Below are 57,671 nucleotides of genomic sequence, written 5' to 3'. Positions count from 1 at the left end.
GAGGGCAGGACCTTGCGGTCGACGTGGATGAAAAAGGCCGTCGCGTTTCTTCCGCGGATTCCCGAGAAAGCGACCTTGCCGAAGCGTCTCCAGTGTTCCTGTTTGGCGATGAGCTTGTCTGGGGGACGGATGTTGACAACGAAGATACCGCTTCGTCGAAACTGGCCAGTCAAATCTCGAATCCAGTTTTTAATTTTGGTGTCATTGGTTTTGGAACTGACCAGGAATTGTTACTAATGGAGTCGGTCTTTGACGGGGATTCTCACCGGAGCGGCGATGTCTTTGTATTGGTCAACCCGAGCGACTTCATAAACGTGCAGCAAAACCAAAATTATTTTCTAGGGCGAACAAAGCCTGTCTTTCACGTGAGCCAGGACGGGCTGACGCGAGAATCGTTCGCTCCCACCGTAAAAGAGCAGCTGATGGATGTTTCACGGTTAGTGTGGTTGCTGAACAGCAAGCTAAACACTTGGTTTCATCCCCAAGAACCCGAGGCTTCATCAGGGGTGGAAACGGTTATCGCCTGTCTCGACGAAATGCGCCAAATAGTCGAATCCGGTGGGCGTAAATTTCATTTGCTTGCTGTGAACGCGCGGCAGTCGATCGCAGGAGAGTCGCCACTTTGGTGGCAGGAATTTATTCGGCGAACCGAAGCCTTGGATGTCACGTCCCGAATGTGGGATGCTGAAGCAAAAACGTTTTCCAGTGGACGTGAATTCAACCAGCGACTAGCTCAAGCTATTTGTGAGCAAATCGATTGTGACAACAGTCATGCAGCAAGGAAAAGTAATCCTTTACCCTAACTATCGACTAGGCCGTTGCAAATACCACAACGATTGTTGGGGCGGGGTAGGGCACCATCTTTGGGAATGCAGGTGATTCAAACGGATCGCTTGACTTAAATCGAGTATGGCACGAACATTGGTCGGAACGCATGCCGATTAACGCGATGGGTACGTCGTTAGACATGAATACGTCGGCGTCGAAAGCTTGTGACGGTTGCATTAGAGGCAAAGCGGTCATTTTGGGGGCGGTGTTGAAGCCACCGGTTGTATTCTCGCAGCCTGCAAAAGATTTTTTCGTCAATACGGGGGAGAGGCGAGTTGCATGAAGTGAGACTTCGCCTTCAGAGTTGAATGTACAACGAAATCAACAAATCTCTCACTCGCTGTCCTTTGAAGGCGATGATCTTTGTTAATGCGGATTTGGACAAGAGTGTGCCATTAACGAAGGCGGCATTGAAGCTCGCAAACAAGATTGAGGGATTTGAGGTAGTCGGTATTTGCAAAACTGCAGCGTATGCTCAGACCGATGTATCTGGATTTCGCGGGATGTCGAATGCCCTGATTACCCGCACTGCCAAAAAAGTATTCAACTTTGCCACCCCGATTTCTTTTCGTGGGTGCTTATCGGGGAGCCTTAGTTCGCTTGCTTGCCGATATCGGGTAGGGCATATTGTCCCTCCCAATCGCAACATTAATCACGCCGATTTCGCTGAATTTGTGCGAAATGAGGTGGCGGCTAACATTGCATTTTGTTTCGGTTGCACTCAAATCTTTCGGAGAGAATTGATCGATGCCTTTGATGTTTGTGTCAATCTGCACAGTGGGATTCTACCGAAATATCGTGGTTGGATGGCAACGCAATGGTCTGTTTATTTTCGAGAAGCTGACACGGGATATTGCTTTCATCACATGTCCGAGGAGGTTGATCAGGGCCCAATCATTTGCTCGGGTACGATACCGGTTGAGAATCGATCTCCCAAATGCCTCGAGTATGATAAGGCAGTCGTGGCGGGAAAGCAGTTGTTGAGAGTGCTCCAGGCGGTTGCAGACGGAAATCCAGGCAAACCACAACAGGGTATCTCGAGAAAGTTTGACAAGAAGGATGTTGCTGCGATTCAGTTGATTGAAAATCCGGCAACGCTGGACTTTCAGGAGATCCAACATCGAATTCGATCGTTTGATGGCATTTGGCTGGCAGTGAATGGTGACATGCACTACGTGACGAAAGTCAAACGGTTGAAGTTGGGTGTCAAAGCAAGTCATTCCTTTGTCACGAAGGATAGAGTGACCGTGTTGGCAACTCGCTTTAATTATCTCCCTTTTGCGGTTTATCGCTTGCTCAACAGAATTGGTGTTGAACACTTACCCGTGATGCAACTATCCGATTGACTAACCACGTCGATGGATGACGGCAGCTGGAGTGAGTTGCCGGGCAGGAAAAGGGGAAGTGGCCGAGGCGACAGCTTTCCCTTCTTGGGGCGGTTGATTGATCACGAATTTTGTATCTGATTCGATGAATCGTACAGAGAGATCAATTCCTGATGAAATGAACTTTGGCGGTATCCATGTCATAAATGCCGCCGACAATGATAATGTCACCGTTCTTTTCCATGTTGCGCAAAATGGGACTTCCTTTGCGAATAAATTTGATTGTGTTTTGAACGTTTGCCTGGGTGACCATTTCTACAAATTGCGGATTCTTGCTGGATTTCTTACCCTGATAATCTTCGAATTGATCAATCGCTGGAGTGATATTTTTCAACATGGCGGTGATGTTGCCGAGTTCTACGCCGTCAATGGCACCGTGGATTGCTCCACAGTTGTCGTGCCCAAGAACCAACACAAGTTTTGAACCTGAAGCTTTACAGGCGAATTCCAGACTTCCCAGAATGTCGGTATTGGCAAAGTTGCCCGCCACCCGAGCAACAAAGATGTCGCCGATGCCACAATCAAATACGTCTTCGACTGGAATGCGCGAATCCAAGCAGGAAAGAACCACTGCCTTCGGGAATTGACCGATCGCGGCCTTTCGCCGTTGTTTTCCGTGATTGCGAATCGTCAGCGAATCGTTGGCGAATCGCCTGTTACCCGCTTCAAGTAATTCAAATACCTGTTTGGGGGTAAGGGCAGCTTGTTCTTCTTGGGTCAGCACGCGCTTGGTACGCGGAATGAAACTTGCCTCATTTTCTGATTCCAATTCACTTGTGTCCCCGGTTGTGGATTTTGTATCGGCCGATGCGATCATGGGTAAGCAGAACACACAAAGAGCGAAAATCGAAACTAATTTCATCGAGACCATTTTATGTCCTTCTCTCGTGGGGATTTAGCGGAATTCAGATTTCGCAAACACGGGATGTCACTTATTTTATCAACGAATCAAAACAACCGATCTAATTCACTCTTCATCGTAACAATCTGCGCCGTAGGGAAATTGCTGCTGAAGCCTTAGGCGGTCATTTGTAGCAGGAAACGATCGTTGGAGCCAGACACAGAATATCGGAAGTTCTTGGCTCGGAACAATTCCACCGATACTGGAAATTGTATTTATCTCTGATGGAAAACGTTGCAAAGCTTTGCTCGTTTGGGTGTTCTGCTGGATTTGAGCTGGTTTTTTCGTGAGAACAAATTGGGCTGTGGCAGAAGCTTTGATCGTTTCACGGCGTTTCCATTGCATCGGGACGGTAAACAAGTCCAGAATGCTAGTGCAGTTGTCGGGGATTAGCAAGTCTGCCAAGTTGAACCGGGAACGTGATGAAAAGGGGGCATCGCACACTGACGAACCGAGTGTTTTGTCCATTGCCGGGACGACAAAACCGATGATGGAGAGCTCCTGTCTCCATCATGCAGGTTTCCGAGTGACCGCATGGCGAATGCCTCTCATGGTTGTGAAGCAAGCAGGATGCGGTGGTCGAGTCGATCGGTAGTCATTTTGGCGAAGAAGACTGATAGTTTGATTGCTCTTCTCCAAGGCAGGCGGCAATTCCGTCCGTCAACTGAATTTCATTTGACTTCTTCGCCAGGACGTGCAGCACGGCTTGGAAAGTTAATTGAATGTCCTGGGTGGTAACGATGCCGATGACTCGATGGTTTTCAACGACGGCGACGCAAGAGACACCTTCGTTTAGCATTTGCGTCACTGTGGGGCTAAGCATTGTATCCATCGAAACGTAAAATGGTCTCGGCAACATGGCATCTGAGACTCGTTTCGCTTTCGTGCGAGCAATGTAGTAGCGACTCAGAAGGCCGACGAGCGTGCCATTCGGCTTAGAAACGACAAGATAGTCGGCCGCTTGTTTCTCGAACATTTGCCGTGCCCGTTCAATCGTATCCCCTGGGCGCATCGTCTCAGGTGTCCGCGTCATGATTTGGCGTATTTCGATGTCGCCGGTCATTAACATTGCAGTGTTGTTATAAAGACGACGGCACGTTCGTTGACGTTTCATTGCGACTCGGTTACTGACGGAGTCGGCACAATCCGTTGACAATCGGCGGGGTGATCTCATCTTTCGTTGACGCTCACGGAGAACCAGCCAAGCCAACGCAATAGCCAGTGAAAGGCAATTAAGTACGCTGGTCCACGCGGGTCGGGAATTGCGCAGAAAGGTGGACTTGTCGTACGGGACCACTCCCGATGGTGGATCGGACGAATCGGCCCTCATGTTGGCAGAGGTAGGACTTATGTCGACGGTACGTATGGTAACGGCGGTCAAATCCCCGATTGATCCAATGATCGCCAGGGCCGCCAGGATAAGAACCGTTGCCAGAATTGTTTGTTCAAACACCATCGATCCGGTGAAATGACGCGACATTCTTCTGATCGAGAACATAGATTTGTGGTTTGGTCTAATCTTGAGTGCGAAAGGTGATAGGCACAAACGGACGTGTTCAGCGTAACGCTAGATTGGCCGGTCATTTTGTCAAGCGAGTTTCTGCAGGCTGAACAAGCTCGCTGGAAGAAATCACGTCCCTGTCCGTTGCATTCAAAAGAGCAGCGAACCACGGGGGGGGATCTGCGGCGTGGGCTAGGATCGCTCAGGCCGATTTGAACCGGCAAATCTTTGTTCCTGATTTTCAGTGGCAGGAGTCGTGCTTCGAAAAGCCTCTTCGACGATGATTTGCCTACTTTGAGATTCGTCTGATGCTTCGATATCGTTCGATCAGATGATTCGTGGAGGTATCGTGGTTCAGATCAAGATCTTGCTCGCTTTCAAGTTCCGGAATGATACGTTGTGCGAGGACCTTGCCTAATTCAACGCCCCACTGATCGAACGAATCCACATTCCAAATGACACCTTGAGTGAATACCGAGTGTTCGTACAACGCTACGAGCTTTCCCAGCACATTAGGAGTTAATTGGTCAGCAAACAATGTATTTGATGGGCGATTTCCTTCAAACACTCGGTGGGGCACTAACCAATCAGGTGTACCTTCATCTCGGACTTCGTCGGCGGTCTTACCGAAAGCCAAAGCTTCTGCTTGGGCCAGTACATTGGAGATCAGCATGGCGTGATGTCGCCCGATCGGATTCACCGGATGTGCGAATGCGATGAAGTCGCAGGGTATCAGCCGCGTACCTTGATGGATCAACTGGTAAAAGGAGTGTTGCCCGTTTGTCCCTGGCTCGCCCCAGTAAATTGGTCCGGTGTCAACAGCGACTGGATCGCCGTCCATGGTGACGCGTTTTCCATTGCTTTCCATTGTCAACTGTTGCAGATAAGCTGGAAACCGTTTCAGGTATTGTTCGTACGGTAGCACAGCGACAGATTGAGCATCGAAGAAATTGGCGTACCAAACGGTTAGTAGGGCCATTAGAACGGGAAGGTTCTGTTCAAAAGGTGCGGAACGAAAATGCTCGTCCATCTCATGGAATCCTTGCAGCATTTCGTGGAAATTTTCCGGACCGATGGCCAGCATGGTTGAGAGGCCAATTGCCGAATCCATCGAGTATCGTCCACCGACCCAATCCCAGAACTCAAACATGTTTGCTGTGTCGATGCCGAAATCGGCAACTTTTTCAGCGTTCGTCGAAACGGCCACAAAATGTTTGGCGACTGCCGCTTTGTCTCCGTGAAGTCCTTTCAATAACCAATCTCGGGCACTCTGGGCGTTGGTCATCGTTTCCAAGGTCGTAAAAGTCTTCGAGGCAACGACGAAGAGTGTCTCCTCCGGGTTGAGATCATGAGTTGCTTCGAAAAAATCCGTTCCATCAACGTTGGACACAAATCGGAAGGTTAGGCTTCGTTGGCTGTAGGATCGTAATGCTTCATAAGCCATGACGGGGCCAAGATCAGAACCGCCGATGCCAATGTTGACGACGTTGCGAATCGGTTTCCCTGTGTGACCTTTCCAGTCACTGCTGCGCAATCGCCGACAAAAATCCGCCATTTTGTCGAGCACCGCATGCACCTCGGGTACGATGTCCTGGCCCTCCACGACAATTGATTTTTCGCGTGGTGTCCGTAATGCAATGTGCAAAACAGATCGGTTTTCGGTGACATTGATTTTGTCACCGCGGTACATAGCATCAATTCGTTCTCGAAGTCCGACTTCTTCGGCAAGCTTTGTGAGCAGTTTGACGGTTTCGTCGGTAATGCGATTTTTTGAGTAGTCTAGAAACAATCCACCGAACTCCGTTGTAAAACGAAGCCCACGTTGCGGATCATCTTTGAAGAGCGAACGAAGGTGGACATCTTTGATTTCGCGGTGATGAGCAGCGAGTGATTGCCAAGCCGGCAAGGTTGTCAGCGAAGGTTGGGGTGTCGTCATTCTTAGGGTCCTAGATTTGTTGTTTTCGATTCACGTCGTCGTCACGAACACGAGTTTTCTTGAATTAGCCCGTGATCGTTGCCGGATTGATCACAATCAGAGAAAGAGCATTAAGTCCAGCATTTGACGCGCTGTTAATGTGATTCGGCGACAACCGGGTTTACTAAGTCACCAATCTTTTCAATGGAAATCGTTACACTCTCACCCGGTTTGAGGAAAATAGGTGGAGTTCTTCCGGCTCCAATACCATGAGGTGTTCCTGTCAGGATTACGGTGCCGGGCAACAGGCGTGTACTTGCGCTGAGAAATTCGATGAGCTTTGCGACTGGAAAGATCATGTCACTTGTGGTCCAGTCTTGCATGATCTCGCCATTAATGGTTGTCTTGATCGAAAGTGTCTGGGGATCAGGGATTTCATCCGCGGTGACGACGCAGGGGCCCAGCGGACAAAAGGTGCAAATGTCTTTGCTCGACACCATTGACCTCCTCCACCGTTCATTTGCCAATGATGTTCGCTGACGTCGTGTGCACAGGTGTATCCGAGTACGTGATTCAACGCGTCGTCGGCAGACACATTGAGACATTCTTTTCCAATGACTACGGCCAGTTCACATTCAAAGTCAACTTTTTTACATTGGAGTGTCTGCGGGATGACGATTGGGTCGCCCGGATTCTGCAGAGCACCGATATTTTTCATGAATAGGATTGGATAGTCTGGGAGTGTTTGGTTGCCTTCTGCTGCGTGACGAGCGTAGTTGAGTCCGATGCAGAGAATGTCAGTTGGCACGAGTGGCGCTAACGGTTTGGAGATATCAGCCGGACTACCTGAATCGGAATATTCGCCGAAAAGGTCGCCGTCGATGCGTGTTGTTCTGCCGTCGGTATGTTGGCAACCAAAGTGAGTAACGCCAGATGAATCGTGGTATCGAATGAATTTCACGTTGAATTCCTGTCCCGTTTAATGCCACTCCGATGCATGATGTTGTTGGAGGTGTCCAGATCTTGTCGCAAATTAGTCACTCTGGCAAGTCCGCTCAGGGTGACTGCTAACACGGTGGTCAGTCCTTTTTTAAGAGCCTTGGGCCTGAGATCTTGACTCCAATTGCACCAAGGGGCGCCGTCACGACGATGCTCAGCACTGCGATGGCAAGAATTGTCTTGCCACTGGCTGCGGTCATGCTGGTCATTTTGCCATCCAGGACCATCGATAGTGGGACTGCGCCCATGGCCGCTTGCACGGTGGCTTTGGGGAGGTAGGAAATCATGCAGAAAATGCGTTCTCGGCTATTCAATTGAGAGCCGAGAAGGGAAACCCAAACTCCACCACTGCGAGCCACCAGCCCGATCGCCAGAATCAGCAGGCCAACGCCGACAATACCAGTCGTCAGTTCACGAAGCTGTACTTCGGCACCGATATAGGCGAATAGCAAAATTTCCGCCAGCACCCAAATCTTTTGAAACTTTGACGCCAAGCGATTGGCGAGTGTGTCGTAGCGTTCAAGTATTACAAATCCGATTGCCATGATGCCCAGTAGGGCAGTGATGGGTACGATTGCTTGGACTTGGGGGGACTCGCAAAGATCGTAAAAAGCGACTGCAATGATCATGAAGAGAATGATCTTCTTGGTATCTCGCAAATGATATCGTTTGAAGAACCAAACGAGCAGGTAACCGATCAGGATACCGATGCCGGCGCCAATTAGGATCCCAGCTGGAAGACTGATCGCGAGTCTGAGCCAGTTGGCGGAAACGCCGGTCGCAAGGCTGGTAAAGGCTCCAAAAATCGTAATCGCGAACACATCGTCCACCGAAGCGCCAGCCAAAATCAGTGTCGGAACTTCTTTTTTCTTTCCGAAGCCATTTTCTTTCAGCTCAAGCATTTGCGGGACGACGACCGCGGGAGATACGGCAGCAACGATAAATCCCAACATGCCAGCTTCGAAGCATGGGAGATCGAGTAACCAATGGGCTGCCAGCGTGATGATTGTGCCCTCGGCTAGGCAGGGCACAAATCCCATTCGGATGGCAGGACCGCCGATCCGGTTCAGAGTTTCTTTGCTGATTCCCAGGCCTGCACGGATCAGAATCACGATCAATGCGACCGTTTTGAACTCCGTCAATAGCATGAGCACTTCGGCGCTCAATAAGTTGAAACCACTTGGACCGAGTAGCACGCCTGCTCCGATCATTCCCAGGATTCCCGGCAAGCCACATTGAAGGAAGATGAAATTTCCTAGCAGCGAGGTAAGGATCAGAATGGCGATTTCAGTTAACAACGGGGCAATGCTCCTAGCAGATCGGGGCAACTCGTGCGCCAATCAAGGGCTCGTTTTGGGAGAGACGCTATTCTGGTGTAACGAGACGTTTAGTTCAACGCGAGCTTGCCCAGCACGGTAAGAATTGTTGGCTTGTCTGCTGGCTGCCAACCGAGTCGCCATCAGAAGCTCTTTGTTGAAAGGAACCGTGCCGTCCCATGAACCTCGCCGAGGTAGGTGACGCGAATCACTTGCCAGGATTTGTTTCATTGGAGCCATCCAGGCCCTTGATCCAGCCTGCCTAAACGCTCGGAAGGGTCCACGGTTTACGGTATTTTGGCCGCGTCAAGAATTGATTTGCCGTTGGGTCATCGCTGCAAGTATAGGTCTCGGCATCAAAGCGAATGGTTCGACCCACACGCCAAGCTGCGTTGCCTAGGTGGCACATCAGGCTCGACGGATGGCCGATAGTCTCCAAGTCTGCGTTGGGCTTCGTCCGGCTGCGCATGCAATCCAGAAAATTATTCACGTGTGAAACATCATTGCCGTGGTAACTCCCGGCCTGTTCCTTAACGAGCTTGCCGCCTTTTTCAAAAGCACGCCAGCGATTATTTCCGATGATGACATAGCCTTCGTCACCGTAAACCGCTCCACCTTCGGTCTCTCCTTCTAACGGATAGGGGCTCCAAAGACGCATTTCGTAGGTCATGATGCGTCCTTGGCCGTAGTCGTAGGTAATCATCAAGTTGTCAGGCCATTCCTGGATGTCATCGAAATAGCACTTTCCGCCATGTGCCGAAATGGCTTGCAGAGAGCCCAGTGCGGGTTGGTTGGCGCCCTTCAAAGCGGCTTCGAAAGCCCAGCGAGTGGTGTCTAACCGATGAACACCGTCGTTTCCTAAATCACCCGCGCCGTAGTCAAAGAACCAACGCCAGTTACCGTGAAATCTCATCGGATTAAATGTTCGTTTTGGCGCCGGGCCGAGCCACATGTCGTAGTCAACACCCGCGGGTGGGGAGCTGTCAGGTGGGTGGCCGAGTGAGCCTTGCCGACAGCTTTCCCACGCCTTGGCAAATAACGGGCGGCCAATCTTACCCTCTTTCATGAATTGCACCATGTCTTGAAAAAATTGGCCGCTGCGAGATTGGGTGCCCAGCTGGATAATCCGTTCGTGCTGCTTGGCTGCTTTCACCATTAAGCGTCCTTCGACGGCATTATGCGCATCAGGTTTTTCTACATAGACATCCTTGCCCGCTTGGCATGCCATGATGGTTGGGATTGCATGCCAGTGAGTGGGCGTTGCCAGCACAATCGCGTTGACGGCCGGGTCGTCAATGCACCTACGGAAATCGTTTACGGCTTCTGTCGGACGACCTGTTCGTTTAATCAATTCAGTCGTTCGACGTTGTAGAACCGTTTCATCGACGTCACAGATATACTTGACATCGACCTGGGGATTTTCCGTAAACGCTTTGAGGACGCTGTTGCCTCGACCACGCACCCCAATCATGGCGATCGTAATTCGATCATTGGTTAACGAGCTTGATGCTGTCGATGGTAGAGTGACCGATAGACCGGCGGCCACTGCCGTTTGAGTAAGAAAGTTACGTCGCTTCATCGCTCTTGTCTCCTGGTTCGTTCACAGGACTGAACGTACTATGATTCTAGCGAGAAAAAGAGCTATTTGGCAATCATTTTTCTCTCGATAGTCGCAAGGATGACGCTGAATCGGCAGCTGGAGCCGATGGTTGAATATGAGGGTTTGATACAGAAACTATGCGATCGGAGGAAACGCAGGGAGTGTGCAAGTCGCATTCTGAACTATCAATCGCTGCTCAACACTAAGTGCCGGCACAGCCGTTCAAGATCGAGAATGCCGATCGACCCGCTGGCAGATTAGCGAGGAGAGCCGGGCGGGTCCTGTTGTGGGAATTGGAGTCCCAGACGCTGCGAGGTCGGGCTGAGGGCGCTGAGCAAGTTGTGGATCGGCGAGTTGGTGGTCGCGGGCTATGCGGTGGCGACGGTTGCTCCCGGCCAAGTCGCCCACCAATTTTGGAACAACTGAAGTTGCATTTCTGCGAATCGTTTCTGGCTCGGACTCAATTCGTCACTTGGATTGAAATGGTATTCATATTCCAATTCACCTAATAAAACGAGGAGGTGCTTGTAATAAAGCACAAGGTCAGGACCTTCGTCGAAGGTGGAAAGGATTTCCAGTGCTTGCTCAAGCTCCTCAGCCAATTTTCGCGCCTCTTCGTCACCGGCGACGGCTAAGTTACATAGGCCGATCAGTCGTAAAACTTCGTTCGGCAAACAGTTGCCAATTCCCGTGATGGCACCTCGAGCGCCGCAGCGAAGGAAACCGTGAAATACCTGAGTGTCGACGCCGGCCATCAACACCAGATCTGGATCGGCGTGAGTGATGTGCTCGGCTGCATAACTCAATGCGTCTCGGCCACCAAATTCTTTAAACCCAACCAAGTTCGGGAATGAACGCCGTACATCAAAGAATAGATCGGCTCGAGTTTCGAATCCGTAGTAGGGACTGTTGTAGATGACTGCCGGTAGATCGGGAGCCGCCGACAGAATACTCGAAAAATGTTGCTTTTGGGCTGCTGGGGACGTGCCTCGAGATAACAGACGCGGAATGACCATCAGTCCTTGGGCACCCACTTTCTGAGCGTGTGCTGCATGGTCCGTTGCGCGCGTCGTGTTTTGCGCCCCTGTTCCAACGATGACGGGTATGCCCGCTTCGACGAGTTGATGCACACCTTCTTTGCGTTGTTCGTCTGTCAGCAGTGGCCAATCGCCCATGGATCCACAGTAGACAACCGCCGTCATTCCCGACGCGATTAACTGTTGAGCTTTCGCGACCAAGGCCGTGAAGTTCGGAGTGCGATCCGCGTTGCAGGGAGTCATTAATGCCGGTATGCATCCGCAAAAGACATGTTTGTCCATGTGTGTCTCGACTCACCATAGTAGCGTCATCCAGTCGATCACCTTGCCGACCGGCGAATCATTAATTTACAGGGTCGCGTTACGAGTGGTAGTCCTGCAGCGGCAAGTGCTCAGGAAAATTGTCGCCAAAGTCGCTATTTTTTGACGTCTATTTTGTGCGGTGATCGTCGATCAACTGCTTGACGGCTTCTGGATCCGGTATGCCGTTGATTTCGATTTCCAAGCCGTCCTGTCCCGCGCTGGAAATCCCAATCCAACCCACGTTCAGTATCCTCTGGAAAAAAGTTTGTCGTACTTGGATGTTTCGTACGTTGCTGTGAAACACATCATTGGTGAACTTTGACAAAATACCTTTGCGGAGTGTTGTCTGGTCGTTGGTGACGGTGAGCGTGGTACCCAATGATTTGATCCACCAAATAAGCAGAAGGATTAACCCAAGACCGTACGCTGCGATCAAAACAAGGCAAAGCATGAAATAAAAAGGATGGTTGCGGAACATCGAGGGGTGAGCTTCGTAAAGAACCGGTTCAGTTTCGACCATCGCTGCCTCGCCTTTTCATGACAATGGGACTGCATCTTCCAATCGACGAAACTACTAACATATTGTATTTCGACCTCCGGCAGAATCGGTGGCCGGGGAAAGGAGCGAGGCAGATCATGCAAAGGAAGATCTCAGAAGTGCCTGCGACGAATTTGCCGACTGATGCTGTTTCTTGATGTGAGTCGATCCACCGGTTGGCCAAGGCAAGATGCCCGCCGCAATAGGTGAACCAGCAAAAGAGAAACCAACGCTTCTGCCAAATCAAGCAGACTGAAATAGGGGGCGAGTCCGTGTTCGGCACCTTTCTTGCTCCGTTTTCGACGGCGGAAGCAATAACCATTCCGATCTTAATGATTGTTGCGCTGGCGAGGACTACTCGGTTCCTACCCTCGAGTTGTCATCTTTCCTTTTGTTATTCCGATCTGCGTTCGGAAAGTTCTGATTTTCAATTTGGATTGCCGTTCATGCGAATGGGGAGTTCGCAAGGAATCGTCGCGAAAGCTGCCAGCTCGATTTTGTTTGTCAGGCAGTCGGAAATGTTTCGCAGAACAGAATGGACGCCAGCTTTTTCTTACTCGAGACGTACACTAGAGACACGTTGGTTTGTGTCTAGTTATCAGTTCACGGGAGTATAGTTGTATGAGTCGCATCAGTTCTTGTGGCGGCGTTTGGCTCGTTCTATTGGTCACCTCGGTCACGGTCGGGCAAAGCTCAGGTAACGATTCAAACGAGCAGGCGATTCGAAGCAGTGCGAACACTTTTCGCGCGGCCTTTAACCAGGGTGATGCCAAGGCACTTGCAAACCTTTGGGTTCCCCACGGCGAAAATATTGACCAAACCGGACAAGTACAGCGTGGCCGTGAAGCGATCGCCGCTGCCTTCACGAAGCTGTTTTCTGAGCACGCGGGGGCGTCAATCGACATAAATATTGAATCGATTCGTTTTCCGCAGCCGGATGTGGCCCTCGAAATGGGGACAACTACGACCACGTTGCCCGGTCGTGATCAAGCGGTCGGCGGGCATTACACGGCGACCCATGTGAAGCATCAAGGCGACTGGCTGCTATACAGTGTCCACGAAGGACCGCCTTTGCCGCCATCGAATTTCAAGCACTTGAAGGCTCTTGATTGGCTGCTTGGTCGCTGGATTGATGACCTGCCCCTGACCGGCAAAAAAGATCAAAAACCCATCCCAATCATCCATACCTCCTGCCGGTGGTCGATTAACCACAACTTCTTGATTCGTGAGTTCACCGCAACCGTGAATGGTAAAGTGACAAATACGGGAACCCAGTGGATCGGATGGTATGCTCCCGGGGAGCAGATTCGATCGTGGACCTTCAACTCACAGGGGGGAATTGTGACTGGCCTTTGGGCCGAGCAGGATGGAAAGTGGACTGTGAAGACGCAAGAGGCCTTGCGTGGCGGGCAAGTTGTCACGTCGATGGAAACTATTTCGATTGCCGAAAACGGCGTTCAAACCTGGCGGACAACCGATCGAAAGGTCGGCGAAAAGCAACTCAGAGATCTTGTGGTAAAGGTGAAACCTTATCGGCAATTTTGACTTGAATTGCTCACATGCATCAGTGAATTATAATCAACAAGACGGGTTTCCAACTTCGGAGAAAATATAATGTGGCGACGATTTGCAGCGATTATTTGCATCAGTATTTTGACTTTGACCTGGGCGACTGCAAGTGAAGTTCAAGCACGTGGTGGCTTGGGTGCCTACCATGCGGGTAGTTTTTCTGTTGCACCGATGGGTGCCATGGGAATGCAGCCGAGCGCCTTGCCAGGCAGCAACAATCTGAGGCCCGGTTTTGGTTCGATGAGTTATCATCCCTCGGTTGGTTACTACCATGCCGCACCGTCACCGTTTACCTATTCACCTTACGGGGGATACCATTACAACGAGTCTTACGCGAATCCGTATACCTACCAAAACCCGTATCAGTATCATCAGTTTTCAAATCCCTATCGAGTTCCCTTTACCACACCGTTTTGAGTTTCTTTTGTGAGCGGAATCGATTAAAAAAGGTGCAGCGTTCACACCTGCGCCCGCTTGGGCGCATCCGATTGGACGCCGAGTTTCCCATTTTAAAGGAAATCTGTGATGGGACGGTTCGCGTCTCTGATCTGTTGCTCGTTGGTGGTTTCTGTCGGCGTTCCGACCGTCGGGCAAGAGGCACCATCTCTACCCTCGGTTCTTGACAATCGTCTGACTCTGGAACTCTTTGCGGAAGCTCCAGATATTGTGACGCCCGTTGGTCTAACCTTTGATCAATTGGGGCGACTCTTGGTGATCGAATCGCACACGCATTTCCCCGGCGATGATTATCCTGGGCCGAAATCGGATCGGATCAAGATTGTTGAGGATCTGGACGGCGATGGACGTGCGGACCGATTTCGTACGTTTTTGGATGGCACGCAAAAGACAATGAGTTTGCGGCGTGGTCCCGATTCGTGGATTTACATCGCCACTCGCATGCAAGTGTTTCGAACTCAGGATCAAGATGGGGACGGAAAAGCAGATCGTCGAGAAGTGATCGCTACCTTGAATACCGAGGGTGATTATCCACATAACGGCCTTTGCGGGCTTTGCTTTGATAAGCTCGGCAATCTTTACTTTGGCTTGGGTGAGAATCTTGGTGAGAGTTACACGTTAGTGGGAGCCGATGGGAAAACTCTGCGCGGCGGTGGAGAAGGTGGAAATATCTACCGTTGTCGGCTGGATGGTCACGGGATCGAATTGATTGCGACAGGATTTTGGAATCCGTTCAGTATCTGTACTGATTCAGTGGGGCGACTATTTACTGTTGGCAATGATCCCGATGCGAGTCCTCCTTGTCGATTATTGCATGTCGTGCCCGGTGGCGATTACGGATACCAATTTCGTTACGGGCGATCCGGAAAACATCCCCTGCAGGCCTGGGATGGAGAGTTGCCGGGTACATTACCCATGGCGGCCGCAACGAGTGAAGCGCCGTCCGGTATTTTGTTATGGCATGGCCAGCTTTACAGCACGAGTTGGGGCGAGTATCGGATCGAACGGTTTCGACTGAAACCAAAAGGTGCGTCGGTGACAGCCGATCGTGAGGTGGTGGTTCAGGGAAATCAGATGTTTCGTCCGGTTGATCTGGCGATTGCCCCCGATGGGGCGCTTTATTTTACCGACTGGGTCGACAAGAGTTACAACGTCCATCAACAGGGACGAATTTGGCGGCTGACGTGGAAATCGCCTCTCCCGCTTGGAGCCGTCACCAAGTTGAGTGCCGATGAAGATCAGGCTGCGCGGGTGGCGGGTAGCGACACGATCGACTGGGAGGCGCTATCGTCGGCAGATCCTTATCTCCACCATGCTGCCATGATGAGCTTGAAGAACTCGTCGCATTTGACGCCCGAAAGTCTGGATGGACTCAGTGACCCGCGGCAGCGACTGGCCATCCTGGAGGCAGCGAGACGCAGTGATTTGTCGGATCGACAACGAGGTGCGATACTTGCAAAGGCACTTAAAGATGACTCCTCAGCCGTTCAATTGTATGCGGTTCGTTGGATCGCCGGCGAACAACTCAAGCAGTTTCGCCCATCACTCGACTTACTCCTGGAAGAGGGTGACGTGCCCGTGCAACTGCTGCGTGGAGTTCTTGCCGCGCGCGACTGGCTGGATCAAGGCGCCGTTGTCAGCGGAGTGATCGTCGGGGAACAGACTTTGTTGGAAAGTTTACGAGAGGAATCTCGACCTAACCTACAAGCGATGGCGCTCAAAACATTACCGCCAGAACATGAGTCCTTAACCGGTGAGTTGTTGCAACGGCTGATACAAAACGATCAGCTAGATCAAAAAGTTCGGATGGAGGCGGCCCGCACACTCGCCATTAGCCAAAAATCAGCTGTCGATCCCGCACGTTGGGCGGTGATCGGTGATCGTCGTCTTTCGGCACCCTTCCAGGCGATCGTATTAACCGGCATCAACCCAGAGGAGCTCGCGGCGAAAAGAGGCCTTGAGCGGCTTGCGAAGTCGCCCGTCAAGGCGTTGAGGCAAGAAGCCTCGCGAGTGCTCTCTCATAGCTCACAAGCGCCAGAGAATGCAAAGTTGTCGGTCGCAGCCGTTGAATCACAATTGCTAGATCCGAAGCTGCCAGGAGATGCCGAAAGAGGCTGGCGAGTTTTCTTTGGTCACTCTTCGACCAGGTGTGCAAACTGCCATCGTTATGACGGTCGCGGTGCGGATCTCGGCCCGGACCTGACTTCGATCGGAAAACGGGTCGACCGTTCACGCTTGGTTCAATCGATCCTGCACCCAAGTCAGGAAATTGGTCCGCGATACGTGCCCTGGCTAATTGAGACGGTTGACGGGCGAGTGTTTACAGCCCTTTCATTGGGGGTCTCAAAAGAGGAGGAGAAGTTCTTGACCACTGATGGGCGGCAAATTAGCGTTTCTCGCGAGATGATCGCGCATCGAAAGCTGGACACTCAGTCGATTATGCCTGCTGGCATCCACCAACAATATTCTGTCCAGGAATTGCGAGACCTGATTTCGTTGTTGTCTCGCTGAGATAGGGCCCAGCGAGTGAAGCAAGAGTCGCAGCATAAGTTTCGGAATGCTGCCCCCGACGTGGACATTGCGTATAATGGCTGCATGTCTAATCCGCGAGCACAGATATTCGGTTTAACGGTCGCCGTCGCCATTGCATTTCGAGCTTTCGGCTGTTGTGAGCTCCCCGCGCGAATGGTGAGTGATTCCGGCGAAAAAGGGTGTTGCCAAAGCAAGGCTTTGCAACCCGAATCGGCACCCGCTATTCCCTTCGATTGTTGTTGTAAAGACGACGTCCCTTTCCGACCTCATGCTGGCGAGTTGACAGTTGACGAGCCATCGGGCTGGTCGGTCATTGAGCCTCTTGTTCTTCCCGTAGAACACAGTTGGAATTCAGTGGCTGCCGACCAATTAGTCGACGCCGGACCAGCAGTTCGCATTCTCCAGTGCGTGTGGCGACTTTAGATTCTTCACACGGTCTACTTCTTTTGCGTTTCAATTTATCATTTGGCACTCGCGTGGAAGGCTTGCGCTGAGTGGCTGAGATAACGAACTGGAGACAGATTATGTTGACAAAGATGACTTTGGTTTTGCTGTTCGGGGCCGGACTTGCGGTGGCGGCAATCGGCACTTCCCCTGCAATTGATACGAGCGGTGATAACTGCTGCGAGCGGAATCTTGCCTGTTGTGATGTGGGAGGAGCTTGCTGCGGTTCAGAAGCACTAGGCTCGGACTGTTGTGACGCGGGGCTCGACTGCTGTGACGCTGGGCTCGAGTGTTGTGACGCTGGGCTCGACTGCTGTGACGCTGGCGAATGTTGTCAGCCATGGTCCTGCTGCGATACGGAAGCAGGCTCAGAGCACTAAGCTTCATAAGCCGACTTTTGTAACTTGATTTAAAGCTCTTCCTTAGCCAGACGGCAAGGAAGAGCTTTTCTTTTAGGCTATTCTCTCTGTAGGGAGTATGCCTTGGGATGCCGGCGTCTCCGAGACGGGCGATGAATTCGTAACGGCTTTGTCAAACGGAATTGAAAATCGTCTTGGTGAAGTTGATGCTTTGTACAGCCGAACCGATTCATCGTCGTGTACGATTCTGGCAGTTTCGAGGGTGAGATCGCCCACGTCCGGTTTTAGGGAGAGTAATCAAATGGGCAAAGTCAGCATGGAACAAGAGCTGGAACGTCTGCGTGCGGAGGTTGCTGAACTCACCGCCCGATGCGATGCAGCAGAATCGCGAGGAACCGATGCGGACGAGCCAACGGTTGACGCCGTGGATCCAGCTCCCGACTCAACGACTCCTACGTCGGGAAATGATTCGGTCATTAAGCATCAGTTCGAAGAGTTGATGCAGTTGGTCGAGCATGAGATGCGTGACTTACCAACGATCACGTGCATCACGGTGTTTACGATAGGTATCATCTTCGGTCGCTACTTGCGTTGAGGAATAGATAATGGACGAAACGATCACGAGACTCAAAATGCTTGCCCGTGCCGAATCGACGTTGGCACGGATTCATGCTCAACGCATTGCCACTCAGGCCAAGCTGTTTGCAGTGGCCGTGGGATTGGTTTTATTGACGATTGTCATGCTCAATGTGGGTGCCTATGAGTTGCTTGCTGAGTACGTCAGTAATGCGAATTCAGCCTTTATCATCGCTGGCGTAAACGCCTTACTCGCTGTTGTACTGGTCGTCGTCGCAATGCGACTGCGACCAGGTCGCGAGGAAGAAATGGCGAGGGAGATTCGGGAGTTAGTGATCAATGATTTCACGGCCGATGCGAATAAGATGAAAGACAAGGTCGCTCAAGTTGGTGCGGAATTTCAGGATCTACAAAGCCGTGTTGCTGCGCTCTCTTCTGGTGTGCAAAGTGGTTTTTCGGGGCTCGCCAGCTTGGTGCCGCTAATCAACGCAATTGTCGACGCGCTGAAGCGGCGTCGGAGTAAGGAGTGACCAGGTCCGACCGCAGCGTGTCAAGAGCCACGCGTCAAGAGCCTGGGGAAGAAATCTGGTCGTTGGCTTAAATGCGATCTCGCAACCAATACCATCCTAAGCCTAGCCATTCATGTGCCACGATGTGAACGGATTCAATCGCGCCAGGATTCGGGATGAATTGATAGTAACGCCACTCGAATCTTGGTGTTTTAAAGCGGCATCCGATCGGGACGACATCAATCCCCTGTTTGTTGAAGCAGCGTTCACTTCTTGCTAGATGAGTAACGTCGGTCACAAGTAGAATGGGTGATTTAAAGCCCCGTTCACGTATTAGCTTTGCCGCTTCGACAGCATTTTCGTAGGTGCTATGTGAGGTCGATTCGACGATGATCTGATCTTCAGGGATAGCCTGAGAAATGAGAAACGCTTGCATGGCCTCGGCAAGCGCCGGAGTTGCATCGTCTTGATGGACTTTGCCACCACAGAGAATGATCGGACATGGCCGCGCTTGATAGACGTTGCTGGCTGTGAGGCATCGATAGAGCGTGTCATCGCCTAAAACGACCTCCAGATCGTGCTGGACTTCTTTCGTATAGCCCGACAGCACAACGATGGCCTGGGGGTCTTCAGGGAGCCGAATGTTCGGCGAATACTGCCATTCGAGCGTTCCCAACGCAAGATAAGAAAAGGCTGGTAACGAAACAACGACTAACACCGAATAGATCAGCCAGGCAAACCGCAATGGATTCGAGTTGGACCCTGATCGGATCCGGATGCTCAAGAGCCCCACACCCAACAAGATGAGTAGCAACGGAAGCGGCTCAAGTAGGCTGGTAATGAGGTAATACATATTGAGCGGTCGGGGGGGAATCGACAATCCAAGCGGCGAACGTGTAACTTCCTCTAGGTGCAATCACAAGTCCAGTCTGTTTTACCGAAAAACGTGAGTCCAGGTGGAACACGAGGCCTGGGTGATTTCGAACGAATCCTGCGCCCGCTCCGTCGCCCATCTCGGATTAATGTTTCGTCGCTCGTCTCGGTCGGGTCAAATTGAATTATTGGTGGCGAGATCGAGCGGCTGGAGAGAGGCTAAGTTGGGGTTTGATTTTCGCTTTCTAGGATCGTCGTCGTCCGTGAATAGTAGGTCGACAGCGGCAGGCAGCGGCTTGGTAACAAGTTCGTGGTAGTTCTCAGAATACTCGGTCCTGAAATCTAAATCGAAGGATGTGCTTGTGTTGATTTGTGGTGAGACCAAAAGATCAATGGGACGAGCTGCGATTGCCGTTTGCTTGGCTTGGTTATTCAAGTAATTGATGACAAACAGCGGATCAATTGGCGAAACCGATCCGTCGCCATTCACGTCCAGATAGGGGGGCGGCCCGGATTCCCCAGGGGAGGGGAGCACCCCGCTGGGGTTTTTGTTTAGCCAGTTGATTACGATCAGGGCGTCGATTGGCGAGACGCCTGACTTGCCGTCGACATCTTCCGGCAGCTGGGGGTTCTGCCAGGGTGGCAACGGTACTTCGCTCGCTGATACGGACAGATTATAGGTACCTGGCAGATCTCCGATCGCAATGCCCTTGCCCATCAGTGGATCATAATTGGCTGCTTTTTCACTGTCGCCATTCACACCAACGAGATATTCTTCACCAGCTTCCAACGGTACTGTTAATTCGATTGATTTTGACTGGTCACTTTTTTGCATTGCCAGTTCTGTGCCATCTGTCGAAAAAACACGTAATAGAGTGCGGGCACCCGTTAGGGTGTCTGACGAAATCTCAAAAGAATAGTCGTCGGTCTCAATAGGATTGAACCGGTATAGGTCAACATCGGCCTCACCGCGAATGAAATTACCATCCGTGCCAATATTGGACGCGATGGGTGTATCTAAAAAGATTTCCTCATTATTCGACAAGTCGAAATTTTGATTGCCAGGAGTTGGCGTAATACCTTCCCATGAATCCGCGAAATTTCCGAATAAGATCGGATCGCGTCGTTGAATTGAACCGCCATCACCATCGGCCACTTCCGGCCAAGGTTCGGAGTCACCGAAGTTCACTTGGTCAATCGTAATGAAGAGAGTCCCGAATTCTAGATCAGCTTCCGGCATTGTCAGCGTTATTGTTTCGCCGCTGTTATCCAGGCGATCAGGGATGCCTTCCTGGTCGGCGCCCCAGGCCATCAATTCGACGTCAGTGTCGATTCCATAGTACGATCGAAATTCATTCGCCAGTTCGGGAGATGAAGCTGGATCAAATGCGACGAGTACAAGCGTTGAATTCGCCGGCAGGATGGTTTCCGCTGGAAAGACCACATCGACGGCATCGGCTATTTGCCAGCCGGATAAATCTACCGAAAAAGTGCCACTTTGCAATTCAATGAATTCCTTGAAAACGTCATCGTCTGCTGGGCGATATTGAACTTCGTTGATGATTACTTCGCCAACTCGGTGACCACCGTTCGCTCGACCGAAAGTCAAAGATTCTAGTTGCTGTAATTTACTGCTTTGGTCGATGTTCAGCACGTTACCCACACTTGCACCGTTAAAGGTTGGGGTAAATGTGACCCGGTCTGCGAAAGCGACAGGACGACCGTTGTCACCACCTTCGAGTAACCAAAGGCCTCCTTCGTCGAGGCCAGGTTCGGTCGGTTCACCTGCTTCGCTCAAAGCAAATCCATTCATGTTGGGATTGAAGTCCGTTTCGGTGAGTACCAGATATCCCTGAGCCGGGATGATGGTGTTGGGAGCAATCGAGAAAACCAACGTTTTGCTCACCACGTTGTCAGTCAAAAACCAGCCGCTAACATCCACAGGTTCGTCGCTCACATTATGCAATTCGATCGCATCCATATGACCGTTGTTTTCGATGTCGGTGTGGGCCAGTATTTCGTTGATGATAATCGGTGAATCGCGGTTGATTCTTGGAGCTTGTCCTGGTGAGCCACCGTACTCGATGCTGCTCCGCCACACATCAGGGTCGCTCAAGTCTTCTGCGGTGAAATCTTTTCGCTCTAAGCTGGCGCCCAGTCCGTCTGCGCGAGTCGACCATTTGCTCGTTGATTTGTACTCGACTTGCTCTAAGAGGACGCCATTGTGATATAAGCTAATCACTTCGCGATCGTTACTTAATCCGCCGGACCACTCACCCGCGACATTCACGTTGTTACCGTAGCGCGATGGAAATACCGCCGTGTTTTCAACGACAACGATCCGTTCCATCGGAGCCAGACTGGTGGCGCCGAAGGAAAAATTCACACCTTGATCATCAATCGTTTTTCGTAACTCATAACCCGAAAGATCAATTGCTGATTCGCCCTGGTTGGCGAATTCAATGAATTCATATTCATTGCTCATCACCTCTGCCGATTCACCTAGTTCTGGTATCGAATCGTAGGGGTTGAAATTGATTTCGGTGATTGCAAGCGTTAACATCGCTCGCGTTTCAAGGCACTCCACTGCTGTGAACCGCCGTCGTTGGTGACCTGGAGTACGCCTCGGTTTCATTCGTTTGCTCTCAACCTAGACACGGATGTTGGATTTATCCATTTAGTGTACTTGTGCTTCGTTGCGGCGCGAACAAGAAGTCGGAAGAGTCCGTGTCATTCGGATGTTAATGGCTCTTAGCATCTTTGCGAAGTTTGTACGGAGCGGGTGCTAGGTAAGAGGTTTTCCGCTCCGCGTTGGTCGCGTAAGAAACCTGAGTCGCAGGGTGTCATCGCTAGAAAGGCGGGATGGCTATGGAAATGCGGCTAAGTCGCGACAACGCCCGACGAACTCAGCCGAGCGTTGTGGTCGTCCACTCGGTTATTTTAATTCACCCGAATTGGTGATCTGAATCTGCTTGGCCGGTCGTCCGGAACGAGATCCCTGAGACTCAATTGCCTTAACAAGGTTCATTCCTTGGAGCACACGGCCAAAGACGACGTGCATGCCGTCAAGCCAAGGAGTGGGGATGGTGGTGATGAAAAATTGAGAGCCGTTCGTGTTAGGACCGGAATTTGCCATGCTGAGAACACCCGGGCTGTCGTGCGTAAACTTGAAGTTCTCATCAGGAAACTTTTCACCGTAAATGCTTTCGCCACCCGTGCCGTTGCCGTTGGTGAAATCACCGCCCTGCAGCATGAACTTTGGGATCACGCGATGGAAAATACTGCCCTTGTAACTTAATGGTTTTCCCGACTTGCCTTGCCCTTTTTCTGCTGTGCAAAGCGCCCGGAAATTCTCGGCTGTTTTCGGGACATCGTCTCCAAATAATCCGATGACGATACGGCCCGCTTTTTTTCCATCAATGCTGACGTCGAAAAAGACTTTTTTCGTGACTTTTCCCTTCGATGCTTCGATCGCCATTCCTTGGGATGCCATCGTCAGCAGGGCACAGAACGCTATCAGTAAACGAATCATCATTGCCTCCTTATTTGAATTGTGCTTGCTCGAAAAACCGAACCGCATTCTCGCAGCTTCGTTGATCGCTGGCTAGATTGGCTGGCTGGATCGTCAGTACCCTGATTGTTTTTTTCTGCCTTGGCGTTTGAGTCTCTGCGTGACAGTAAACTGGCCTGAAGCAAACGAATGCTCGTGACTAGAACGGCCGTCCGCCGCATGCATCGACTTGGTGCATCGACTGTGTGCTTCAGAATTTAATTTCTAGCCCCGAACCATTTTCCGTCAATTACCGTGCCTTTTGGGGTGAAATGTTGGTTGCCGCGAAGCGATTTGCCGCAAGCGTCGTGAAATTCAAAATCACCCTCTTCCAAGGTGAGAATACTCGCGTCACCGGCAGAGCCGCATTTGAGTGATCCGAGCTGAGGTTGATTGATTGCTGTTGCGGGGGCCAAGGTAGTGCAGCGGATGACGTCTTCTAGTGTCATTCCCATGGCCAAGAATTTTGACATGGTGACCAGAAGGTCGTAGGCCGGCCCATCGATTGACAACGCATGGACATCGCTGGAAATTGTGTCAGGAAGAAACGAATGTTCGAGCATCTGTTGACTTGTTTGAAAACCAAGCGAACCCATGCCATGGCCAATGTCAAAGATGATACCGCGTTCTCGTGCTTCCGTGATTTCCGGGAACGGATTGCCGTCGCCATTGATAGGTGAATTTGGGAATGGGCGAAAACAATGCGTCAAGATGTCACCCGGTCGTAGGCGATCGAGAACATCTCGGCGACTCGGTGGTGGTTGATCGAGATGTGCCATCACCGGTAGCCTCAATTCCTGGGCGATCTCGATGGCAATATCCAGAGGTCCGATGCCGCTGTTTCCTCCTGCGATTCGGCCTACGCGCGCTTTGACGCCGACCACAATGTCAGCGTGTTGTTGAGCTGCAAGCAGGCAAGCGTTTGCATCTAACAAACGAACATCACTGCATTCGCCTACCATGACATCCTGACTGAATGCGTAGATGCCAGCGAAGGAGACATTGATGAAACTCAATATCTTAGGAGTAGCGGGCTGGATGACATGACGATGGAAGCCTCGCATGTTGGCTGCACCGGCGGTGCCTGCATCGACGAGCGTTGTGCAACCGGATTGTCGTGAGATGGCGTTGGGGTCTACGCCGATTGACGTTCCACCCCAGTAGACATGAGTATGCAGGTCGATCAATCCGGGAGTCACCATCTGTCCCGTAAGATCGATCGTTCGATTTGCCTCTGCATTCGCTGACTCCCCTATCGCAGCCACCTTGCCGTTGGAAAATGCGACGTTGGTGATCTGATCAAGACCCTGAGAAGAATCGATGACTCGACCGTTGGTAAGCAGCAAATCAAACATGAGTTTCGCCCATCAGAATTCGTCGGGATGTGAGGCTTACGCTGGGAAGCCAGTTGCGGCTCGCTGGCGTTGATGCCATTCTTGATCGCAGATGGAAGTCATGCAACCGGTTTGTATTCTTCTAATTCAGACGATTGGGGATTTCGCAGGATGGCCCTTGGGATGTCGACAGGGTTTTGTAAATCGGTGGGAAGAATTCGTCAGGTAATGATGCTCGACCGAGTCGGTACTTGACTTGTTTTAACAAGGATGGCAGCTAGGAGCATTAGCCGACGATGCGGCCAGGGAAAAGCCTGATTAGTACTCCCGATGAGACGATTTCCACAGCGACTGGCGTTGAATGCTTCGATTTGTGCCTGACTTGTGGACTGGGGTAAATGGTACCTGCAGAATAAAAGTATCGGAAAATGCCGCGAGGCGGCAAGATTCGGGGGGCGAGGACGAATGACTCGCAAACCGATGGGTGAGGATCGATAAGATATCGCTGTTTACAGCAATTCCTGACCGGTTTACGTTTTCGTCTGTCGTTTCATACACAATAGCTTTGAATGGGAGTCATGCTATGCAACCGCATCGTGGTGCCTTGGTACTTGTGCTAGGAATCTTGGGGATTGTTTTTTGCCAGTTGTGCGCTCCTGTTGCTTGGCTGATGGGCAAAAAGGATTTGCAACAAATGGACGCCGGCCAGATGGATCCTGAGGGAAAGGGAATGACTCAGGCCGGGATGTATATGGGAATGGTCGGCACAGCCTTGATCGTGCTCGGTCTCATCGGTTTTGTGTTGTTCCTCGTCCTTTTCGGGATGACAGCTAGTTCTTCGCTCGAGTTGTAGTCGCTGAGGGCTGGCCGAGCTTTTGTAAGCCAACGAATCATTTAAAGAAACGTTGGCTTTTGCTAGGGAGTCGGGTTGGTGAGGCAGTAGACCTGAGTAGCGGTACGGATCAGCAGATTTCCTTGGCTCACGTAAGGGGTTGCGATGCAGAGTTCGTCGAGAGAGTTTGTCTTGATGAGATCGAATTCCTGTTCGGCACTAACTACATAAGTATCGCCTTCTTCGCTCAGGAAAAAGAGCTTCCCATTGTAAGCCCAAGGTGATGCAGTAAAGCTGGCACCAGGGGCAAATCGTTTTTTGCCGTAAATCTCTTCGCCATTCTCAGCGTTGTGGCTGGTGAGGAAGCCGCGATCATAAAGTGTGTAGTAGGCATCGTGGTATACAATCGGCGACGTGTTGTACGGTCCGGCTTGCGGCAAATGCCAGGCAAGGAACTCGGATTCTGAATCTTCGTTTTCGACGACAATCTCGCCTTCAGCTCCCGGCTTAATCGCGTAAACCGGACGTTCCTTATCGCCAATGTAGCCTGACGTGACGTACAGGAGTCCATTGGCAGCGAAAGGGGATGGGATGACCAGGTTCGACATCGGAGCTTTGAGCGACCAAAGTTCATTACCTTCCAGGTCGTAAGATCGCGTCTTGTTCTTTCCGGGTACGATGACCTCCGTCCGTAAATCATGCTTCCAAACGAAGGGAGTTGCCCAGGTGCTCTTCTCCTCTCGCGTTTTCTTCCACTTTTCCTCGCCGGTTTCGGCATCGAATGCGGCAATGTAGGAATCTTCCATGTTGTCGTACACCATGATTACCAAATCATCGTGCACTACGGGGGAAGCCGCCGCGCCATAGCCAAATAATGTTTTCTTGGGTTCGATTTCTTGTGACCAAAGAAGAGTTCCTTCTAAGTCGTAACAGTAAAGCCCAACGTCGCCAAATAAGACGTACAATCGCTTTCCATCGGTCACCGGAGTTTCACTTGCGTAGGTGCTTTTGGGGTGTCTTGGGATTTGGGGTTCACCCGCATGGGCTTCGCTTGACCAAAGCAGTTCGCCTGTTTCCAGGTCAAGACAGTGGACCATCCAGTGATGCTCTCCCTCGGGAGGTTTCCGTCGCCCAAATCCCAAGTAAAGACCAGGCTTCGGTTTTTCGTAATCTTCGTCATTGACGACCGATGTCACGAATACACGGTTGCCGAAAACGATCGGACTCGACCAGCCCCAGCCTGGGATGGTCGTCTTCCACTTTACATTTTCTTCGCTCGACCACGTATCCGGTAAACGGGGGTCATCGGCAACGACACCTGTGGCATCTGGGCCACGGAATCGCTGGACGACTTGGCCGAAGGTGTTGGAACAGAAGGCAAGCGTTAATAGCGATAACAAAATTGTTGTTTGGGAATACATAGAGGTTCTTTCAGATGGGTCGTGACAGAGGTTGTCCTCGTCGAGTTTTCAAAAGCGGTTTCACCTCGATCAGAACGCTGGGATGAAAGGTCGGTTACCGATATTGCAACATGTAAAGCAATGTGTGTAAATCACCGGGATCTGTTTCGGGTGTTGAAGATCGGCTTGGACTCATCTTGGTTTTGCAAATCCTCTTGGAATTTCCGCCATTTGTTTGGATTTCGCTTGCTCGATTCATGTTGATATTTCAGAATCGGTGCGACGGGGGACGCGATTCATGGAGCGGATGGCTGGCCGATTTTTTGGTCGGCCAGTGTAATAAGGTCGAATAGTCGATTCCCGGCGGCCGAAGGTTTGGAGTGTTCGGCAAAAAAATCTTGTCATTAAATCGATCTTTCGATCGTTGAATTGAAACGGGAGTGTAGATGCGTTCTTCTGGGCGGCGAGTGAGAGAGCCATTTTGTTTTGAGTCTGTTGAGCCGAGGCTTTTGTTGGCTGGTGATTTGGTGACGCATTGGCGTGCTGATGATCTTGTGGATCGTCACGCAGATGGAGAGTCAGTCGCGGAGTGGACCGATCGAGTGAATGGAGTGGCTGCGGTTGGTTCAGGGGCACCCGTTGTGATTCACGATGGGATGGGTGGCAGAGCGAGCATCCGATTTGACTCCGCTGGCGGTCAGGACGGTTTTCGCGTATCGTCGGCGGTTAGTCCGCTCTCCAACGCCAACGACTTCTCGCTTGTTGTGATGTTTGCCTCCGATCAACGCACGACGAATCTTGCTGAGTCCTGGTATCAAGGTGCGGGGTTAGTTCATGCCAATAGCTTGGGTTTTTCTCAGGATTGGGGGATCAGCTTGATGTCGACCGGACAGGTCGCCACCGGATTGGGGGCAGGTCTGGGACAACCATCGACCTCTTTGCTTTCAGCTTCGAATAGCCTAAATGATGGTGAGTTTCATGTTGTGATCGTAAGTCGGCAAGTGGACCAATTAACCTTGAGGGTGGATGATGGGGCCGCGGTGGTCGCGGACGGGGCGAGTACCGCAGCCCGTGATGTGACGGCGTTCGACATCGGTCAAAATCTAAGTCGAAGCGAGCAATTTCGGGGAGAGATTGCTGAGATTCAGATTTACGATGGAGCACTGACTGTTGCCGAGGCAGCAGAGGTCTACGCAGAAATCACGGACTTCTATCAGAATTCTCCTCCGCTCGCGTTGGATGATGATTACGAGATGCTCGAAGACTCGTTCTTGTTTGTCGGCGGTGACAGTGGCGTGCTTGCCAATGATACGGATGCTGACGGTGATCCGATCACGACGCGAGTTGATCGATTGCCGCTGCATGGAACGCTTGGTTTGAATCCTGACGGCTCCTTTTTGTATGATCCCGATGCGGATTTTTTCGGTGTTGATACGTTCACGTATCAGGCCGTTGACTTTCGAGGTTCGGAGCCAGCAACGGTCAGGGTGAAAGTCAATTCAGTGCATGACCTGCCGAATGGTGTTGCCGATGAGTACAAGGCGATCCCTACTGCGGCGCTCAAGTTGTCGTCGATAGATGGTGTGCTCGCAAACGATTTCAGTGTTGATGATTTGCCCTTGCAGGCAGTGTTGGTTGATGAGCCCTCTTTCGGCCAGCTCGTTCTCAATTCAGACGGTTCCTTGACGTTTGATCCTCTCGGCGAGGTCGGTACTGCGACTTTTCATTATCAAGTCGAAGATGGGGTAGGGGTGTCCAATCCGATTGCTGTTTCGATTGTTGTTAACTCATCACCGGTTGCCATCCCCGACCTGATTCGTCTCGAAGAGGATCAGGTGCTTTCTCTCACGTCGCTTCAAGGTCTGCTCGTTAATGACGTGGACGAGGATGGTGACTCATTGCAAGCAATCCTCGTTGCCGCCCCCAAGCATGTTGATTTGGCATTGGCGGCAGATGGATCCTTGATCGTAGTGCCCCCGGAGAATTTTTTTGGTGAAGATCAATTCAGTTACCAGGTTACGGATGGAGTAGATGCGTCACTACCGGTTGCCGTGCAGGTCCAGGTCTTACCGGTCAATGATCCACCATCTGCCGTTGACGATCTCTATTTCGCAGATGCAACCGGGACGTTGGACGTAATGTCAGATCGTGGTGTGTTGGTGAACGATGCAGATATCGAACGACAATCGTTAAGTGCCAGTGTGATTCGTCCACCGACGAGCGGTCAGATTTCTCTGGCAACCGACGGGTCCTTTGTTTATCGCGCCGAGCGGGGTTTTCAAGGTCGCGACACATTTAAGTATCAAGTTCGTGACGCAGGAGGCGAGTTGTCGACTGCTGAAGTGGTTTTGTTTGTTGGTGAATCACCCCTGGTTATCAGCGAAATCTTGGCTGCGAATGGCAATTCACTCGTGACTCGAGTCCGACCGACGTCGGACTCTTCCTTTTCACGACGCGATCCCGAGTCACCTGACTGGCTGGAAATACAGAACCTAACGAACCAATCCGTTGATTTGTCGGGATACTATTTGAGTGACAATCCCGACAAGCGGACCAAATGGGCATTTCCAGTTGGGACGATCGTGGATGCCAATGGATTTCTTGTGGTCTTCGCCTCGGGACTGGATATTCCAGATCCATTGTTGGACGAGCTTGGGATGTTACACGTAAATTTCAAGCTTGATGCATCGGGTGATTACTTGAGCCTCGCATCGCCCGACCGCATCGTGATTGATGAAGTTGCTCCTCAATATCCGATCCAAACGGCTGATGTTTCCTTTGGTCGAGTGGATGGAGAGTGGAAGTATCTGATGAGTCCGACGCCGGGTAAGCCTACGGCAGGGCTTTCCTGGGAGGCGATTGTTCAGTCTCCCCAGGCTTCTGTCGCCTCCGGTTACTTTGACGCCGGATTTGAGGTCCGACTCGAGACGGAAACGGTTGGTAGTTCGATTCGTTACACGTTGGACGGTTCGACTCCGACGTTGACGAATGGGTTGGAATATCAGGAGGCGATCCAGGTTGGTACGACCACGACGCTTCGCGCAGGTGCTTTCCGAGGCGATCGGGTGCCGTCGGAATCGATTACCTATTCGTATTTGTTCCTTGATGATGTGTTGTCTCAGCCTGCTGAGCCGACGGGCTTTCCATTGCGGTGGGGAAGTGCTGGACTTTCTGACTATGAGATGGATCCGCGAGTTGCCAACGATGACACGTCAGATTACTACGATCCTAATGTGCGGGCTGCTCTTCAGTCGCATCCCAGTATCTCAATTGTGACCGATTTAGATCACTTGTTTGATCGATCGACGGGAATCTATGCGAATCCACAACGTGCAGGTGTGGCCTGGGAGCGACCTGCCTCCATGGAGTTCATCACTTCGGATGGAAACGCTCAGATCCAAGTGAATGCCGGTTTGAGAGTGCAGGGGGGAGCCAGTCGTAATCCAAATCGCCCCAAACATAATTTGCGTTTGCTGTTCAAGGAACGGTATGGACCCGGAAAGCTAGAGTTTCCTCTGTTCGAAAATGGAGCCGTCGATCGCTTTGATACGATCATTCTGCGCGGTGGAAATGGTGATAGTTGGTTTCATCCCCGATCAACGCAGCAACAGCAAGCGCAATACATCCGTGATCAATGGCATCGTGACACCCAACAAGCCATGGGGCGATTAACGGTGGCGCAGCGCTATGTGCACCTTTACATCAACGGGTTGTATTGGGGGCTCTATCACATTTTTGAAAAACCGAATGCAGCTTACTTTGCCGAACATTTTGGGGGATCGCCACAGGACTATGATGTGGTCCAGCATCAGGGGGGCACGGTTGACGGAGATCGGGAAATCTGGAACGAAATGTTTGACGTCGCTCGTGATGGTCTCGAATCAGAAGCGGCCTATCAACAGATTCAACAATACGTTGATCTGCCGAGTCTGGTCGATTATTTACTCATCAATTTCTACAGCGGAAATGTTGACTGGGATAACAATAATTGGTTTGGAGGTCGTAAGCGTGAGGACGGCGCCCAATGGCAGTTCTTTACCTGGGATGCCGAACGCACCTTCTTGAGTCCCGCGGATTCTCGTGTTTCTATTTCCAACCGGCTACAGCCCACAGAACTCCACCAGCGACTGCTCAAGAATCGTGATTATCGTATGCTGTTTGCCGATCATGTTCAGCGACATTTTTTCAATGATGGACTGCTGACCCCGGAATCAGCCGAAGCGAGGTGGATGGCGCGAGCAGGTGAAATCGCTTTGCCGTTGGTGGCTGAATCAGCCCGTTGGGGAGATGCAAAACGCGCCTCGCGTCCCTACACGCCGCAGGTCGAATGGCAAAATGAATTGGATCGTCTTCGCGAAACTTATTTTCCTCATCGCACTGAGACCGTTCTTAAACAGCTTCAACGTCGTGATATCTTTCCTAAAGTTGCTGCGCCTAGCTTCAATCAATTTGGCGGGGAGATCGAGGCGGGCTTTGAGTTGCAATTGAATTCGGCGGAGGGGATGATCTATTTCACAACCGATGGGAGGGATCCTCGACAATCAGGTGGGGGATTGAATCCAGCGGCTTGGCGCTACGAGACGCCAGTCGCCCTGGTCGGCGACACGCGCATCAAAGCCCGGATCCGGCTCGATGGTGTGTGGTCTGCCTTGAGCGAGGCCGTCTTTCTAACGCCGACGGTTCCCGCCTCTGCGGAATCACTCAGGATTAGCGAGATACATTACAACCCGGCCGCGCCGACGGCGATCGAAATAGAGGCCGGGTTCACTGATAATGACGAATTCGAGTTTATTGAACTCGTTAACATTGGATCCTCAGCCATTGATTTGAGTCGGGTGAGCTTGGAACGTCTTAATGATCAAGGGATCGCTTTCGAATTTGTCGGAAGTGACATTGAGCGTTTGGCGCCAGGTGAGCATGCCGTCGTTGTCGAGAACCTTGATGCGTTTGCCACTCGGTACGGTCATTCGACTCGCGTGGCGGGGCAGTGGAGTGGGCGATTGGGGAACGGCGGCGAGTTGGTGACGCTTGCCGTGGATGAGCAAGTCATACAATCTTTTGCTTACGATGATCTCTGGCTGCCTGCGACAGACGGTGGCGGGTTTTCATTGGAAATTATTAATCCGACTCAATTGGATTTGGCAGCGTGGAGTTCAGCAAAGAGTTGGCAGCCAAGCCGCTACTCAGGAGGCACGCCTGGGCGCGTTCCTGATTCTGCTGTGATTGGTGACTCGAATGGCGACGGCGTCTTTGATAGGGATGATATCTCGCTGGTGGTCGCTTCCCGCGAATATGAAGACAGCCAGAATGGGAATTCAACGTTCGCCGAAGGTGATTGGAATGGCGATGGCGAATTTGATTCGCGAGACATTGTTTTTGCTTTCCAGCAGGGTGGGTTTATCGATACTCTTTTGGCTGCCGAGCAAGAAAATGCAATTGGCGCACTGCTTGCCTGAACGCATGGTGATTTTGATCATCCGGAGTAGGCTCCGACAGGGGCGTCGCTGCTGATAAAAGGCTGTGAAGCTGCCGGGCATGAGCGATTTGACGATCTTCATGAGACGCAGCGACTTTCGACTGGTTGCCATTCCAATCGATTTGCTCGGTGTAAAAATTAACTGATTTTCTGCCAATAATCCTGTCAAAACGGCGAATAGAAGTCTGAATCCACGGCACAGTCCGGGTGGTTTATGGCTCGGTCGAAATGAATAGCCGTACTCATCTGTCTGGGAAGAACGGACATTTCCCGCTAGACTTTCAGCCTGGCGAAGGTTGTTCGACGGTCGCTAATCTAAATTTTATTCGCTGCGGGTGTTGGCTGCTCCAGGTCGCGTGCGGGAAGTTGTCCGAATGCAACGTCAGGTGTCGAAAAAGATTGTCTTGGCTTAGCGTGTTATCGAGGTGAAAAAAATGGCTCCAGTTTTAGTGCTTCTTGGGGGGTTCTGTGTTGTTGGTTTTTTGATCGTGATGTTTTTTGTCACGATCTACAACAAATTAGTGCAGTTTCGTAATCGCTATGAAAATGCGTTTGCACAGATTGATGTCCAGCTGAAACGTCGTTATGACCTGATTCCAAATCTAGTGGAAACCGCCAAAGGCTACATGAAGCATGAAAAAGAAACCCTTGAAGCGGTGATCACCGCTCGCAATCAGGCTTACACTGCCGGACAAAAAGCGGCGGGCAGTCCGGGCGATCCCCAGGCAATGGGTGCTTTGAATCAGGCCGAATCACAACTTGGCGGTGCATTGAGCCGATTGATGGTGATCTCCGAGGCCTATCCTGATCTCAAGGCAAGTCAGAATATGATGAGCTTGCAGGAGGAACTTAGTTCAACCGAGAATAAGGTTGCATTTTCTCGTCAGGCCTTCAATGATTCGGTGACGGGCTATAACATCTATCGTGAACAGATTCCGGCCGTTTGGGTTGCTGGGACTTTTGGATTCCGTGAAGCGGAACTCTTCGAAATTGCTGACCAGAGCCAGCGGGAAGCTCCCAAAATCGAATTCTAGGCTGAATATCCGACGCCGATTGAAACGCTGGTGGTAAGTGGAAAGAGGTTTTAGTCGCGGGGTCAACTGGCCACGTGATTGGCCTATCAGCAGGAAACTTTACGATGGATTTTTTTGAAGCTCAAGATCAGGCTCGACGTAAGACATTTTTGTTAGTCGCCTATTTTGTGTTTGCTGTTTTGTTGATGATTCTGGCGATTTATGTCGTGGCCGTGTTGGCCTTGGCTTGGCCAGGTAAAGAGGTCGAGGACAGGTCAATCAATTGGATTCGCCCCGATTTGTTATTGGTGGTTTCCATGGCGACAGTGATCGTGATTGCACTCGGCAGCCTCTATAAAATTGCTGAGATGCGCGCCGGAGGTTCAGCGGTTGCGCTGATGCTTGGCGGGCGGCGCATTCAGCCGACGACTACCGACGTGGAAGAGCGCCGCGTGTTAAACGTTGTGGAGGAGATGGCGATCGCTTCTGGTGTGGCTGTCCCCCCCGTCTTCCTGCTGAAGAATGAAGCGAATATCAATGCGTTTGCGGCTGGATATACGCCTGACGATGCGGTGATCGGCGTCAGTCAAGGCAGCCTTGACTATCTGAGTCGCGATGAACTGCAGGGAGTGATTGCGCATGAATTCAGTCACATTCTGAACGGGGACATGCGGTTCAATTTGCGACTGATTGGCGTGCTGCACGGTATTATGCTGATTAGCCTGATTGGCTATTTCATGCTAAGGGCTAATGGTGGGGGCCGGAGTCGGAATCGCAACGAAGGTGGTGGGCAAATCATGCTGATAGGTCTCGCTGCGTTCGTGATTGGCTACTTGGGGCTGTTTTTTGGTCGGCTGATCAAATCGGCCGTGTCGCGGCAACGAGAATTTTTGGCCGATGCTTCCGCGGTGCAGTTCACACGGAATCCGGATTCGATTGCCGGGGCTCTCAAGAAGATCGGCGGTCGTCCTGAGCACGCTGTGATCAAATCACCGAATGCGGAAACGGCCAGCCATTTGTTTTTCGGTGATGCGTTTCGCCGTTGGGCTCATAGTCCATTTGCAACACATCCGCCGCTGGAGCAACGGATCCGTCGTTTGGATCCGCATTTTGACGGAAACTATCCCAAGGTGCAGCGACTTCGAGAGCCTCCGCAGAAATCGAAGGTCTTGAAATCCACGACGGAAGAAACGCGTTCTCCACTCGGAATGATTCTCGCGGGTGTCGGTATGGCTGATCAAGTTCCCCTTGATCCGGCCGTAGTGATTGCATCGGTCGGTGCTCCAACAAGCCAGCATATGGACTACTCTCACGAATTGTTAGAGTCAATTCCCGAGTCGTTGCAGGTTGCCATTCGTGAAGTGTTCACAGCACGTGCTATTATCTTTGCCATGTTGTTGGATGCTGATGCCGAAATTCGTTCGAAGCAATTGGAATTGCTTAAGACACGCGAAGGTGAAGCTACGCTCGCTGAAGTGCGGAAATTCGGCGCACAGGTCGGGCAAATTCCCGCTCCCGCTCGCTTGCCAACATTGGAGGTGATTCAGGGTAGTTTGCGGGATTTGTCGCCGTCCCAATATGAGCATTTTCGCGAAACCGTCGAGCAACTGGTCAAGGCCGATCGCAAGATCAGTCTTTTTGAATTTGTATTGCAACGGGTCGTCATCAAACATTTGGATCGAGTATTTGAACTGAGTAAGCCGCCGGCGGTCCGTTATCATAGTGTTCGAGGGGTGCTGCCCTCCGCTGAAGTGCTCGTCTCGGCGCTGGCCCATCTCGGACATGCCGACGATGAAGTGTCCGAGCGAATTTATGGGGATGCGATGCGGCGACTGGATGACAAGACGCCGCATCAGATCTTGTCCAAATCGGATTGCGGGCTCGATAAAATCAATCATTCACTCAATCAAATCTCGGAATGTTCTGCTGCAGTCAAGAAACGAGTGCTAACGACTGCGGCTTTGTGTGTTGCAGCCGACCAAAAAGTGACCGTGATGGAAGCCGAATTGCTTCGCGCGATGGCCAGTGCGATTGATTGCCCGATCCCCCCAATCTTGGCAGGGGAAATTCAAAAGCAATCGGGAAGCTAAATTCGATTCAGACCCCGGTGAGTCGAATTCTTCGGCGATGTTTGGGAGAATGATTGACGCACGCGATAGGAATAAGTAGCCTTTTTACTGCTGGGAACAGGTCCTAAAGCTTGAGCTACAGGTGTAAACTCAGTTGAGTAAAGGACTCGGTATGCGATCTTTGACTGGTTTTCTCTTGATCTGCCGAATGCAGATCAAGATTGTCGTAGGCGTGATCAGTTTGGCCTGTGCCGCGGTTGCTGAAGCCGAAGATTGGCCGCAATGGTTGGGCGTCAAACGCGACGGAGTTTGGCGGGAGTCAGGTATTGTCACGACGTTCCCAGCGGATGGGCCGCGATTGCGATGGAAGACGTCGATCGGATCTGGCTATTCTGGACCTGCTGTCGCGGATGGATTCGTTTATCTGATGGATCGGATTGATAATATGGCCGATCCCAAGTCAGCCGAGTTGCTGCATGAAGGTCCGGCCCCGCAGAACACTAATTTTCTCCGGCAGCTGTTACCCGGAAAGGAACGCGTGTTGTGTTTGCGGGAATCGGATGGACGCATCGTCTGGGAGTACGAATACGATTGCCCTTACACGACTGCCACGACCTATGCGATTGGTCCTCGCGTGACGCCAACCGTCGACGGCGATCGGGTCTACACGCTGGGGGCAGAAGGAAATCTATTCTGTTTCAATACGAAGGATGGATCGGTCGTCTGGTCGAATGATTTCAAAAAGGACTATCAGCTCAAAATTCCCGTATGGGGTGTCGCCGCTCATCCGTTGGTTGATGGTGATTTGCTGATCTGTCTGGTCGGAGGAGAGGGCACCACTTGTGTGGCTTTCGATAAAATGACAGGAGAGGAACGGTGGCGATCCTTGTCAGCCAACCAACCCGGATACTGTGCACCAATGATTTACTCAATCGGCGGTAAACGACAACTGATCATCTGGGATAGCGATGCGGTCAACGGATTAGACCCTCTGACGGGCGACGTGTATTGGTCGGAGCCCTTCCGAGCAACATTTGCCATGTCGATCGGCATCCCTCGGCTAGCCGGTGATTCGCTGTTCTTGATGTCCTTCAATCGACAGTCTGCCAGGATTCGTATTGCGAAGAACGGCTTATCGGCTTCGACAGTTTGGAGAGGAGATACAAAGATTGGAATCGGTGGCGTTTTCAATACCGCGGTCATCCGGGATGGACATGTCTACGCATGTGGTCAGGGAGGTCGCTATTCGTGCATTCGACTGGATTCGGGTGAACGAGTCTGGTCGACCTTTCAGCCCTCCACCGGTAAACGGCCAGCTTTCTGGGCAAACGTGTTTACCATCCCCCATCAAGATCGGTACTTCCACGCTAACGATCTGGGAGATTTGATCATCGCAAAGATGGATCCTGCCGGCTATCAAGAGATCAGTCGGGCACACCTCATCGAACCGACCCACGAAATTGGTAATCGCAAAGTTGTCTGGTCGCATCCGGCCTTCGCGAATCAAAGCATCTATTGGCGCAATGATCAGCAGATCATCTGCGTTTCACTCGCTCAGTAGACGGGCCAAGGATCAGGCCGATTCTTCATCCGGCGGACTGACCCGACCGCAAACATCGAAATACGAGTGACCCTTGGAATCACCCGCAATGGCGTCATCCACCGACTCGAATATTTCGAAGATCGTGCCATCCATGTTCAATGTCTTAAAGACATAACGTAATGACTCTGACATGCAGCAGAGTCGTAACGAAACACCATTGGATCCCAGTTGTCGCTTGAGAGTCAAAAGGCTCGAAATCACCGAAGAAGAAATCATCTTGACGTTTGCCAGATCGATCACCAAGTGTTGGTTGGGCGAGGATTTGACAATCTGGGCCAACTCTAACTTCACCAATTCGGCTACCGTCGTACCTTGCAGATACGGATCGACTGCTTGCACAATCGTCGTTTGATCGACAACTCGGGTTGTGAAAAATCGGTAGCCTGGCATCGGCATGGTTCTTGACCTGCAAAGAACGTTCGGGGGGGCTCCGCAGTTTAACTATCCCTATCGTAATTGAAGGCGGCTAAACTGCGCACTGGATTCGGTCGCCCTCAACATACCTCATTCTTAGCGTTTTGTTCTGATCCGCAAAGACGGCCTTTTATTCTGTAAAAATATTTGAATCAACCGGTCCGGCTGTGCGGCCTGCAGCGATCGCAAAACGGCTGGAGGCCGGTCGTCCGAAGCGGTGTGGGAGCGTTTTTTTCGCATGAAAGGGCGAAGATTGCGATTTGGCCCGGAGGCGATTCCGAGCTGAAATCGATTGAAGATGCGGCTGAGAGACGACCGTGAACTCCCTCCTTCAGTGGGAGAGGGGTTGCGGACTCTTGGTTTGCCAGCCGGTTGTTGCGCAAATGACCGGTCAATCTGGCTGGATTTGGCGGCGAGCCGGTGTCGTCGCCAGGCTGTTTCGAATCGCTGGAATCCGATTCAAGTGCACCGTTCGCGGGGCATTCGATCACAGCCAACTTCCGTCATCGACTTCACCAATCAAATTGAGTCGTACTTTACTCGCCTCATCGGCCATGTCGTTGTTGGGCCTGGATTCGTCTTCAAAAAGTCGATCGACAGTTTGGTGGTCCAGACGAGTGCGATGACCCATTTGTGCTGTGAGTCGGCTAGGTTGGGGGCTTTCTTGCTTTGAATCAATTGTTCGAATCGTCGTCGGCAAGACATCGGTCACGGAAAGTCGTTGGAGGGATTTATCAACAGCGGCAGCGGCGATCGCCTGTTCACCGTTGGAATAATTTCCATAGTTGAAGACCCAGACCAAGTCGGAGGTTGTGAAGTCGCCATCCCCGTCCCAATCGCCTTCGGGAAAGTCCGAGTTACCTGGAATTGCGTCTTCGTATTCACCCGCCTGGAAGACAAGCAACAGGTCACTCGAATCGAAGATTCCATCTCCATTTGAGTCACCGGGATCCGCTTCGCTTCTACCGGGTGTTCCATTGATTGTTGAGCTCGGACGCCAGCTGGAGGCAATACCCCAGGAAGCGAGTTCGGTGTTGGTAGCATCAACAATTTGTAGGGTGCGTCCTTCGCCATCGGTGGAAGGATACCAGCTATCGTCGTAGCTGAACTGTTGCAGATGGACGCCGTTCGCTTCGATGGTGAGTATTTCGGCGTTGTTGCTAAGGCCACCAGACCACTCTCCAGCGAGGTTAGCGCCATAGCGGAACTGGTAGGCTTCTGCATCTTCCGCGACGACAACCGACTGGCCTGGTCCGAGGCTTGAAATCGCTCCCTTAGCGAAGTCGAAGCTTACTCCTTCTTCCGAATCTCCGACGCGAAGTAGCTTGACGGCTGCCAGTGGGATTGTTTGATCTCCGATGTTCGTGAGTTCGATGAATTCAAAATCATCGCTATTGTCATGTCCAGCAGCAATTTCTTGGGCACTTGGATCAGCCGGGTTGTAGTTGATTTCACTGACCCGTAGCGATTGAGTTACCGGATCACCGGCGGTGCTGTTGACAGCAATGGATTGCATACCAATTAGATTGCCACTGAAATCGATCGCTTCGATTTGGATGTTGTTTTCCCCGTAGCTCAGTGGCAGCTGGATGCGCCAACCGTCGGCGGTGGGCCAGAATGCGTCCAAGTTTTGCTCGCTTCCGACAAGTCGTAGCTGGCGGATGTTGACCCAGCCTTTTCCTTCCAGCGTCAGGATGTCGTCTTCCGTCGTGAAATCTTGACCATTGTTAGTGCTGATTGAGAAATCGACTTCCGCGATGTCGTTTTTCAGATCACGCATCGCCCGTTCACTTCGCGATCGAGTTGAGGAGGTGATGCCACTGAAGTTTTCATCTCCTCCGTGAGTCGCGTTGTTGAACATCGCACCATAGTGGAGTGCCCAACGAGAGACATAATCTGCGGTAAAGGAGGTCGTGATGAAGTCGTGCATGTGCCCCCAGAAAAGTCGTAGGTTGTGGGGGATGTCTCGGATTTCGTCGAGTCGAGATGTGGATTCGCTGCGAGTTTTAATCGGCTCTGAAAAATTGCAGAGATCGCAATCCCAGAATAGGGGGATCATGCGGTCGTCCGAGGGGCGGGCGTACATTCGTAAATTTTTCGGGCGTCGGAAGCCATACGTATCCCAGTTCCCGAAGTATGCTTGATTTGCATAGTGTCGCATCCAGAGGTCAACGTCCATGACCTCATTTGTTCTTTCGAAGAGTTCCATTTCGTCTTCAACATGAATCGCCTGAGCCATTCGTCGAATCGAATCAAAGTCATCTTTGGCACGATTGCTTTTGATCAGGAGGTGGGCCCGGTAGAATTCGGGATCGCCGCCTTGACGTTGCGTCATGCTGCGATTGCCACCAATATCGCGGCCTGTGTTGACTTCGGTGTTTGTCTTTAAACCCTCGACTCCGCCACGAGGGGAGGTTGGAACGGTCACGTCATCAAGTTCGTATTTTGTTCCGTCACTACCATCTTCGAACTGTTCGTTCAAATAGACGTTTTCATAACGTGCCATTTGAAGAATGACTTCGTGATTGTGGGCCCGGTTGGGACTGACGATGAAGGCAGCGTCATCGTAGGCACTAGCTTTTGAGTCGCCCGCACGGTTTAACATTTGCTTCATGACGATCTCGGCCATGCCGTTCAGGTCGAAGCGGACTGAATCGTGAACGCCGTAGAACAAGTTGTCAGGATTGAATACGATTTTGTAACCACTATTCGGCCGAATCCAGCGACTGCCTGTCTGTCGGGTTTTAATGTCGTAGAAGACATCGTTATTGTGCACGAGTGTAATGCCGCGTACCTGATTACTCATGCGATTGGTAGTGTCAAACAACAGGTCGTATTGGTCGTCTCTCATCACGATTCGAAATCGGTCGATCGGAGACTTAGGCGTGATGTTGTCTTCGACTTGGTAGAGTGCATGCGAGTCGGCTCCCGTCGCCGGGAAGGTTGAAATAACTCCCGCACCGTCTCGGCCTTCCACGTAGAATTGGACGACGGTCCCACTTTCGTGAGGGGGAATCACGGCCTCATACATGCCGGAGTTAGACTGCACCATGCTGGCTGTATTCCAGCTTTTTTTGTCTTCTCGCCACCAAAGTTTCATTTCTGTGACGCCGTCTGGATCTGCCGCGCGGACGCGGACAGTGACTTCTTCTTTGTCCGTCGGCGTGGTGGGGGTGTGGCGGAATTCACGGTAGGTGGGGCCCGTGTTAGCGACTTGGGTGCTGTTCTCAGCGCCGGGAGTTCCGGGGCGATCTGGAATGTCGAGTTGCAGTGTGTTCCCGAGTCGGCTGAACCACAAACGGCTGTTGATTTGACTATTGCCCGTAATCCACTTGGCCCTGAATGCCAATTCGTATTCGGCGCCGTCATCGATTTTCGTGTTGTCGATGAAGGTGGTTTCCGCATGGTCGTGAACGTGTGCTTGTGCACCAGTCGCCACGACATGCAGTACCTTGTTGCCCTCATCATCAACGACGGTTCCGGAATGGTTACCGATTAATCGCCATTTTTCCGGTGAGTCACCGATTGAATCCCCTTCAAAACTGCCGTTTTGAATTAGCTGGATTGCCTGGCCATCTGGATCTTCGGTGACTTGGATGTCATCGATTAAGAATTCACCCTTGCTGAGTAAGCCAAAGACGAATTCATTAAAGAGTGCGCGCCCATAGATGTCGCTTTGCGAGATACCACGGTAGCTGTGCGTCACCCATTCCACCTCAGCGGAATCATCACTTTCGGCCCAAACTTCACCCATGCTGTTATCGGCATTTGGATCAGTCAATTCTAGACTGACGGCTCCACCGTCGGGGCGACTCGGCCAGCGACTACCACCCTCGTAATAATGAACATCGTCGGCGGGATTCTTGTTGCCATCTACCAATAAGATTCGGTCGTCGTGATCGCTCAATAAGCCTGAAAAGTCTCCGATGGTGCGAATGTCGGGGTATTGCTGGGAGAGGTATTCGGCATCTTTGGCGATGACTAAGTATTCACCTGGCGCCATTTGCGTTTCCGCGGGGAAGTTGTAACTGATGCCCCCCTCGATCTTCCAGTCGGATAGATCGACAGCCGCGGTACCCTTGTTATATAGCTCGATCCATTCACCTTCGGGGATTTCGCGGAATGGACGACCAGGAATGATTTCCGAGGTCTTTGTGCCGCGAACTAAATTTGCACCAAAGACGATGTCGCTGTCGCTCGTGTTGCGAATGTGTACCTCGGCTGACAAGATGTTTTTGCCGACCTTGAGGAAGTCCGAGGAGACACTTATGGGGCCGAGCAATTCGGCATTACGGGTGGAAGAAGGTGCGAACGTGTCGGCGTCGATATCGGCGGGAAGGTTAAAACGCAGAATCTCGTTGCCATTCAGGTAAATGACCGCTCCATCGTCCACCATATGGCTCAATTCGAGCAACTCGATGGAGCTGAGTTGCTCATTGGATAGCTCGAAATCGGTTTGGAAGTAATAGGTGGCAAAGGAGGGGTTGTTCGCGCTGGGACGCGGGAATTCCGTGTTGATCGGATAAGCCAGTCTTGATGTTTCTGCTCCCAACGGAGCCGCACCTTGAGCCCAACCGTTGGGGCCGACCGTGTATTCTTGCTGAGCCCAATTTGCATTCAATCGAATTCCCGTTGCGTTGTAACGCCATTCATCCGTCATGCTGACGATGTCTTCGCGATCGTACTGAGCGGGGATGTCGGAAATTCCCAACTCAGGATGCGGGTGGTACATGATTTCGTTGATGACGATGTCATCCTGGAATTCAAATCTGTTTTCGGAACCCGGCGTTACGATTGAGGGGTAGAGCCAATCTCCATCGTGTTGTACGGAACGCCCTCGCAGACGTCCTGTCACTCGGCGACTGTCAGAAATCGCTTCACCGTCTGCGGAAAAAATTGTTAATCGTTGGGTGTCGGCTGGACGGAAACTCAATTGTGCTTCGTTAATGGCCAACAAGGCGCCTGGTGCGAGTGTCTGATTTTCTAAAACGTATTCGCCACCATCTGTTGATTTGATGGATAAACCGGCTAAATCCACATCCGCCGAGCCTACATTGATTAGCTCAACAAAGAATGCTTCAGCATCATGGGCGGCAACTTCATTGAAGGCGATGGTTGGTTTTGCCTTGGGGAAAATCTCGTTGTCGCCGGTGATCAGAAAGTCGAGTAGAAGATCGTTGCCGCTTACCGAGCTATTCATACCCTGGATCGCCAGGATGTTCTGCCCGTCTGACTTCAGTAAATTCGCGTGTTCGCTGATGTCAAAGTCAACATACGAAACAGCGAGTCGATCGCTGTGAGACGAGGTTGCTTCCGAATTCCAAGCCAACGTGTCTGTATCGCCATCACGGCCGGGAGCATGGTCGCTCGCAATCTCAACGCCATTGAGATAGGCAACAAAGCCGTCGTCGTACCGAGCTCGTAAACGTAATTTGTCGAATGCGACCTCGCCTTGGACCTCAAACGGAATTCGGACATAAACACTGGGGTTGATGTCTTCCATCGGGATTGCGGCTTGACCGTTCGGGGGATCATCCAAGTCGAGATTCAAGAGAGGGTCATAAGTTGGGGTGCGGGCTGAGTCAAAGCCAACGCCCAGATTGCCGCTAGTCCACCCTGAGTCGTCAAAATCGTTGGCAATCCAACGATCACCCAGATCTCCATTTGCTGGCACGAACGCTTTGGCTGTCGAACCTTCCGCCAAAAGTTCTGTGGAGCGAAAAGTGCCCGGTTTCACAAAGTTGTCCAGACCCGGCGTGCCCCCGACTTCCAAACTGAACGTCCAATTTTCAACTACGTCGCTGGCGCCGAACTGATCGCCCTTTGACAAGCTTCCTCCAGCCCCATCGGCCGCGGAAGGCCATGGCTCAGAATCACCGTAGTCAACAACGTTCATCAAGCGTTCATCGTTGTTATACAGTCGTAGTTCTTCACCTGAGTTACTCAATTGACCCGACCAAGGACCATGGGCACCCGTGATACCGTTCGCTGCAAGCGCCGTGGGATCTGCCGCAATCAGGAGCGTACTCCGTCCGGGGACAATCGTTTCATCGGGAAATGTATAATCGACACCCCCTGTTAAAACCCATTCCGAAATGTCCATATCCAACGACAGCTGATTGTAGAGTTCGATCCACTCGGCTTGGCCGTCATTTTCGCCAACCGGATTAAACATGATCTCGTTGAAGACGACGGTACTGTCGAGCACGATGCGGGCTTCGAGGTTTTCCACTTGGCTAAACGACTTACGAATACGACGAGTTGACGGCGATTTACGTTTGCGTGATATCATCTAGAGAGCCCAATTTGTGTTAACAGATTGATTCAATGCGAGCTGCGACCAGGCACATCGATTTGAAAAATGTCGCCATGGATTCATGGAATTGCCGTACGCGATGATCAAGACTCGGATCATCATTTCGCCTGCGGAGCGTGAAGACGCGGGGTCAATGCTAACCTCTTCCCTATCCATGATCCAATTGTTTCGCAAAAAATTCATCAATTTGTGATGAGCCACAAACTCATCACTTATTGACAGGTTTCTCGTTTTTCCGAAATAAGTCCAGCAAATTCAGTGGACGTTCCGTATTACCTCTTGGTGAACCGGCAGAGCTCGAGAGTTTGTCGAGCAAAAATGCTCATTTATCTTGGCGCAGCGGCGCGCTTTGAAGCTCGGATTTGCCGGTGTGGGGTTAGTTGAAAGGGCTCAATTTTTTGCCGCTTTTCTCTCGATGACTCCCATCACCAACGCGCGAAGTTTTGGTTCAGCCGCGTTTGCGTGACCGATGATCTCTTCGACGACCGCCGGTTTCAGGGAATCGGGAAAGCAGAGGTCGGTGACGATCGAGAAGCCGACCACCCGCAAACCGCAGTGGGCGGCGACAATGACTTCGGGGACGGTCGACATACCCACCACGTCAGCCCCGATAGTTCGCAGGAAGCGGTATTCGGCACGGGTTTCCAAGTTAGGGCCGGCCACGGCGACGAACACCCCCCGATGCAATGTCATGTCTTGTTGACGGGCGATTCCCAGAGCCGTTTCGATCAGTTCCTGGTCATAGGGCTCGCACATGTCAGGAAAGCGAGGTCCGAGTCGATCGTCGTTGATCCCGATCAATGGGTTGTCACCCATCAGGTTAATGTGATCATCGATGACCATCAGGTCGCCGCATTGATAGTAGGGATTCATGCCTCCGCACGCGTTCGAGACGATTAGCATTTCGGTGCCAAGCGCCTTCATGATTCGAACAGGAAGCGTGATTTGTTTGAGGGTATATCCTTCGTACATATGCAGCCGACCTTCCATCGCCATCACGGGAAGGCCACACAGATTGCCACAGACAAGGCGGCCAGCGTGGCTAATCGCAGTTGAGCGAGGAAAATGTGGCAGCTCTTCGTAGTCGAATGTCGCCTCAACATCGATTTGTTCAACCAGGCTGCCCAGTCCCGTGCCTAGGATGATGCCGACCTCTGGAGTTTGGTTCCATTTCGAGCGGATCGCGGCCACCGTTTCTTCGATTTGACCGTAGAGTTCGAGCATTTCAATGAATTCCTTTCGGGGGACACGTTCTGCCATGCAAGGTAGCCTGTTCGTCAGTCATTCACAAGCGGCCACTGGATCAGGCTTTGTGCGCCCTCGGTTGTCTGTCTCGTTGGAGGAGCCCCTGATGCGTGCAGTCATAATTGGCGGCAGAAGTTATCGATGGCGGCTACGGCCATTCGCCAGTTTTGTTCCTCGGTTCGTCCGGACGATTTGCGGGGTTTGAAACTGTGGTCACCATCTTCAAGCCATTCCACTCGCACTGATTTCGCGAGTGGATAGTCAGATACTTCCGACTCCCGACCAAATGGATCTCGTGTACCCTGCAAGATCAGAGTAGGAGTTTGCTGCTCTTGTAGGTGATCAATTCGCAACCGGTCAGGTTTGCCGGGTGGATGAAAAGGATAGCCGAGACAAATCACGCCTTGAATGCGGTTGTCGTCGGCGACCATGCTGGCGATTCGACCGCCCAGTGATTTTCCACCGATGACGAGCGAGCTTGGTTCCAATCGGTGGATGATATCCTGCCAGGTTTGTTCCAAGATCGGAGCTCGATTGGGTGGACTGCGTTTACCGCTCGTGCGACGCCTTGCCATATACGGAAACTCGAAGCGGACAACGCGGTAGCCGTGCTTTGCAAGCTGCTCCGCAAAGAACTGCATGAATGGGCTATCCATTGCCGCGCCCGCACCGTGAGCGAGGACAAGCGTCAATTCGGCTTGTGGAGGGCCATCGATCAAGAGGTTTGTGTCAGACATCATTACTCGGTGTTCGGAGGGATTGATCATTCTCGGCCTAGCCCGTCTTGGACATGATTCAACATTTGGTACATTCAGGCGTCATGTAGTGCGTTACCTATTAGCCCTCTTTGTGAAAGCGATTTGAGCCATGGCGAATCCCGTCGCAACTTTCGAAACCAGTTTGGGATCTTTCAAAGTGGAGATCTATCAGGATAAGATGCCGAAAACGGCACAGAATTTTATCGATCTTGCGGAATCTGGATTTTACAACGGCTTACACTTTCACCGTGTAATCAATGGATTCATGATCCAGTTTGGTTGTCCACACAGCAAAGATCCCAACAGCGGCCGAGCCGGAACGGGGGGCCCCCCCCATGGAACCATTGAGGATGAGCACCCGGCCGACGCCAAGCTGTCGAATGAACCAGGGACGCTCTCGATGGCCAACACAGGACAGCCAAATAGTGGTGGCTCGCAGTTCTTCATCAACACGGTGCACAACGATTATCTGGACTGGTTCACAGCCGGTGCGTCAAAACATCCTGTGTTCGGAAAGATCACGGAAGGCATGGATATTGTCACTCAAATCGAGAACACGCCTTGTGGTCCCAATGATCGTCCAGCCACTCCCATTCAAGTCATCAGCATCACGATTTCCTGAATCTCGTTCGCTGGAGAGGAAAATGGTCAGCGATCAAGCTTCGATCCTATTTTCGTTTCCTTGAAAGATGGATGTCGAGCAGGGAAACTTGATCAACAACCAAGGTGAAAAAGGACGGCTCGTGTTGGCCGTCCTTTCGTTGTCGAGTTCGGTTCGCCCTGTCGTTGCCCAATGGTTGCAACGAGCTCTTGGCGGACGCGATTTTATTTTCTAGAGCTGGTTTGCCGGCACGACTTGGCCTCGCTTTTCGTCCCAGCCCATCATCTGACCGGTTCGCCAAGAGTCATTGGCCATGCAAACGGCAGCGACGCCCGCCAACCCCAGCGGTGCGGGACAGTTCAATGCTTCTCCATTACGCAAATGGTTGTGCAGATTGGTGTGATGAAGGTGAATATCTTCGCCACCCGTCTTTTTGTGTTCGGCCAACACTTTATCGTCTTTGTCTTTGGCAACCCAGCCATTCGGTGTGAAATACATGGTGCCGCGATACCCACGAATCACATGGTCAATTCCGACTCGGTTGCTCATCGTGCCAAGCACATAGACCGTCATGCCGCGAGGATACTCGCAAATCATTTCGAAGTTGTCTGGCAAGTCGCGTCCATCTGACCATTGCCAGATTCCCCCCATGCCGACAACTCGGCGAGGGTAAATCAGATCACAGGCCTTCATGATGCGAGTGATACGATGAATGAATAGGTCAGTGGCAATTCCACCCGAATACTGCGAATAGTTGCGCCATTCGAAATAGTGGTGCGGATTCCAGTCAGTTTGCGGAGCATGGCCAAGCCATGATTTCCAATCGAGGTCGCCTGGTTTCGGGCTATCGTCTTTGAGTCCCGGCTGTCGCCATGGCCCTTGTTCGCCGTAACGTCGCACGTATTCGATCTGAGCCTGCACGACTTGGCCAAGCACCCCATCACGAATTGCCTCTCCGGCCGATTCATAACTGTCGTCCGACATTGCTTGCACCCCGACCTGCAGGGGCATTTTTGTTTCTTCCTGTTTCTTGATGACCTGTTGAGCCTCTGGGATCGTGTGCGTCATCGGTTTTTCACAATAGACCGCTTTGCCCGCATCCATCGCCGCAATGGTCATGTCGCTATGCCAATGTTCAGGAGTCGCGATCGTGACGTAGTCGATGTCTTTGATGTCCAGTACCTTGCGATAGTCTTGTGAGGACTGAGTGGCCCCCACCGTTTTGGCCCCTTTTTCGGCTCGAGTCTTCCAGCAATCGGCGACGGCGATGGGTTCCAGATTGTTTTGATCCTTCAGTTTGGCGATTGCATTCAGGTGATTTGATCCCATGCCGCCGGCACCAATAAAGCCAATTCGTATTCGATCGTTGGCTCCAAGGATGTTGCCGTAGCTCTTAGCGGTCCACTTTGTGGCCGCCGCGGCTGCTCCGGTGGCACTGGCCGCTGCCATGAATGTTCGGCGAGAAAAACCTGACTTTTCGCTCATCTTGAAGCTCCTGTTGGAGTCGGTTGGTGATTTGTCTATGCCTTATGTTACGCAACTAAGCCCGTAAACTTCAAGCGAGCGGTCGTTCTTGCCCGAAAGACGCCTAACTTTCCGCGGTGATGGAGGAGATAGGGGGTCGGGTAAACGGTCGTCGACAGTTGTTGCCGGTTGGCGTTTTGGCTGTCTAACCTCGTTGACATTCTGATGGGATTTTGCTCTTCTCAGCTTCCGCCACTTTTCCCAACCTTTGTGTAGGTCCTCATGGCATTTCTTGTTGTTAAATTCATTTTCTTGGCCGCAGTTATCGTGGTGGCCGGTCTTTTTCTGACCAAATACGCCGATGCGATTGCGGAGGTGACTGGACTCGGTCGCACGCTGGCTGGATTGATTCTGCTGGCTGCTGCAACCAGCTTGCCCGAATTGGCCGTGGATTGTGCCGCGGTGATTAAGACTCCTCCCGCCCCAGATCTTGCCGTGGGAGCTTTGGTGGGAAGTTCACTTTTTAATCTACTCATTTTGGCGATTATGGATCTCTGTCATCGGCGGAAAGAGCCAATTCTTTCACCTGCATCCGCTGAGCACGCGCTGTCTGCGATCACGACCATCATCTTAACTGCGATCGTGGTTGTCTTCACGGTGCTGAAAGGATTTCCACTTGCTTGGATGGGGCTTAGCCTGGGCCCAAGCCTGATTTTTCTGGCCTACATTTTTTGCCTTCGTTTGATCTATATGGATCAAAAGCTGGCCCCCGGCGAGACGCCCGAGGAAAATGGAGCGTCGTCCTACGGGACCACGCAGGCGGTGACGGGATATTTGATCTCGACCGCGGTGATTTTCGTGGCGGCCGGATATCTGGCACCGACGGCCGATCAAATTGCGACCGACACAGGTTTGGGTGGGACTTTTGTAGGAAGCACCTTTGTCGCACTCACTACCTCGCTGCCCGAAGTTGTGACAACGGCGATGGCGGTCCGCATGGGCGCCTTTAACTTGGCGGTGGGTAACGTCCTGGGTAGCAATGCATTTAATATGGCCATTCTCTTTCCGGTGGATCTTGTCTACCGCGGCTCCCTCCTCGAAGATGTCGCCAATACACATGCCATTACCGGCGGTGCGGTTATTGTTATTACCGGCGTTCTCTGTTTGAGCTTTTTCTGTCGTTCCAAACCGCGGTACTGGTTTATTGAGCCAGATGCCAGGTTGGTCATACTGCTGGCGGTATCTGCGATTGTTGCACTTTACTTCCTCAGTCCGGCTGCTGGTCTTGTTCCGGTTGAGGAAGTCATTCACGACGCCGTTCAATCTCCTGCAGCGACGGAATGAGACGTAACGTCGATGGTTGAAGCAAGTCAGGAAAAACGCCGTGCAGTCGTCCTGGTGATCGATCGGCTCGGGGCGGGATATTTGGGCCCTTTCGGCAACACCTGGATCGACACGCCTGGCTTCAATCAACTGGCATCCCAGTCGCTCCTGGTCGACCAAGCTTGGGTCGATTCGCCGCAGTTGAATTCGCTCTATCGCACTCTCTGGCAAGGTGGGCATGCGGCTCTTGAGCCGTCTCAAGGTGACCGTTGTCTCGCGGAAATAATTCGAGCAGCGGGCCATCCGTCATGCCTGATTAGCGACGAACCCGAGGTGGCTGCACATCCTTTGCACTCGGGGTTCGACCAGGTCGAAGTTGTGGTCACCGCTGATGGGGTGAAAACCGAAATCGAAGACACCAACGTGGCCCGTTTGTTTTCCTTTGCGGAGCAAGCGATTGAGAGTCAAGAACATGATCTGATTTGGATTCACAGTCAGGGAATGCAGGGTTGTTGGGACGCACCGCTTGAGCTTCGCGATTACTACGTTGAGGAAGACGATCCCGAGCCGCCTCGTGGTGATGCTCGTCCCAATCAGCAACTTCCTGTCGATTTCGATCGTGATGAATTACAGGCTTGGATTTGGGCTTATGCGGGGCAGGTCGCAATGATCGACGCCTGCTTGTCGATGTTGCTAGAGACACTCGACCGCGCGAATTCTCCGACTTTGTTCGTGCTAATGGGCGCTCGCGGCTATCCGCTGGGAGAACACGGTATTATCGGTGAGGCAGATCTCAGCTTGCACTCCGAACTCCTGCATGTACCTCTTTTAATGCGAGTGCCAGGCCAAGCCACCCATTCGGTTCGCTGTCAACAATTCGTTCAACCCGACATGTTAAATGAAACGTTGAATGAATGGTTTCGAGTGGATGGCAACTGGTCGCACAGTCTCTTGCGTTTGCTCGAATCGCCTAGCTTACCCTGGCCTCAACAGGCGATTGCTCAGGCGAATCAGCAATGGATGCTTCATACGCCCACTTGGCTCGCTAGACTCGATGAGACTGGCTCGGAAACGAACTGCCAGTTGTATCTCAAACCCGATGATTATTGGGATTTCAACGATGTGTCGGATCGATGTCCCGATGTCGTGGCAGAATTTAAAGAGCTTTTACGGAAAGTCAGAGCCGTCTCGAACGACGCGAATTGGCAACGGCTTGAGCCGTTGCACGAGCTGCTGTTAACCGCTCTGAACTGAGCGGCCGTTTGACCCGTCCGTTCGGCGACTCGTCCGCATCAATCAAGCTTCTGAGCTGGAAGCGGTGTGGCAGGATTGCGTATCAATGCGAATTTCTCTTGATGCGAGGCGCTGTTTGTCGGTTGCTAGAAACATCAGTCAAGGGACTTTTGTTATCTTTCTAGCGATCGTTGCTGAAGGCCATTACTTGCTAAATCTCTGCGTTCCTTGCGTCAAGTGACGTTCGCCGGTTGCTGTCATAGCACCGCTATCTGTCAACAAGGGATCGTCGATCGGTTGGCGTGCACATCGGGCTGGCACTCAGACGGCTGTGCTGTTTATAATCCGTCGCCAATTTCTCGAGAACGACATTTTTCTGCTACGCGTGCTCAATCGATGATTGAGTCCAGAAGGCTCCCGGACATGGAGGTCCGATGGCGGTGTTTGCGCTAAGCTGTGCCAGGATCTGGCAAAAGCTGTTGCTACCGATAGTGATCGTAGGCTGCTGCGCCCATGGTGTCTTAGCGGACACTGATTTGAGACTTCACATTGCTTGGGGAGGTGGAGTCGAGCGACAGTGGGGCGGGCGTGTGATGTTGGTGGATGGCGGCACAATGCGTGATCTGAGTCTGTTAGGAATGGATGCGGATGAGCCAGGAACGATAACGCAGCGTGGGCAACAGCTTCTCATTTCACAACGTCGAAACCGTAATTATGACGGGCTTGAAATCACGGTCACTGCTCCACTCACCTCCAAGTTGCGAGTGGAATTGTTGGCGGCGGGCGAGCGGACGGCTCGCGTCGTCGAGATTCCGTTGGAGGAATTGGTCTCGGGTTACCGCAGTGAGTCATTGGATTCCGACAAGAATCGCCTCGTGATTCGACGTTCGCCGGGTGACTTCATACGGCTTCGTTTTCAGAGGGATCATTTGGTTTTTAGACCGAATGAAGCCTTTATGTTAGACGTTGTACCGCATGAATTGCGAGTTTCTCCGGGATCGAACGTCCGCTGTGTTATGCGACTTTATTCGGCTCGCAGTCGCGAGATGATATGGGAACAAGTTCAGACTCTTCGGTCAGATGCCCTTGGTAGATTGGCTGCTTGGGAGCGTTGTTTGGCTAAGATTCCAGAGGTTGAAGGTGTTTATGATCTAAGGATTGCCTTGTCCAATCGTCGGCTAAGTTCCCCCTTGTCGGGCGACAAACCAATTGCAAAGAGGCAGCTTCAACTTGTTGTGGTTGCGAGTGGCACACCAGCGAGGACCGAAGAAGAGCCGCGCCGCTTAATCTTGGATCTGGACCCGACACAAAAGAATTGGTGGGAGCGATTGACACGGCTTCCCCAATGGACGCTGCTGCCCGGCCTGCGATCGGAAGGGCCCTTGGGGAATGTGAAGGCCAGCCGTATCACCCGAGACGGTCGGACCTGGACTTCCCTGCCGGAATCGAGTTGGCAGGCCTATCCACTACCCATTGATGAGGTGGGTGCTGAGCACGAGCTTGAAATTGATTTTCCCGGCAATCACTCGCAGAGTTTTGTGGTGAGTATCATCGAGCCTAATCCGGCGGGGAAGGTGATTCCTGTCGGACTTGATTCTGGCGTACACATATCCCAAGAGGACGTATCCGGCGTTGCCGTCAAACCCAAGTTAGTCAATCAGCATCGCTTGACATTCTGGCCGAAGACCAAGTCGCCCATGGTCTTAGTCACGAATCTTCGAGATGATCGTTCGGCGATTTTCGGTCATTTGCGAGTGCATCGCCGCGCGAGCGCCGCGGTCGATCAACGACCTGTTCAGGATGGACGTTACGCATTTGCTTATTTCGAGCGTCCACTCTTCCCGGAGTGTTTTGGGGCGACCGAGGGGCTTGATCCGGAGACCGGTCGCAGTTTGGAGGACTGGAAAACGTTTTTTGATGGTGGCCAACGGATGGTGCGCCACGTCAAGCGATCAGGTTACAACGGTTTGGTGATGACCTGTGTGAGTGAAGGCAGTGCGCTTTATCCCAGTCGTTTGCTTCAGCCGACGCCGAAGCATGATCGGGGTGCGTTTTTTGCCAGTGGACAGGATGCGGTCCGCAAAGATGTCTTGGAGATGTTGTTCCGAATCTGCGATCGCGAAGGCATTCAGTTGGTGCCTGCGGTCGAATTTGCGACACCTTTACCCGAGCTCGAAGAATTGCGTTGGCATGCACAGGATGAAAAGCTGGGTCTCGATTTAGTCGATGAAAACGGGATGTCGTGGATTGAAACGCATGGCAGTAAACGTGGAAAGGCGCCGTACTACAATCCGTTGGATGAAGAAGTGCAGCAAGCGATGCTTGCTGTGATCAAAGAGATTGCCGCACGTTACAGCAATCACCCTTCATTTGGTGGAGTCAGTATTACGATGACGCCTGATGGTTACACACAGTTTCCCGACGCCAACTGGGGATTGGATTCCAACACCTTGGGGGATTTTCAAAGCCAGACGCTTGGAGAAAGCCTCGGCAATTCGTCAATTCGGAAGATCGTCGACGACGCCGGGATTCGTGAAAAATGGTTGGCGTATCGGGCGGGTCGACTCACGAAATTTTACCAGCAAATGTCGACGGAATTGCAACGCTATCGGCCACGAGCACGACTCTATTTGGCCGCTGGCCGACTGGTGGAATCCAAGCCCGTGCAACGTGCTTTTCGACCCGCGTTGCCTCGTCAGGCGAGCGTTGAGCGTGCCATGACGGAATTGGGCCTGGATGCTCGTGCCTTGACGGCGTCTCCATCGATCGTTTTGCTCCGGCCTGAATTGTTCGCCTGGAATTCGCCCGAATCCCAGGTTGGCGCCGATATCGAGTTCAATCAATCCGAAGAGGTCGACGAGTACTTCAAGACTTCGGTGCCGGGGACGCATTTTTTGCATGATCCGTACCGCGCAAGGCTTCCTTCCTTTGACGAGGTGAGTCCGTTTGGGAAGCGAAACACCCTGGTTTCCCTCGTCGCGCAAATCTCGCCCGTAGGAGATGCAAATCGTCAGCGTTTCATTCGTTCACTCGCGACTCGGGATACGCGAGTTATTTTTGAAGGTGGTTGGATGCTTCCACTCGGTCAGGAGGAGTCGGTAAATCGATTCCTTTCGGTGTTTCAGCATCTACCTGACGAGCCGTTTGAGGACGTGGTTTTAGAGTCGCAACAAATTCAGCCGTTACGTGTGAGGCGACTTGTGAAGAATAGTGAAACCTATTTTTACGTGATCAATGAGTCACCTTGGCAAATTGGAGCTACCTTAAGTTTTCGTTCTCGCAGGACGGTGCAGTTCGAAGCGTTGGGTCGCGCACGTGTTGAGGCGATCAAGCAGGAAGGTGATCAAATTAATTGGAATCTGATGCTTTCCCCGTTCGATATCGTTGCAGTGAAGGCGGACGCCGTTTTGACCGTTGAAGATGCCGCCGTCACCTTGCCCCCCGACGTGATGCCCGGCCTGAAAAACCGCGTTGAAGATTTGGTGTCGCGTGCGGCTCATTTGCGGGACCCACCTTCTTTGCGATTGTTGAAAAATCCGAGTTTCGAATCGGCCATCACGACGACGGGCGATATCACCGGTTGGTCAACTGCGTCGGCCGCTTTTCATGTTAAAGTCGATGCGTCGAATGCGTTTGATGGGCAGCAGTTGTTGTCCGTTGCGACAGCCCGAAAAACACGCATGATCTTGAGCGATCCAATCGACCCTCCTGAGTCCGGACGTCTTTCTGTCGCCATACGTGCCAAGGTCGCAGACTTGAAGCAACAGCCCCAGATTCGTTTGGTGCTACGCGCCAACGAACAAACTTACTACCCCTGGGCGCCGATCGGTGCCAATCATCCCAATCGGAGTCTCAACGGGGAATGGAAGCAGTTCGTCTTTCGTGTCAGTCACCTGCCGCGGATTGGAGAACAGCTCAAAATCGGTATCGAAGTTAGCGGTAAGGGCGTGGTGATGATCGATGATGTACAGCTCTTCGATATCTTGGCGTTAGACGACCGAGAGGTGAAGGTGTTGGCGAATCTTGTGACCTTTATGGATTATCTGCGCGAAAATGGCATGGTCAGTGATTGCTTGCGTCGACTCGGTGGATACTGGCCGCAATATTTATTGAACAACGTGCCTCTTGACGTGCAAGAACTAGCAGAACGTCCTGTTCGTGAATTGCCCCAGGAAATCCCGGCAGAAACCGGCTCAGAATCGCCGAAAACCTGGGATCGTGTCAAACGATTTGTACCGAGGTGGAATCGTTTCTAAGGTCTGGGATACGAGTTTTTTCGAAATCTGTTACTGCAATAATTCCTGTGACCACGATTCCCTCACTGGAACGGCCTGTCATGTGCTTTCGCTACGGAGCGGCGGTCACGCTCTTCCGACTATCGTTTTGAGCGACTTTGAATTAGAATGAAATTGAATGGGATGGAGGCTCTTCTTGTGTTGTCCTCCCGTCGTCTCAGGTGAACGTACGAAGTGGCTGCGGCCGCTTCACCCGAGCGAAGAAATGGATCGTACTCTCTAATGGTCGACCTGCTATGTCGATAGCCGAAACGCCGCGTGATTCTGACGAATTGCGGATTGTAGAAGATGCCACTTGCACGTTCTGTGGCTGTGTTTGTGATGATATTGATTTGCATGTCAAAGGACATCAAATCGTGAAGGCTCGCCGTGCGTGCGTGCTGGGAAAGGCATGGTTTCTCAATCACGAAATCGAAGATCGGCCTGCCTGTTTAATCGAAGGTAAACCAGCGTCGGTTGCCGATGGGATTGAACGTGCGGCTCAGATTCTTTCATCCGCCCGATATCCGCTGACCTACGGCCTGAGCGATACTACTTCCGAATCGCAACGCGTGGCGGTGAGTATTAGTGATTGGATTGGCGGTTTAGTCGATACGACGACCAGCGTCTGTCACGGCCCCTCCGGCATGGCCTTCCAAGGTGTGGGAGAAGTGACTGCGTCATTGGGCGAGGTTCGGAATCGTGGAGATCTGATTATCTTTTGGGGATCGAATCCGGCTGAGAGTCATCCACGACACTTCACAAAATACAGTTTGATGCCCAAAGGCATGTTCGTGCCCAATGGTCGAAAAGATCGCACCTGTGTGATCGTTGATGTTAGAAAAACCAAATCTGCCAAGGCCGCAGATATTTTTCTGCAAATTAAGCCTCGCTGTGATTTTGAAGCTCTGTGGATCTTGCGGGCTTTGGCAAGCGATATCGAACTGGATGCCGACCAGGTGTTGAAAGATACCGGTTTGGAGTTGGCTGTTTGGCAGGACCTGATGGACCGTATGAAGGCGGCCAAATTCGGCGTGATTTTCTTCGGGATGGGCCTGACGATGACGCGCGGTAAACACGCAAATAGTGAAGCTTTGTTGGCTTTGACTCGCGATATGAATCAGTATACTCGATTTGTCTGTAAGCCAAATCGAGGTCATGGCAATGTGACAGGCGCGGACAATGTCGTCGCTTGGCGCACAGGTTTTCCATTCGGTGTGAATTTGACGAGAGGTTTTCCGCGGTTCAACCCAGGGGAATACACCGCTTCGGATGTCTTGGCGCGTGGCGAGGCCGACGCTGCCATGATCATTGCCAGTGATCCGATGGCGAACTTCAGCCAACCGGCGCGAGATCACCTTAAGTCGATTCCTTATGTCGCGTTTGATCCGAAGGAAACTCCGACCACACGACACGCCACCGTCGCTTTCTCTGTGGCCACATACGGAATTAACGTGCCGGGAACGGTCTATCGGATGGATGACATCCCAATTCCACTGCGGCCAGCCTTTGAATCCCCTTTTCCGAGCGATTTCGAGGTCTTGACCCGCATCGAGAAACGTGTCCGGCAATTGAAGGGACACGACGTGGGGAATTCATGAAGTTCGACAGGGTGACGGCCGCTTGTGGAAGTAGACACAGTGCGAGCCGGTAATTATCGCACGGTAATTATCGCACGGGGGCTTTGCCCAGCAGTCGCCGTAGCAAGCCAATTTGTCCCGCATGCATCATCTCATGGTTCGAGCAAAAAAAGACAGAACCCAGTTTCGTGTCGAAGACCGATGTTGGCGCTGGCAGGCTTTCCTCGAGATCCTTGTCGCTGTAGCCTCTCAGTTCTTCCAAAGCGCGCTCATGAACGCGGTCAAATACCAAGCGGATTTCAACCGGGGCAGGGTATTGAGCTGGATCCGGAGCTGGGATGCGACCCTTTTTGAATTGCTTGAAGAAGTCGCTCGAAATGAATTCTGCGTCTTCCGGTTCTTTGCCGCGAATTCGAATCATTGTCAATGCATATTCAGCCATCGCGAGGTGACCGACTTGCCAAGCAAGATGGGTGACGCCTTCGGTTGGCTGCCGAAACCAGTCGTCCGGTCCGATATCTTCCAGCAGGCTGTGTGTATATTCGCGTGCGAATTCAAGATTCTTGATTGCGATCTCAAGCTTGGGTCGAGCCATTTACAATTCCGAATGTGAAGACCTATGAATGATCAACGATCCAATCGTCGAACGTGGTATAATCGCCTTACCACTCATTACAACCCCTGCGCCGACGAGTCACAAGGGGCCCATCCATTCGTCATCGCAGGGGACAGGAGAACGGGACTTTGGTTCAGCAGCCCCGAATTGCAGAGAACGAGAAAAGGGAACTAGGAAATGAGAAAGCGTTTTGAACGAATCTCGTGTTTCACGTTAGGAGTCTTGCTGGTCATCTTTCTGGTGAATTCCAGTCAGGCTCAAATCTTGATACCGAACGATTCCATCTGGAACTGGTGGCACTCGATCGATGGTGTTGATCCGGCGGAACAAGTGGACGATTTCCACAAGATTTTTCATCGGCCAGATTTTGATGACAGCAAATGGCAGAAAGGCAAGGATCAGACCGGACCGGACGGAGGTTTTGGCTACGGAAATGAAAATTTCGAAGGGGTCGATATTGGCCGACCTAAGGACGCCAAAAACCGTAAAACGGCCTATCTTCGGCTCGATTTCAAAACCGATACAGCCCACGATGATCTGGTGCTGAAATGTCAGGTCGATGATGGGATGATCGTCTATTTGGATGGGAAGGAAATTATTCGGCACAATCTGCCCCAAGGCGAGGAAGCCTATGATCTATTTGCTTCAGAGACGATTCATAGCGAAGCAGAAACGAAAGTAAACAGGTTTTCTGTTCCAGACGTGGTTCCGGCGGGCGAGCATGTTCTCGCTATTTCTGTCCATAATCGGGCCGGCGGAAGTTCTGATTTGCGGATTGCCGAAATTTCGCTTTCGGTAAAGGCCGAAGACGAAGACGAAGACGAAGACGAAGACGAAGATGAAGACGAAGACGAAGATGAAGATGAAGATGAAGATGAAGATGAAGATGAAGATGAAGATGAAGATGAAGATGAAGATTCTCGTTAGGA

At 51.8% G+C, this 57,671-nt stretch carries 38 protein-coding genes (1 of these 38 running past the window's edge); 18 read left to right on the top strand and 20 right to left on the bottom strand.

What is annotated here, in order from left to right; translation table 11 throughout:
* Both P8N76_07855 and P8N76_07850 read left to right on the top strand, forming a co-directional pair.
* On the top strand, positions 1-803 hold the final stretch of the coding sequence (locus P8N76_07855) for a glycosyltransferase family 2 protein (protein MDG2381573.1). The gene continues 1,360 nt to the left of window position 1, outside the view; 803 of the gene's 2,163 nt are visible here — the last part of the coding sequence; its start codon lies off the left edge, out of view; its stop codon occupies positions 801-803.
* Between the two features lie 333 nt (positions 804-1,136).
* The gene (locus P8N76_07850) at positions 1,137-2,174 is read left to right on the top strand and encodes a formyltransferase family protein (GenBank protein MDG2381572.1); all 1,038 of its coding nucleotides are present in this window, start codon (positions 1,137-1,139) and stop codon (positions 2,172-2,174) included.
* Positions 2,175-2,316: 142 nt separating this feature from the next.
* Here P8N76_07850 and P8N76_07845 read toward each other — a convergent pair whose 3' ends face one another.
* The 9 genes from P8N76_07845 to P8N76_07805 form a co-directional block, all read right to left on the bottom strand.
* The gene (locus P8N76_07845; protein ID MDG2381571.1) at positions 2,317-3,084 is read right to left on the bottom strand and encodes a carbonic anhydrase family protein; all 768 of its coding nucleotides are present in this window, start codon (positions 3,082-3,084) and stop codon (positions 2,317-2,319) included.
* 625 nt (positions 3,085-3,709) lie between these two features.
* Positions 3,710-4,228 carry a CBS domain-containing protein gene (locus P8N76_07840; protein ID MDG2381570.1) on the bottom strand — a complete coding sequence of 173 codons (519 nt, stop codon included), beginning with the start codon at positions 4,226-4,228 and terminating at the stop codon, positions 3,710-3,712.
* Positions 4,229-4,904: 676 nt separating this feature from the next.
* Positions 4,905-6,551 (bottom strand): glucose-6-phosphate isomerase, encoded by a 1,647-nt coding sequence (gene pgi / locus P8N76_07835; protein MDG2381569.1) that lies wholly within the window; start codon positions 6,549-6,551, stop codon positions 4,905-4,907.
* 134 nt (positions 6,552-6,685) lie between these two features.
* The gene (locus tag P8N76_07830) at positions 6,686-6,994 is read right to left on the bottom strand and encodes a fumarylacetoacetate hydrolase family protein (protein MDG2381568.1); all 309 of its coding nucleotides are present in this window, start codon (positions 6,992-6,994) and stop codon (positions 6,686-6,688) included.
* Positions 6,886-7,491: a fumarylacetoacetate hydrolase family protein gene (locus P8N76_07825; protein ID MDG2381567.1), complete on the bottom strand. Its 606-nt coding sequence runs from the start codon at positions 7,489-7,491 to the stop codon at positions 6,886-6,888. Before P8N76_07825 ends, P8N76_07830 begins: the two co-directional genes overlap by 109 nt.
* A gap of 118 nt (positions 7,492-7,609) precedes the next feature.
* Positions 7,610-8,827 carry a cation:proton antiporter gene (locus P8N76_07820; protein MDG2381566.1) on the bottom strand — a complete coding sequence of 406 codons (1,218 nt, stop codon included), beginning with the start codon at positions 8,825-8,827 and terminating at the stop codon, positions 7,610-7,612.
* A gap of 280 nt (positions 8,828-9,107) precedes the next feature.
* Positions 9,108-10,424 carry a Gfo/Idh/MocA family oxidoreductase gene (locus tag P8N76_07815; protein ID MDG2381565.1) on the bottom strand — a complete coding sequence of 439 codons (1,317 nt, stop codon included), beginning with the start codon at positions 10,422-10,424 and terminating at the stop codon, positions 9,108-9,110.
* A 389-nt stretch (positions 10,425-10,813) separates the two neighbouring features.
* Complete coding sequence (locus P8N76_07810) at positions 10,814-11,764, bottom strand: dihydrodipicolinate synthase family protein (GenBank protein ID MDG2381564.1); 951 nt, start codon at positions 11,762-11,764, stop codon at positions 10,814-10,816.
* A 148-nt stretch (positions 11,765-11,912) separates the two neighbouring features.
* Positions 11,913-12,305, bottom strand: coding sequence for a PH domain-containing protein (locus P8N76_07805; GenBank protein ID MDG2381563.1), 393 nt, complete (start codon positions 12,303-12,305; stop codon positions 11,913-11,915).
* Positions 12,306-12,944: 639 nt separating this feature from the next.
* On the opposite strand from P8N76_07805, the gene P8N76_07800 reads away from it, so the two are divergent.
* From P8N76_07800 to P8N76_07780, 5 genes are all read left to right on the top strand, one after another.
* The gene (locus P8N76_07800) at positions 12,945-13,868 is read left to right on the top strand and encodes an SgcJ/EcaC family oxidoreductase (protein ID MDG2381562.1); all 924 of its coding nucleotides are present in this window, start codon (positions 12,945-12,947) and stop codon (positions 13,866-13,868) included.
* Positions 13,869-13,937: 69 nt separating this feature from the next.
* Complete coding sequence (locus tag P8N76_07795) at positions 13,938-14,309, top strand: hypothetical protein (protein MDG2381561.1); 372 nt, start codon at positions 13,938-13,940, stop codon at positions 14,307-14,309.
* A 108-nt stretch (positions 14,310-14,417) separates the two neighbouring features.
* The gene (locus tag P8N76_07790) at positions 14,418-16,859 is read left to right on the top strand and encodes a c-type cytochrome (protein ID MDG2381560.1); all 2,442 of its coding nucleotides are present in this window, start codon (positions 14,418-14,420) and stop codon (positions 16,857-16,859) included.
* A gap of 1,125 nt (positions 16,860-17,984) precedes the next feature.
* Complete coding sequence (locus tag P8N76_07785) at positions 17,985-18,278, top strand: hypothetical protein (protein MDG2381559.1); 294 nt, start codon at positions 17,985-17,987, stop codon at positions 18,276-18,278.
* Positions 18,279-18,288: 10 nt separating this feature from the next.
* Positions 18,289-18,789: a hypothetical protein gene (locus P8N76_07780; GenBank protein MDG2381558.1), complete on the top strand. Its 501-nt coding sequence runs from the start codon at positions 18,289-18,291 to the stop codon at positions 18,787-18,789.
* Positions 18,790-18,856: 67 nt separating this feature from the next.
* On the opposite strand, the gene P8N76_07775 is transcribed toward P8N76_07780, so the two are convergent.
* From P8N76_07775 to P8N76_07760, 4 genes are all read right to left on the bottom strand, one after another.
* Positions 18,857-19,621 (bottom strand): YdcF family protein, encoded by a 765-nt coding sequence (locus P8N76_07775; GenBank protein MDG2381557.1) that lies wholly within the window; start codon positions 19,619-19,621, stop codon positions 18,857-18,859.
* A gap of 195 nt (positions 19,622-19,816) precedes the next feature.
* Positions 19,817-22,204 carry a lamin tail domain-containing protein gene (locus P8N76_07770; protein ID MDG2381556.1) on the bottom strand — a complete coding sequence of 796 codons (2,388 nt, stop codon included), beginning with the start codon at positions 22,202-22,204 and terminating at the stop codon, positions 19,817-19,819.
* A gap of 372 nt (positions 22,205-22,576) precedes the next feature.
* Positions 22,577-23,176: a peptidylprolyl isomerase gene (locus P8N76_07765; protein ID MDG2381555.1), complete on the bottom strand. Its 600-nt coding sequence runs from the start codon at positions 23,174-23,176 to the stop codon at positions 22,577-22,579.
* Between the two features lie 233 nt (positions 23,177-23,409).
* Positions 23,410-24,546, bottom strand: coding sequence for an amidohydrolase/deacetylase family metallohydrolase (locus tag P8N76_07760; protein ID MDG2381554.1), 1,137 nt, complete (start codon positions 24,544-24,546; stop codon positions 23,410-23,412).
* 562 nt (positions 24,547-25,108) lie between these two features.
* Between P8N76_07760 and P8N76_07755 the strand changes: the two genes are divergently transcribed.
* Positions 25,109-25,378 carry a DUF4190 domain-containing protein gene (locus tag P8N76_07755; GenBank protein MDG2381553.1) on the top strand — a complete coding sequence of 90 codons (270 nt, stop codon included), beginning with the start codon at positions 25,109-25,111 and terminating at the stop codon, positions 25,376-25,378.
* A gap of 62 nt (positions 25,379-25,440) precedes the next feature.
* On the opposite strand, the gene P8N76_07750 is transcribed toward P8N76_07755, so the two are convergent.
* The gene (locus tag P8N76_07750; GenBank protein ID MDG2381552.1) at positions 25,441-26,778 is read right to left on the bottom strand and encodes a PQQ-binding-like beta-propeller repeat protein; all 1,338 of its coding nucleotides are present in this window, start codon (positions 26,776-26,778) and stop codon (positions 25,441-25,443) included.
* Positions 26,779-27,203: 425 nt separating this feature from the next.
* Between P8N76_07750 and P8N76_07745 the strand changes: the two genes are divergently transcribed.
* The 4 genes from P8N76_07745 to P8N76_07730 all read left to right on the top strand — a co-directional run bounded on the left by P8N76_07745 (position 27,204) and on the right by P8N76_07730 (position 36,876).
* The gene (locus P8N76_07745) at positions 27,204-32,213 is read left to right on the top strand and encodes an Ig-like domain-containing protein (GenBank protein MDG2381551.1); all 5,010 of its coding nucleotides are present in this window, start codon (positions 27,204-27,206) and stop codon (positions 32,211-32,213) included.
* Between the two features lie 454 nt (positions 32,214-32,667).
* Positions 32,668-33,267 carry a LemA family protein gene (locus P8N76_07740; GenBank protein ID MDG2381550.1) on the top strand — a complete coding sequence of 200 codons (600 nt, stop codon included), beginning with the start codon at positions 32,668-32,670 and terminating at the stop codon, positions 33,265-33,267.
* A gap of 104 nt (positions 33,268-33,371) precedes the next feature.
* Positions 33,372-35,336 (top strand): M48 family metallopeptidase, encoded by a 1,965-nt coding sequence (locus P8N76_07735; protein MDG2381549.1) that lies wholly within the window; start codon positions 33,372-33,374, stop codon positions 35,334-35,336.
* A 151-nt stretch (positions 35,337-35,487) separates the two neighbouring features.
* Positions 35,488-36,876: a PQQ-like beta-propeller repeat protein gene (locus tag P8N76_07730; GenBank protein MDG2381548.1), complete on the top strand. Its 1,389-nt coding sequence runs from the start codon at positions 35,488-35,490 to the stop codon at positions 36,874-36,876.
* A 12-nt stretch (positions 36,877-36,888) separates the two neighbouring features.
* Here P8N76_07730 and P8N76_07725 read toward each other — a convergent pair whose 3' ends face one another.
* The 4 genes from P8N76_07725 to P8N76_07710 all read right to left on the bottom strand — a co-directional run bounded on the left by P8N76_07725 (position 36,889) and on the right by P8N76_07710 (position 45,633).
* Positions 36,889-37,308, bottom strand: a complete 420-nt coding sequence (locus P8N76_07725; protein ID MDG2381547.1) for an STAS domain-containing protein — start codon at positions 37,306-37,308, stop codon at positions 36,889-36,891.
* Between the two features lie 511 nt (positions 37,309-37,819).
* On the bottom strand, positions 37,820-43,624 hold the full coding sequence (locus P8N76_07720; protein ID MDG2381546.1) for a lamin tail domain-containing protein: 5,805 nt from the start codon (positions 43,622-43,624) through the stop codon (positions 37,820-37,822).
* Positions 43,625-44,038: 414 nt separating this feature from the next.
* The gene (locus P8N76_07715) at positions 44,039-44,872 is read right to left on the bottom strand and encodes a purine-nucleoside phosphorylase (protein ID MDG2381545.1); all 834 of its coding nucleotides are present in this window, start codon (positions 44,870-44,872) and stop codon (positions 44,039-44,041) included.
* A 137-nt stretch (positions 44,873-45,009) separates the two neighbouring features.
* Positions 45,010-45,633 carry an alpha/beta fold hydrolase gene (locus P8N76_07710; protein MDG2381544.1) on the bottom strand — a complete coding sequence of 208 codons (624 nt, stop codon included), beginning with the start codon at positions 45,631-45,633 and terminating at the stop codon, positions 45,010-45,012.
* A 127-nt stretch (positions 45,634-45,760) separates the two neighbouring features.
* On the opposite strand from P8N76_07710, the gene P8N76_07705 reads away from it, so the two are divergent.
* Positions 45,761-46,273 (top strand): peptidylprolyl isomerase, encoded by a 513-nt coding sequence (locus P8N76_07705; protein MDG2381543.1) that lies wholly within the window; start codon positions 45,761-45,763, stop codon positions 46,271-46,273.
* Positions 46,274-46,483: 210 nt separating this feature from the next.
* On the opposite strand, the gene P8N76_07700 is transcribed toward P8N76_07705, so the two are convergent.
* Positions 46,484-47,737 carry a Gfo/Idh/MocA family oxidoreductase gene (locus P8N76_07700; protein ID MDG2381542.1) on the bottom strand — a complete coding sequence of 418 codons (1,254 nt, stop codon included), beginning with the start codon at positions 47,735-47,737 and terminating at the stop codon, positions 46,484-46,486.
* 261 nt (positions 47,738-47,998) lie between these two features.
* Between P8N76_07700 and P8N76_07695 the strand changes: the two genes are divergently transcribed.
* The 4 genes from P8N76_07695 (at position 47,999) to P8N76_07680 (ending at position 56,147) form a co-directional block, all read left to right on the top strand.
* Entirely contained in the window at positions 47,999-49,060 is a 1,062-nt protein-coding gene (locus P8N76_07695) for a hypothetical protein (protein MDG2381541.1), read from the top strand.
* 12 nt (positions 49,061-49,072) lie between these two features.
* Positions 49,073-50,293, top strand: a complete 1,221-nt coding sequence (locus P8N76_07690) for a sulfatase-like hydrolase/transferase (protein MDG2381540.1) — start codon at positions 49,073-49,075, stop codon at positions 50,291-50,293.
* 413 nt (positions 50,294-50,706) lie between these two features.
* Positions 50,707-54,528, top strand: a complete 3,822-nt coding sequence (locus tag P8N76_07685) for a family 10 glycosylhydrolase (protein MDG2381539.1) — start codon at positions 50,707-50,709, stop codon at positions 54,526-54,528.
* A 275-nt stretch (positions 54,529-54,803) separates the two neighbouring features.
* Positions 54,804-56,147, top strand: coding sequence for a formylmethanofuran dehydrogenase subunit B (locus P8N76_07680; protein MDG2381538.1), 1,344 nt, complete (start codon positions 54,804-54,806; stop codon positions 56,145-56,147).
* A 67-nt stretch (positions 56,148-56,214) separates the two neighbouring features.
* Here P8N76_07680 and P8N76_07675 read toward each other — a convergent pair whose 3' ends face one another.
* Positions 56,215-56,721 carry a DinB family protein gene (locus tag P8N76_07675; protein ID MDG2381537.1) on the bottom strand — a complete coding sequence of 169 codons (507 nt, stop codon included), beginning with the start codon at positions 56,719-56,721 and terminating at the stop codon, positions 56,215-56,217.
* 198 nt (positions 56,722-56,919) lie between these two features.
* On the opposite strand from P8N76_07675, the gene P8N76_07670 reads away from it, so the two are divergent.
* Positions 56,920-57,669 (top strand): hypothetical protein, encoded by a 750-nt coding sequence (locus tag P8N76_07670; protein MDG2381536.1) that lies wholly within the window; start codon positions 56,920-56,922, stop codon positions 57,667-57,669.
* The last annotated feature ends 2 nt before the right edge of the window (positions 57,670-57,671 follow it).

This window comes from Pirellulaceae bacterium (genome assembly GCA_029243025.1).
GTDB lineage: Bacteria > Planctomycetota > Planctomycetia > Pirellulales > Pirellulaceae.
This window is presented reverse-complemented; position numbering and strand designations above follow the sequence as displayed.

Coding starts and splice junctions, on each gene's coding strand:
- P8N76_07850 (MDG2381572.1), top strand. CDS start 1,137: ATGTACAACGAAATCAACAAATCTCTCACTCGCTGTCCTTTGAAGGCG.
- P8N76_07845 (MDG2381571.1), bottom strand. CDS start 3,084: ATGGTCTCGATGAAATTAGTTTCGATTTTCGCTCTTTGTGTGTTCTGC.
- P8N76_07840 (MDG2381570.1), bottom strand. CDS start 4,228: ATGAAACGTCAACGAACGTGCCGTCGTCTTTATAACAACACTGCAATG.
- pgi (MDG2381569.1), bottom strand. CDS start 6,551: ATGACGACACCCCAACCTTCGCTGACAACCTTGCCGGCTTGGCAATCA.
- P8N76_07815 (MDG2381565.1), bottom strand. CDS start 10,424: ATGAAGCGACGTAACTTTCTTACTCAAACGGCAGTGGCCGCCGGTCTA.
- P8N76_07810 (MDG2381564.1), bottom strand. CDS start 11,764: ATGGACAAACATGTCTTTTGCGGATGCATACCGGCATTAATGACTCCC.
- P8N76_07805 (MDG2381563.1), bottom strand. CDS start 12,305: ATGGTCGAAACTGAACCGGTTCTTTACGAAGCTCACCCCTCGATGTTC.
- P8N76_07800 (MDG2381562.1), top strand. CDS start 12,945: ATGAGTCGCATCAGTTCTTGTGGCGGCGTTTGGCTCGTTCTATTGGTC.
- P8N76_07795 (MDG2381561.1), top strand. CDS start 13,938: ATGTGGCGACGATTTGCAGCGATTATTTGCATCAGTATTTTGACTTTG.
- P8N76_07790 (MDG2381560.1), top strand. CDS start 14,418: ATGGGACGGTTCGCGTCTCTGATCTGTTGCTCGTTGGTGGTTTCTGTC.
- P8N76_07785 (MDG2381559.1), top strand. CDS start 17,985: ATGGGCAAAGTCAGCATGGAACAAGAGCTGGAACGTCTGCGTGCGGAG.
- P8N76_07780 (MDG2381558.1), top strand. CDS start 18,289: ATGGACGAAACGATCACGAGACTCAAAATGCTTGCCCGTGCCGAATCG.
- P8N76_07775 (MDG2381557.1), bottom strand. CDS start 19,621: ATGTATTACCTCATTACCAGCCTACTTGAGCCGCTTCCGTTGCTACTC.
- P8N76_07770 (MDG2381556.1), bottom strand. CDS start 22,204: ATGTTAACGCTTGCAATCACCGAAATCAATTTCAACCCCTACGATTCG.
- P8N76_07765 (MDG2381555.1), bottom strand. CDS start 23,176: ATGATGATTCGTTTACTGATAGCGTTCTGTGCCCTGCTGACGATGGCA.
- P8N76_07760 (MDG2381554.1), bottom strand. CDS start 24,546: ATGTTTGATTTGCTGCTTACCAACGGTCGAGTCATCGATTCTTCTCAG.
- P8N76_07755 (MDG2381553.1), top strand. CDS start 25,109: ATGCAACCGCATCGTGGTGCCTTGGTACTTGTGCTAGGAATCTTGGGG.
- P8N76_07750 (MDG2381552.1), bottom strand. CDS start 26,778: ATGTATTCCCAAACAACAATTTTGTTATCGCTATTAACGCTTGCCTTC.
- P8N76_07745 (MDG2381551.1), top strand. CDS start 27,204: ATGCGTTCTTCTGGGCGGCGAGTGAGAGAGCCATTTTGTTTTGAGTCT.
- P8N76_07740 (MDG2381550.1), top strand. CDS start 32,668: ATGGCTCCAGTTTTAGTGCTTCTTGGGGGGTTCTGTGTTGTTGGTTTT.
- P8N76_07735 (MDG2381549.1), top strand. CDS start 33,372: ATGGATTTTTTTGAAGCTCAAGATCAGGCTCGACGTAAGACATTTTTG.
- P8N76_07730 (MDG2381548.1), top strand. CDS start 35,488: ATGCGATCTTTGACTGGTTTTCTCTTGATCTGCCGAATGCAGATCAAG.
- P8N76_07725 (MDG2381547.1), bottom strand. CDS start 37,308: ATGCCAGGCTACCGATTTTTCACAACCCGAGTTGTCGATCAAACGACG.
- P8N76_07720 (MDG2381546.1), bottom strand. CDS start 43,624: ATGATATCACGCAAACGTAAATCGCCGTCAACTCGTCGTATTCGTAAG.
- P8N76_07715 (MDG2381545.1), bottom strand. CDS start 44,872: ATGCTCGAACTCTACGGTCAAATCGAAGAAACGGTGGCCGCGATCCGC.
- P8N76_07710 (MDG2381544.1), bottom strand. CDS start 45,633: ATGATGTCTGACACAAACCTCTTGATCGATGGCCCTCCACAAGCCGAA.
- P8N76_07705 (MDG2381543.1), top strand. CDS start 45,761: ATGGCGAATCCCGTCGCAACTTTCGAAACCAGTTTGGGATCTTTCAAA.
- P8N76_07700 (MDG2381542.1), bottom strand. CDS start 47,737: ATGAGCGAAAAGTCAGGTTTTTCTCGCCGAACATTCATGGCAGCGGCC.
- P8N76_07695 (MDG2381541.1), top strand. CDS start 47,999: ATGGCATTTCTTGTTGTTAAATTCATTTTCTTGGCCGCAGTTATCGTG.
- P8N76_07690 (MDG2381540.1), top strand. CDS start 49,073: ATGGTTGAAGCAAGTCAGGAAAAACGCCGTGCAGTCGTCCTGGTGATC.
- P8N76_07685 (MDG2381539.1), top strand. CDS start 50,707: ATGGCGGTGTTTGCGCTAAGCTGTGCCAGGATCTGGCAAAAGCTGTTG.
- P8N76_07680 (MDG2381538.1), top strand. CDS start 54,804: ATGTCGATAGCCGAAACGCCGCGTGATTCTGACGAATTGCGGATTGTA.
- P8N76_07675 (MDG2381537.1), bottom strand. CDS start 56,721: ATGGCTCGACCCAAGCTTGAGATCGCAATCAAGAATCTTGAATTCGCA.
- P8N76_07670 (MDG2381536.1), top strand. CDS start 56,920: ATGAGAAAGCGTTTTGAACGAATCTCGTGTTTCACGTTAGGAGTCTTG.